The organism is Turicibacter sp. T129, from assembly GCF_025594975.1.
Classification (GTDB): Bacteria; Bacillota_I; Bacilli_A; order MOL361; family Turicibacteraceae; genus Turicibacter; species Turicibacter bilis.
Map to the genome: position 1 here is coordinate 1 of NZ_JAMQUU010000016.1, position 57,671 is coordinate 57,671.

Consider the following 57,671-nt stretch of genomic DNA (forward strand, 5'->3'; position numbering starts at 1 on the left):
AGTATCACTACTAGACCACTATCAAACCGTTCATATTTAGAGATAAAATAGAACCGCCGTATACGGAACCGTACGTACGGTGGTGTGAGAGGACGATGATTAAATTAATTAATTATCTCCTACTCGATTATTGTCTTTGTTTTAAGGACGGGGGATATCATATTAAATTAGCTTGAAAATTATTTTGTGCTCATTGAATTAGAATAACGATTGAATGATATAAAACAGTAACAGTTATTTAAAACTAATTATTTTTCAAAAAATATATTGTTTTTTTAAATAATATTAATTTATATATTAATATTATTAATTATGGAGTTGGATTTTTAGATTCGTGGAGTATAATGGTAATGTAGAGACGTAGGAATTGAAAGGAGAGAAGCTTAAAGTGTCATATCTTTATGTTTTAGAGAAAATCGAAGACGGACGTCTGACAGTTCAGCAAGCAATTAAAGAGATTGAAAAAGAATCAAAACGGCGACAAAAGCATCGTGCTAAGAAGATTAAATTATTTATTGTCGATGATGGGAAGAGAATATATTTGCCGGCAGTTTCATTTGGATTGATTAAAAGTTTTTTTAGATTATGTGCTCCTTTTATTAAGTTTGATCAAGAGGCTATTAATGGAAAGTTTAGTAAAGAAGAGATACAGACTATTTTAGTAAACTTAGAAGAAGTGCTGAAGATTATGAAGGAGTATCCACCACTTGAGTTTATTAATGTGAAGTCTAAAAATACGGTTATTAAAATTATGACAAAGTAAGGAGGGTTTAGGTGAAACAGTACGAAGTGTTGGGACATTGTCCTATTTGCTATAAACGACTTTTAGTTACACAATTGACGTGCCAAGGATGTAAAACACAAATTAATGGTCAATACACATTAAATGAATTTTGTTATTTAGATAAGGAACTATTAAATTTTGCCATAGTCTTTATTAAAAATCGTGGGAATATTAAGGAGGTTGAACGTGAACTTGGAATCTCTTATCCAACCGTTAGACGAATGCTTGATCAAACAATTCAAGGATTAGGGTTTACAACAGGACAAGAAACAATCGATAAACAAGATAGTTTATCTCAGCTTGAACGAGGGGATATCACTGTTGAGGAGGCAACTGAGTGCTTAAAACGATAAAGAGGGGGAGTTTATATGGGTGATGAGTTAGGAAAGATTTTAAAAATGATAGAAAGTGGTGTTATTACGTCAGAAGATGGTCAAGCGTTGATCAAGGTGATTGATACAGCACATCGAAAAGTTAATGAGGTGAATCAGGGGATGACGGGACGTTTTTTACACATTAATGTAGACAGCCATGACAAAGAAGAAGAAGTCATTGAAATCAATATTCCTCTTAATCTTGCAAGGTCTGTTTTAAAAATGGGATTTATTCAAAAACAAATTAAGGCGCAGACTAGAACTGGAATTGAACCGGATTTAGATGAGATGATAGATTTGCTTAATCTAGATTCCATTGGTGATTTAATAACTATTGATCGTAATTCAGTAAATGTACGAATCTGGATTGATTAATGATTTTAGCTAGAAAGGATGATTAAAATGAGTGAAGAATTAATACGAGTATTAAAAATGATAGAAAGTGGTGTCATTACATCGGAGGAAGGTCAGAAACTGATTCAAGCTATGCAAAAATCTGAACAAAAAGTGGCCCGAGTAAATTCACACCCGATAGGACGATTCTTAAGATTAGACATATTATCGACGGAAGAGGGAGAAAAAGAAACAGTTCAAATTAATTTTCCATTAAATTTAGCTAAAGCCGTTCTAAAAATGGGAATTGTTCAAAAGCAATTAAATGCTAAAGTCGGTGAAAATGTTAATCTAGATATTGAAGAAATTTTAGCACTGATTGATTCAGAGGTAATGGGAGATCTAATGACGATTGATACGAAAGATGCTAAAATTCGAATTTGGATTGACTAAAGAGAGAAGAGAGAGATGAAGTAATCATCCTTAAAATGAGAAGATAATGAGGAACTTCATCGTTATGCATTAAAAGCTATATACGAATAGGCCCATGAAAAAAATCAAAAAGTGGCCTAAGAAGAAGTAGAAGTTGTAAAAATGTAAATAATTTGTTTAATTGTTTACTTTCTCAACAAGAGAAAATATTTGCTTGCTATCTCTATCTTTCGCTGGTAATTCCGGTATCTCATTGCAGAAGCTGTGCAATGATAAAGGCTTAACAAATTAAAGTTGTATGTTTTTGCACCTAATGAAGTGGCCGGCCATTTGTATAAGTTTTATGTTTGAGTCAATAAAGATTGATATGAAAAATTATTTAATAACATAAAAAAGGTTACCTCCGAAGAGATAACCTTTTTTATGTTATTAATAAACGCGTTCTACTTTTCCTGATTTTAATGCGCGAGCAGAAACGTATACTTTTTTAGGTTTACCGTTAACTAAGATTTTAACTTTTTGAACGTTAGACTTCCAAGTACGTTTTGAAGCGTTCATTGCGTGTGAACGAGCGTTTCCAGTTTTAGTACGACGTCCAGTTACTGTACAAACACGAGCCATTAGTAAAAACCTCCTTACTTCACATTCTTATCTAAGACTCCTATTAATTTATCATACTTTTTGTGGATTAGCAAGTTTTTTTGAAAGAAATGCAGAGAATAGTCATGTTAAGGCAGTTTTACACCTTCTAGATGACATTTTATATTTGTCAATGTGTATAATATATAGTAAAATTGAAAGTAAGAATATAGCGATGAGGGAGGTTTGTCACATATGACAGTCCAAATTAAAAATGAATATGGTCGAATTGACATTTCAAGAGATGCCCTTTCAACAGTCATTGGAAATGCAACAACAGAATGTTATGGTGTTGTCGGGATGGCTTCAAAGAATTTAGTTAAAGATGGTTTAGCTGTTGTTTTAGGAAAAGAAAACTATAGTAAAGGTGTTACACTGCGCGCAGATGAAAATAATAAACTGATTGTAGACTTATATGTAATTGTCGGAATCGGAATTAAAGTTTCAGAAGTATGTTTTGAAATTCAGAAAAAAGTTCAATATGTGATCGAAAAAACTTTCGGAGAACATGTTAAAGAAGTTAATGTGTTTGTACAAGGAGTTAAAGGGTTAGATCGCTAGGAGGAGTATTATTCATGTCGTTGAAACAGATTAATGGTATCGTATTTAAACAAATGGTAATTAATGGAGCTAACAACTTAGCGAACAGATCTAAATATGTAGACCAGCTTAACGTATTCCCTGTTCCAGATGGTGATACAGGGACGAATATGAGTATGACGATGACGGCTGGAGCTAAAGAATTAGTTTCTTTAGAAGAAGCTTCAATTGGAAAAGTTGCAAAAGTTTTATCACGTGGTTTATTAATGGGTGCACGTGGAAACTCAGGTGTTATTTTATCACAATTATTTAGAGGATTTGCAACAGGTCTTGAGGGGAAAGACGAAGCGGATATTGAAGATATTGCTAAAGCCTTAGAAAGTGGAGTTAAAACAGCATACAAAGCTGTTATGAAGCCTATTGAAGGAACAATTTTAACCGTTGCTCGTGAATCTGCTGAAGCAGCTGGTGCAAAATATGAAACAGTTGAAACAATTGTTGATTTATATGATTTAGTAGTAAATGAAATGCAAATTTCATTAAATCGTACACCAGAATTATTACCAGTTTTAAAAGAAGTTGGTGTTGTTGATAGTGGTGGACAAGGATTACTTTATATTTTTGAAGGATTCTTAAAAGCGTTAAAAGGAGAAACAATTGTTTTAGAAGCTCAAACAGAAGCAACAGGAGAATCTGCACAAACAGCTTTATCGAGTGATGAGGTAGAATTTGGATATTGTACAGAGTTTATCATCCGTTTAGATGAAGAACGTACACCATTTAAAGAAGATGTCTTCCGTGGACGTTTAGAGAAATTAGGAAACTCAATTGTTGTGGTACAAGATGAAGATATCGTTAAAGTACATGTTCATACATTAACACCAGGTGATGCGTTAAACTTAGCACAAAAACACGGTGAATTCGTGAAGTTAAAAATTGAAAATATGACGGAACAACATAATGAAATTATTGGTCAAAATGCACCACAATCAGAACCAGCGAAACGTGAACAAGCTGAATATGGAATTATTTCAGTGGTAGCGGGAGAAGGAATTAAGCATTTATTTGAAGAGCAAGGATGCCATTATGTGATTGAAGGTGGACAAACAATGAACCCTTCAACAGAAGACTTCTTAAAAGCTATTGATGAGTTAAATGCTAAAAATATTATTATCTTACCAAACAACAGTAATATCATTATGGCAGCTAATCAAGCCGCTCAAGTAACGGAAGATGTTAATGTCGTTGTTGTCCCATCAAAAACAATCCCACAAGGATACACAGCTTTAATGATGTTTAATGAACATGCATCAGTAGAAGATAATATAGAAGAGATGAATCAGGCGATTACAGAAGTGAAATCTGGACAAGTGACATATGCAGTTCGTGATACACAAATGAACGGTGTAGACATTAAAGAAAACGACTTTATCGGAATTTTAGATAAGGATATTATCGTGTCTGTTCCAGAGCGTTTCGAAAGTGCTTGTGCTTTAGTGGATAAAATGATTGATGAAGATAGTGAAATCGTCACAATCCTATACGGTGAGGGTGTCGATGAAGATGAAGCAGATGAATTAGCTGAATACATCGAAAATAAATACGATGACGTTGAAGTTACAATCTTCGACGGTCAACAACCTGTTTACTCATACATTATCTCAGTAGAATAATTTACAAAAGATGTGAGGTTTCACCTCACATCTTTTTTATGCTTTGAATGCCTAAACTGTTTATGCTAAAATATCAATTAGAGAACACTTGTTCACCAAATCATTTAAAAAATAGTTGAAAGGGCGTGATGAAATGTCACTAGCAAGTATTCCTGTTGAAAAAATAAAAGGGGTAGGTCCTTCGCTGCTTGAAAAATTACATCAATTAAAAATTGTAAGTGTGAAAGATTTACTGGAGTATTTTCCTTATCGTTATGAAAACTTTGAGTTAATTGACATTCATCGCGCCATGCATGAAGAAAAAATTACAGTTGAAGGGAAAGTTATTACAGCTTGCCAAGTTCAATACTATGGAAAAATGAAAGCACGTATGACGTTTAATGTGTTAGTGAATCATGAGGTTGTGAAAGTCGTTGTTTTTAACCGTACTTTCTTAAAAAATCAATTAAAGCTAGATACATTGATTACCGTGACAGGTAAATGGGATCTCGGACGTAAAGTGATTACTGCTACTGATATAAAAATGGGTACAGCAGATGGACGAGGGATTGAACCGGTCTATTCCCTAAAAGAAGTTCCACTTAAAACGTTCAAAAAGATTGTAAAAGAGGCCTATGATCAGTATGCGATGCAATTACGTGATGACCTCCCGCTTCAACTCAGACAACAGTATCGTCTCATTTCTTATGAAGATGCGATATTGTTTTCACACTTTCCGGAAAATAAAGAGCAAGTACGACAAGTTCAACGACGTGTTAAATATGAAGAATTATTAAAATTTCAATTGAAAATCCAATATTTACGTTATCAAACGAAAAGTGAGCGCCAAGGAGCAGAGAAGATTTTTGATGAACACCAAGTTATTGAATTTATGAATCGACTGCCATTTACGCTTACGGATGCTCAGAAAAAAGTATTAGAAGATATTAAACAAGATTTGCGTTCGGGAAGTCGCATGAATCGTTTATTACAAGGGGACGTTGGATCAGGGAAAACAGTCGTCGCGGCGATTAGTTTATTAATGGTTATGCTATCTGGGTATCAGACGGCGTTAATGGTGCCGACAGAGATTTTAGGACAACAGCATTATAAATCACTCTTAGAACTCTTTAAGCCTTATCCGGCGTTTAAAATTGAGTTTTTAAGTAGCTCGGTTAAAGGGAAACGCCGACGAGAAATTTTAGAGCAACTAGCGAGTGGTGAGATTCATTTAATTATCGGAACGCACGCCATTATCCAACAGGATGTCATCTTTAAGCAACTTGGACTTGTTATTACGGATGAACAGCACCGATTTGGGGTTAATCAGCGAAAGATGTTGCGTGAAAAAGGGGACTTTGTTGATGTTTTAATGATGACAGCAACACCTATTCCACGTACACTTGCGATTTCAGCATTTGGAGATATGGAGGTCTCGATTATTAACCAATTGCCACAAGGTCGTAAACCGGTGGAAACGTTCTTGATCGATAGCTCCAAACTCGATCGTGCACTTGGATTTATTCAAGAAACGATTTTAGATCAAGGGCAACAAGCTTACGTTATTACGCCACTCATTGAAGAATCGGAAGCGATGGACGTTCAAAATGCCGTTGAAGTGTATCATTTATGGCAACATCATTTTGAGGGGAAAGCAAAAGTTGGATTAATGCATGGACGTTTATCACAAGCTGAAAAAGATGCCGTCATGGAAGATTTTGTCGCGAATCGTTCGCAAATTTTAATCTCGACAACGGTGATTGAAGTTGGGGTAAACGTTCCAAATGCGAACTTAATGTTGATTTATGATGCACACCGATTTGGACTTTCACAGCTTCATCAGTTAAGAGGGCGTGTCGGTCGTGGAAGTCAGCAAGCTTATTGTTTACTCATGAGTGATATTAAAAATGAGCAGAGTTTAGAGCGTTTAAAAATTATGACAGGAACAACCGATGGATTTGAAATTGCAGAGGCGGATTTAAAACTTCGTGGACCAGGGGATTTCTTTGGTGAAAAACAATCAGGTGCGCCAGTCTTTAAAATGGCAGATCTCGTTGAAGACTATAAAATTCTAGAAGTTGCGATGCAGGATGCTTATCATCTTGTGAGTTCAGATGAGTTCCATCATAATAATGAATTCTTAGGACTTCGTGATTATATTCAAGAGACTGTTGCCAATGAAATGCACCAATTTGATTAAAATAGTATTCTTTCTGTTATAAAATAGTTTATAATGGTAATTAGTGAAATAAAATAGAAGAGATAGGTGAACAAATACATGATTAAAATCGGATTAGATGCCATGGGTGGCGATTTTGCGCCAGAACAAACTGTCTTAGGTGCCTATGCTGCTGTTGAAAAATTTGATGATATTGAAATTAGCTTATATGGAATTGAATCAGAAATTCAAAAGTTTATGAAAGAACCACATGACCGTATTAAAATTGTTCATTGTGAGCAAGTCATTCCGATGGACGTTAAAGATCCTGCGATGGCGATTCGTAAATTTAAAGATTCATCAATGGTTCGTGCGTGTAAAGATGCGAAAACAGGTGATATTGATGCCGTCGTTTCAGCTGGAGCAACAGGAGCATTAATTGCAGCGGGAACATTAGTCGTTAAACGTTTAAAAGAAGTCGAGCGTCCAGCTTTAGCACCAGTGATGCCAACGATCAAAGAAAATAAATATACTATTTTATGTGATGCGGGAGCAACAAGTGACGCCAAACCTCAATATTTATATCAAAATGCTAAAATCGCTTCTATTTATGCACGTGAAGTGATGAATATTGAAAATCCTACAGTTGCGCTTTTAAATATTGGAACTGAAGATGGAAAAGGAACTGACTTACAAAAAGAAGCATTCGCCTTAATCGCAGCGGATCCAACGATCAACTTTGTTGGGAATATGGAAGGGAAAACGATGATTGCAGGTGAAGTGGATATCATTGTAGCAGATGGCTATTCTGGAAACATCGCTTTAAAATCAGTAGAGGGAACGTCTAAATCGTTATTATCATTAATTAAAGAAGAATTAATGTCATCCACTCGAGGTAAAATTGGAGCTTTATTATTAAAGCCAGCGTTTGCCCGTATTAAAAAGCGTATGGATGCATCAGAAGTTGGTGGTGGAATTTTATTAGGAGTTTCAGCGCCAGTTATTAAAGCACATGGATCATCAGATTCAATTGCGTTAATGAATGCGATTCGTCAGGCACGCGAAACGGTATCTAAAGATGTCGTAGCAAAAATTAGTCAGGCATTAAAAGCAGAGTAATGAGTGAATGATTTCGGCGAAAATATCATCTATTTTCGTCGAAACACGTCGTCTTAGCTTGAATCACTTGTGAAATAACAGGAAAAGGGTTATAATTATTTGGTCTTTGAATGGAGGTGAAAACACATGGCGTATTTAGATCAATTAACGGAGTTTTTAAAAGAAAATAAGATCCCATTTAAACAACTTGACCGTTATTGTCAAGCATTTACACATTCATCATACGTCAATGAACATCGTCACCTAAAAATTGAGGATAATGAACGTCTTGAATATTTAGGAGATGCAGTCTTAGAGTTGACGGTATCGAATTACTTATTTAATTTAAAACCTGCGTTATCTGAAGGGGAAATGACTAAAATTCGTGCCCAATTAGTCTGTGAGCCGTCTCTAGAGTCTTACGCGCGTAATTTAAATTTAGGAAAGCTAATGTTGCTTGGTCGTGGTGAAGAAAATTCAGGTGGACGTGAACGTCCAACTGTCTTAGCGGATGCATTTGAAGCATTTATCGGTGCGATGTATCTTGATTTAGGAATGGATACCGTGTATTCATTTGTTCATACGATTATCCATAAAGCTTATCAAAAAGGTGAAGTCACACAAGTCTTTGATTATAAAAGTACCTTGCAAGAACTTGTACAGGCTGACTCTAAAAAGGCAATCGAATATCGTATTGTCTCTGAAACAGGTCCAGCCCATAATCGTTCATTCGAGGCGATCGTTTTATTAGATGGCATCACATTAGGTCGTGGAATCGGTAAAACAAAGAAAGAGGCTGAACAACAGGCAGCTAAGGGAGCTATCGAAATTTTAGCAAAATCATGTGAGAAAAAATAATCTCATGAAGGAAGAATGCAAAACTCTATTTGTTTAAAATATGGTTTTGCTTTCTTCTTTTTCTTTTATAAGGAGGAGGCGACTATGTCTTATTTCATTGTAACGGGTGCTTCATCAGGAATTGGAGAAGCAATGTGTGATGTTTTAGCTCAACAAGGACATGATCTTATCATTGTAGCTAGACGAGTAGATCGACTTAAACAAATAAAAGCAAAGATTGAATCTAACTATCTACGCGAGGTCATCATAATGCCAGCTGATTTATCTGATCTTAGCAGTTTAAAACAGTTGCATGAAAATTGTCAAAGTTATCACGTTGTAGGATTAATTAATAATGCGGGTTATGGCTTATATGGTGAATTTTTAAATCTTGATATTGAAGATGAATTTAATATGATTGATTTAAATATTAAAAGTGTTCATTATTTAAGTAAGCTGTTTTTAAAAGACTTTGTCCGTCAAGATGAAGGATATCTATTGAATGTCGCCTCGACTGCTGCGTTTCAATCAGGTCCATTAATGGCAACCTATTATGCGAGTAAGGGATATGTCTTGCAGTTAACAGAAGCGATTGCAAAAGAACTAGAAGCAAAACAATCAAAGGTTGTAGTGAGTGTGCTTTGTCCAGGACCAGTTGATACAGAGTTTCAACAAAAAGCAGACATTAAAGTAGCAAAGTCAATATTAAAAGTTCCAACGGCAAAAGAAGTCGCAGAGTATGCGTATCAAGAGTTGATGAAAGGACAGACTTTAATTGTTCCAGGTCTTTCTAACCGAGTGTTACTCTTCTTCAATCGCTTCATTCCAAGAAAGCTAGGATGTCAAATTGTCTATAACACACAACTAAAGAAAAAATAAAAAATCGTCATTTCGACGATTTTTTTCATTAAGATTATTAGAATTTAGGTATGGAATAAGCTTAAGTTTTTAATAGTGATAAAAATCAAAAGGAATATATTGTAAAATGAAAAAAGTTATGTTAAACTTAAATAGTCGCAAATATTAAATTAGCGCTTGTAGCTCAATTGGATAGAGCATCTGACTTCGGATCAGAGGGTTGTGGGTTCGACTCCTGCCAGGCGCGCCATTTTGATTTTTATAGCCCATGGCTATATCATAGATAAAAAGCACTTTAGAGTATTCTAAAGTGCTTTTTACATTTAGATGGTCATAACACCACCGAATTTTTCAAGGTAAGCTTGGTGTTGTTTATAATTAGGGTCATACATTCCTACTTTACGCCAGAATGAACGGTCATGATTCATATGGTGAATGTGACAAAGCTCATGAATGACGACGTAATCAATGACGTTGGTTGGAGCCATTGAAAGCTTGTAATTAAACGTTAAATCTTTGTTTGAATTACAAGTTCCCCATGTGCGAGGGGAGTCAACAACGGTAATTGATTTAGCTTTGACGCCAATGATTTTTTCGAAATGAGTGACACGTTTCTTTACATACTGTTTTGTCTTTTTCGTATATAATTTCTTCAGTTGGGATTGAATTTCGACTTCTGTTTCAGGAATTTCATCTAGTAATTTATGAAGTGGGAATCCTTTTCCTAAATATAAAAATAATTCTTCATTATCATATGATTTTTGATTTGAAATATATTTTCGATTGTTTAATTTTTCTTGAAGATTTAATAAAAACTTTGATTGAGATTTCATATAGGTCATAATTTCATCTTCACTTGTTTTAGTCGGAACTTTTAATGTCAGATATCCTTCTGGGCTGACATCTAAGTTTATTTTTGAACGTTTTGAAAATTGAACCTCAAAATAAATTGGCACCTCATTAATAATAATTTGCATCTTATTACTCCATTACTCTTTAATCTTTTGTTTTATTATAACACAAATGAAAAAAAGATGACCGTTTATTCAAACTTCTTAACATTCGTGAGTAAAAAATTCATTGCTTTTATTTAGACGCTTAAGAAGATAGATCAACGTCATGTAATAACATCTGATTAAGGAAGGGCTATATTGTTTGTATGGGGACGATTAAATATTGATGTGGGGAATGCAATTGCTAAAAAAATAAGTATTCTTTTAAATGTGAAAATAGTAGTCGTTTTTATAGATATTTCCTGGGAAAATGTCGAGTGTTTTGGATAAGTGAGTATGGTGATTCATGTGCTTTAAAAAAGTAAGTGCATAGCTTAATTTTTTTGCATATTTCATTCATCTAAGCATACAGTTTAATGTGACGCAGGGCATTCTGCCAATACGAAAATGATAGTCGCATCAGATGTATTTTAAATTGTATAAGCAAAGGGAGAGAGAAATATGTGGAAAGATACTAACAATGGTTCTGTTAAACAATTCGAAACTAGACAAAAAGAGGTAGTCACAGTAGAAATTAAAAAGAAAGAAGGCGTTGCAGTCGTTGTACGTCCAAATTATGAACAGGTCATTGCAGGAATGCGTGATAACCAGGTGAAAATTTGGAATGATTTATTATTTGATCCTGTGAGTTATCATCAAATTAAAACTAAAATGGAGGCGTTATTGGTTAAAAAAGAAGCTAAAGGCAACGATAAGTCAAAGCGCCGCTAATTAAATACAAAGGCTCTGTTTTAGAAGCGTGTTGATATTTCTTTAAAACATACTAATTTACTTACATCATTGTTCGATAACTACAAGATATATAGTAGTTAATATCAATGGTTTTAAACCTCAACATTTATTTAAAACACAACCTAAAAAAGATAAAACTTTTTATTTCTCCTATTACAATCAAATCCTAAGATAGAAACGCTTTACATAAGTTGTGTAAAACTGTTAAAATAAGTATAAAACGGGGAATAAACATGAAGAAAACATTTTATTTAATGAGACATGGGCAAACACTGTTCAATGTTCGTCGAAAAATTCAGGGGGCTTGTGATTCACCTCTAACAGAGCAAGGAATCATTCAAGCAAAAGAAGCGGGAGAGCGATTAAAGGGAATTAACTTTGACCATTTCTACAGTTCAACAGCTGAACGAGCATCTGACACCTTAGAATTAGTCGTTGGTGAGTCCATTACTTATCAACGTCTAAAAGGATTAAAAGAAATGAATTTCGGAACCTTTGAAGGTGAAAGCGAAGACTTAAATCCAAAAACGCCAGAGGGATATAAAGACTTTTTCGTTCCTTATGGGGGAGAATCTCAAGAAGAAGTGAAACAACGAATGAAAGAAACTTGCCTTGGGATTATGGAAAAAGACGATCATCAAATCGTCTTAGCCGTTTCACATGCGGGAGCTTGTTTTCATTTCATGAGAAACTGGATAACTGAAGAGGAAGCAAAACAAGCGATGATGAATGGTGCTTTTTCGAATTGTGCCATTTGTAAGTACGAATATGAAAATAAACAATTCAACCTGATTGAAATAATTCGCCAAGAAAAATAAAAATGTATAATCTTGTAAAAAGTTTGGTAAAAGTGAGTGACGAGGAAGATAAATTGAGGTATGATAAGCACCTGAATATAGGATCATGGTTCATATAGGTACTCAATTTTTAAAGGTTGTCTAAACCAATGATTTACCCCAGTATCAATACCCTTAACAAACTATTTTTACCTATACTGTTAAACTAAGAACGATTTAAATAAAAACCTAATCCATTTAAATCATAGGTTGTGTTTTAGAAGAGTGTAGTTAATATTAATCACTTTAACTATCAACATTTATTTAAAACACAGCCAATACAAAAGAGGTGTATCCAAATTGATACACCTCTTTTTCTATTTGATTAAGTCATAAATTTCAGATTTAATTTGTTCATAAATCCCTTCAATAATTTGAAAGTTCATGGCTTTAATATAAATTTCTTCTAATACATCATGGAGTTTTTTTGCTTCGCCTAAAGCAGTTGTTCCTTTTTTTATAGTTGCTTTATATAAACTGGCGATTTCAGCTAATCGATCGGCATTAGCTTCATCGGTACCTGGAGTAATTAACGCTTCATACGTATCAATCACTTCATCTGTTTCAAGACTTGGAAAGTATTCATGAGGAGCCGTTGAATCGAAGAAGCAGATGTTTAGTTGAGGGATTAAAACCATATCTAATGATTCAGGGTCGAATGAACAGTGATAAATTTCAGTATCATACCCTAATGTTTCACTTTTTTTAGCTAATTCTTTTAAAAGTGTTGATTTCCCTGTTCCAGGACGACCTTTAATGAAATAACGTTTTAAATCATGTGTTAAGTCTTCAATGTAATCCACTGAACCAGTAGGAGTTGATGCACCAAAGAATCGATGTTTAACAGTTGGAGTATGGTCAATTGAAGGATATTTTAATAAGGTTTCGCAAATAACGTATCTAAATTGAGGAGCTAGGTTAAAATCCATCTCATCAATATAAATTTTTTCCCATGCATCATGAATTTTTAATGCATGAGCATATTCTGAATAAAGTCGTTCATAACAGGCACTAATTTCATGTTTTAATGAAAGAATCTCATCTTTATAAGGGGAAAGTTTTTCTTTATCCCAAGCGATCCCTAAGTTGACGTATTGCTCAATTGCACCAGGAGCCGTTGGCTCAATCACATGTGGCGCTGTCCCATCAACAATTCCAACTTTTAAAGCAGGAATTAAAACACCATCTAATGAACTTGGATCAGATGAACAATAAATAAACTCAATATCGTAACCTAAATCATAGAAGTCAGCGCCAATTTCTTTCATCAACGTTGATTTTCCAGTTCCAGGCCCTCCTTTTAAAATATATAAACGTTCAAGCCCTTGAAGATTTGACTCAAAATAATTACAAAATCCACGGGAACTATTTGCACAAGCAAAATACCCTTTAATAGTTGCTGTCATTCAGATGCCTCCCTTAAGCTCACAATACATTATCCATTATTATCTTATGGGACAGTGCCTAAAAGGTGAATAATATCTTAAATTTTGTCTCAGGATGTAAGTGTTTTAACAATGGTTCTTGGATTGAAGTCTTTTTAAGATTATGTTAGAATTAATTTTGGAAAAGATTATCTTCTGTATACATAAAGTGGATAATATTAAAAGTAGAAATAACGGATGAAAATATTAGAATAGGTAAAGGTGAAAAACATGTTTATTGTTAATTTAATTCGTGGTTTTTTTATGGCCTTAGCAGATAGTGTGCCAGGTGTATCAGGAGGAACGATTGCATTTATTTTAGGATTTTATGATGAATTTATTGGATCATTAAATACACTTGTTTCAAAAAATAGCAAAGAGGAAAAAATTCAAGCATTACAGTTCTTGTTAAAAATTGGAGTTGGATGGGCTATTGGGATGATTACATCCGTTTTATTCTTAGCTTCAATCTTTGAAGAGCATATCTATAGTATTAGCTCTGTCTTCATTGGATTTATTATCTTTTCAATTCCATTAATTATTAAAGCGGAGAAAGAGACAATTAAAAATAAATATCTAAATATTGTTTGGACCATTACAGGGATTTTAGTGGTCGTAGCCATTACGGTCTTTAATCCAGTAGCGGGTGGCACAGGGTTTGAAGTTTCGTTAAGTCAGTTAAATATTGGATTGATTTTATATGTATTTATTGCTGGAATGATTGCCATCTCAGCTATGGTTTTACCAGGAATTTCAGGATCAACTTTATTGTTAATTTTCGGATTATATACAACGATTATTAGCTCAATCAAAGAAGTGTTAACGTTTAATTTTTCGTATTTACCTATTTTAATTGTATTTGGATTAGGAGTTATGATCGGGATTTTATCAACGATTAAAATTATTCGCCATTTCTTAGAAACAGCACGCCCTCAAATGATTTATTTAATTTTAGGATTAATGATAGGATCATTATATGCTGTTTTTATGGGACCAACGACATTAGAAGTTCCACAACCTCCAATGTCACTTAGTACCTTCAATATTATCTTCTTCATTATTGGAGGGGCCGTTATTATTGGATTAGAACAGTTCAGTAAAGTTATTGAAAAAAAACATAAATAATTGAGAAATAGCTGATGATTGTCAGCTATTTTTTAATAGCGTGTGATAAACATTTCCTTAATGAAGTAAGGCAAATTTCTATATTATAGTAGTGTTTTATTTTTATAAGTTGTATTGATAAACAAATTAAGTATAGTTACTCTTTGAAAAGAAACTAAATTTTTTTAGAGATAGGAGATAAGGGATTAGTACTTTTAACTGAAAGGTTGAAAGTCTTCCTTTGCTTTGTATTAAATGAGTGGGTAATGATTACACTTTTTTAAGTTACCTAAGATAAAAGAAGACTTTTGATTAAAGTAGAATAATAAAAAGAACTCGCTTCAAACGAGTTCTTTTTCATTTATAGTTTTTTTACCGATTGTCGTACAATTAGCTCCGGTTCATAAACATATTTAATCTCATAATCAGGATTTTCAATCATCATTAAAATAGATTCGGCTGCTAATCGTCCAAGCTCTTTTCCTGGATGAGTCACACTCGTTAAAGAGATCGTCCCGATTTGACTTAAGCTCGAGTTATCAAAGCTCACAAGCGATAAATCCTCAGGAACTGATAATTCGCTATTTGATAACAATTGCATTAACTTCATTGCAATTTGATCGTTGTAACAAACAATCGCCGTTGATTGATCTAATTTTTTTAGTAGAGTAGGAAGATTTTCGATTGAGAATTGTTGTTCTGCATTTTCAGTTGAATACCAGATAATCGTTGATTCATCCACGGATAAGTTTTGATCATACATTTCAGTTAAAAATCCTTTATAGCGAAGATTCCCTTGTATGTCATCATATTTGAAGATTCCAGTAATCTTTTGGTGTCCCTGCTCAATTAAATAGCGTGTGGCTAAGCGGCCCCCTTTTTCGTCATCGACGACAACGAAATTACAGTTTAGTGACGAATAGTAGTTGTTAATGAAAACAACTGGAATCCCACGATCAGCAAACTGACGATAAATATCAAGATTTGGATTTGGTAAAGCAGATTTTGTACCTTCAACTATTAAACCATCAATATCTGATTTTAAGAGTGATAATAATTGTTCTCGCTCATTATTAATCCTATTTCTTGTTAAGCGTAACGTCGTATTATAACCATTACTCGATAAAACTTTCTCCACCCCAGAGATGATTGCAGGAAAAATATAATCATCTAGATTCGTTGTCACCAATCCAATATTTTTAGAAATTGTTTTAGCTTCAGAGAAAATCTGACTAACATAAGTCCCGCTTCCTTGTTTTTTAAGAATTAATCCTTCTTTTTCAAGAACAGAAATGGCTTGGCGAGCAGTTTGACGACTAATTGAGAACTTTTCACACAATTGATTCTCACTGATTAACTTTTCTCCCGCTTTAAAGGTATGATTATAAATATTTTGTTTAATCCACTCTGCAACGGCTAAGTATTTAGGTAAGTTTTGATTAAGAATAAATATCGCCCCTTATCAAGTCATTTTTGTTTTTAAAAAAAGTTGTCTGTTAATAGTATATATTTTTTTTACAGAGTTAAGCAATGATTTTGAAGTAATTAAATGAGCTTGTATCATCCTTGAAGAATTGATAGTACAACTTGATTTGAAATGAGTGATTATGTCAATAATCCATAAAAAAAACGATATATAAACAAATAAGTAGTCTACCTCTCAAGTAGCAAGTAAAAAATACTGATATGTTGTACCTATCGAGACAGCCTATCGTCCAGGGGTCACCTAGCAGTTTCACTTGTGAAACAATCCACCATTGCTAGGGAATGGGTTCCCTAGCATTTTGGAAGAAAATGTATCATTCACTGATAGGGCTTGGGTCACCTAGCGATTTCTGAAAGAAATCTATTCCTCCATTACTAGGGCTTGGGTCACCTAGCGATTTCTGAAAGAAGTCTATTCTTCCATTACTAGGGCTTTAAATTTTCTCTGAAGAAAGTTTATCTGGACTTATATAGTAGCTGTCAAAATATAACCTGTGTTACTTTAAATAAAAATCACAAGACAGCAGGAGTGTGAAATCTTGAGGAAGACATAATTAGTTAATATAACATCTTCATAAGGGCCATTAGTCATCAATCGTAGTCGAATATCCAAAGTCATAGGATGAGTTTTATATCTTTATCACTAGATGGGATACCAGGTTGTGTTTAAATTCGGATAAAAAAATTGTCAATTGACGATTTTTTTGTATGTATTTCCTTGGTAATAAAGTAAGAAACTTGTCGATAGTTTGGAACCTAATTTCATTGACGGTTCTTGTAAAAAAAGCTTATAATGAGAACAAATATTCGCTTTTTTGAGGAGGAAATTGGTTTGAGGTTTTTACATTTAGGAGATTTACATTTTGGTAAAATTGTTAATTCATTTTCAATGATTGAGGATCAACAGTATGTGTTAGAGCAGGTAAAAGAGTATGTTAAAAAGTATAAACCAGATGCTGTTTTGTTAGCAGGAGATATTTATGATCGAAGTGTTCCACCTGCGCGTGCGGTTTCATTGTATAGCCAGTTTTTAAGAGATGTATTAATGGAGTTAAAGACGCCAGTTTTGGCGGTCGCAGGTAATCATGATGGGGCGGATTTAATCAGTTTTGGTCATGAATTATTTGAAGCTGCTCATTATTATGTAGCGGGGCGTTATACGAAAGAGATGAAAAAAGTAGTTCTACAGGATGAGCATGGACCTGTGAATGTTTATTTACTTCCCTTTGCTGATTACGCGGTTGTACGTGAAGCGCATCAAGATGAAACCATTAAATCACTCGATGAGGCAATGAGGGTCACACTTGAATCTAACCCGATTAATAAGGAAGAGCGTAACGTGTTAGTGACGCATGCGTTTGTTGTTGGTGGAGAGGACCCACAAGAATCAGACTCAGAGAAAAAATTAGTGGTTGGGGGAAAAGAGTCTGTTTCTGCTACACATTTTGAGCCTTTTGATTACGTCGCCCTCGGACATTTACATCGAACACAAAAAGTTGGCAGTGATAAAATTCGTTATAGCGGTTCGTTACTCAAGTATTCATTCTCAGAAGAAAATTATCAAAAATCGGTCACGATGATTGATTTAAGTGGAACAGGAGAGCTAACGTGTGAACTTTTACCGTTAACGCCAAGACGTGATTTAAGAACATTAACAGGACAGTTAGATGATTTGTTGAATCAACCAGGTAGCGAGGATTATTTACGTGTCATCTTAACGGATAAAGGCGAATTATTAGAACCGATGGCAAAGCTACGTCAAGTGTATCCGAATGTGATGATTCTTGATCTGCTTGAAAATAATAGAGACTTTAAAGGAAGCGGATTAACAAAGCAAGCTCGTGAACAAAAAACACCTGAGCAATTGTTTGCTGATTTTTATGAACATCACAAGGGAGAAACTATCCATGAAGAAGGAGCTCAGCTCATTACACAATTAATTCAACAATTGAGAGGGGAGTGTTAACATGAAGCCATTGTCATTAAAGATTACGGCTTTTGGGCCTTATGCGAAGCAAACGACGTTGAATTTTAAGGAAGATTTAGACGGGCAAGATATTTTTGTTGTGACAGGACCAACGGGTGCAGGTAAAACAACGATTTTTGATGCCATTTGTTATGCGCTTTATGGTGAAACGAGTGGAGGTAGTCGTACAGGAAAAGAGCTCCGCAGTGATTTTGCAAAGGATAGTGAGTTAAAAACTGAGGTTGAGTTTAGTTTTAGAGTGAAGGATAAAACGTATCAGATTACACGCGCCCCCCAGCAACTTCAAAAGAAAAAGCGTGGGGATGGATTTAGAGAGGTTCCTGCAACAGTGGAGTTACTAGAGGTAGGAAGTGAGCAGGCGCCAATAACGAAGGATGGTGAGGTAAAAGAGCAAATTCAACAAATCATTGGATTGAAAGTTGAGCAATTTCGTAAGATTGTGATGATTCCACAAGGAGATTTTAAAGAATTTTTGCTTGCGAATACAACGAATAAAGAAGAGATCTTACGTAAGATTTTTGGAACTGATTTTTATAAAACGATTCAGGAACAGCTAACTCAACAGGCCAATGCACTGAAGCTAGAGGTGGCAGATACACAAAAGTCAATTCAGGCAGAGTTAAAGCTCATTAAAACGGATGAAGAACATGTGATTGAGCTAGAACAGCCATTAACGAACGTATTAGCAATAGCTAAAGATCAGCAAGCCGTTTGGAAAGCATCGGCGAATACGTTAACTGAGATGTCAAATCGCTTAGATGAAATGATACAAGAGCATCGCACTCATCATGAAGCGGGAATGAGATTGAATGAGAAGTTTATGCAATATGAACAAGTGATTCAGACACTAGAACAATTAAATCATTATCAAGCCTCGATTTCAGAACGAGAAAAACAGATACAAGAGGCAAAATCTGCACAAGGTCTCATTAATTTAGAGAATGAGTGTCTGAAATATCAAGTCCTGAAACAGGAGACAGCAACGAAACAAGAGCAGTTAACTCAATCATTAAAAGACTGTGAAACAGAGTTTATTTTAGTAGAAAAGTGCTACACTGCCATTGAATCATTAAGACAGGAAATTGCTAGTTTAATTCAGTCAAAAAGTAATCTTTCACGTTATATCGAAGGGGTCACTCAGTTAGAACAAAAACAGCAGTTACTTGAAAGTCTTAAAAAAAGTGGGCAAACATTAAAGACAGAACTTGAAGTTCAAGAAGGACGTTTAGTAAAGCTACGTCAAGAAGTTTCACAATTGGAGCAATTGACATTGCAATTAGCGACTTTTAAAGATCAACAATATACGTTAAATTTGAAACAGTTGAAATTAAATGAAGATTTTGAATATGTTCAGTCACTGGTTAATCGACTCCATTCGTATGAAAAAACAACGAATTTGATTGAAACACAGCAGATTTATTATCAGCAATTGATGAGTGACGCTACGACTCAGCGTCACGCTTATGAACATCAAGCTGAGTTGTTCATTAATGCAGCCGCCATACGATTAGCGAATGAATTAAAGGTGGGTCAAGCTTGTCCGGTCTGTGGGTCTTTAGACCATCCAAATCCACGTCGTAGTGATGAGAAGATTTTGTCGAAAAACGAGCTTGATCAGTTTCGCTTTGACGTAGAATCATTAGAAAATAAAGTGCGTCAAGTCCAACAGGAGCTAACAGTGTTACAGACTACCCAATCAGAAGAGCAACGCTCATTAAATGAATTGGTTCAAACATTACAAGGACGACATGTCGTTTCATCTGATTTCAGATTAAATCAAGAAGTGGCTGATCAGTTAAGTGAGGCGTTAAGAAAAGAGACTCATGAATTAGTACAATTAATTGAAAAAGTTCATTTAGACGTTCAAAGATTAGAGAATGAGATTCAACGATTGACACAATTGAAGCTTGAGATTGAACCATTAGAGCAGCAGATTGATCAAAAGCAAGGTGTACTTCAAGAGCAACGGGACCGTTATAAAGCTGAACAGCGTTCAAAAAAAGATTTAGAGGAAAGTATCCCAGAAAACTACCGTTCATTAGAGGTATTAAATCAAATGATGAGTGAGGTCGAATTGAGAAAAGTTGAACTGGAACAAAATATTTCTTCAAGTGAAGCAGATTATCAACGAGTCACGACACAAATCGCTGGTTTAAAAGCGGCTATTGAAGAGGTTAATCAACAATTAGCTTATTATATTGAACAGTTTGAGCAATCTAACGAGGCCTTTTTTGAACAAATTCAAACTTATTTTGAATCAGTTGAACGTTATGAAGAGGCAAAACAGTGGATTGAATTATTAGCTCAACTTGAGCAACAGGTTCAAAATTATTATCAAGAGCTTCATACGGCAACGAAGATGCAAGAAATGCTTCAAGAAGAGTTAAAAGGTAAAGATCGTGTCGATTTAAGTGTCTTGGAAGAAATGATGGCTGAACTTGATCGTCGAAAAGCTGAAATAACGAAAGATCGTGCGACATTAATGGCGAACCTTGAACAAAATGAGATGATTCTAAACTCTGTCACCAAAAAATATCAAACGATTCAAAAACGAGAACAAGAGTATGCGATTGTTGGTGAGTTAGACTCATTAGCCAATGGACGTAGTGGTGGAAAGATGTCTTTTGAAACATATGTGTTATCCAGCTACTTTGATGAGGTATTAGCGGCAGCTAATGCAAGACTTCAGAAGATGACCTCACGACGTTACTATTTACTTCGTCGTGAAGAGGTTAAAGGTGTAGGGCGTAAAGGATTAGATTTAGATGTTTACGATAGTCATACATGCAACAATCGTCCCGTCAATACATTATCAGGTGGTGAGAGTTTTAAAGCTTCGTTAGCACTTGCATTAGGGCTTTCAGATACAGTGCAACAAAATTCTGGAGGAATTCAATTAGATACGATGTTTATTGATGAAGGATTTGGAACGCTTGATTCGGAGTCGCTTGATCAAGCAATTGATATTTTAATGGAGTTACAGGATCATGGTCGATTAATTGGTGTAATTTCACATGTGAATGAATTAAAAGAAAGAATTCCAGCTAAATTAGTTGTTGAAACGGATGGTGCAGGAAGTCAGGCTTATTTTAGAAAATAGTACAGAGAAGTTAAGTTTTATCAAACTTAGAGGATACAAAAGAACTTAATCAAAGAAAAACCTGAGAAAATCTATCACTTTAGTGTTGGTTTCTCAGGTTTTTCTTTTACAATATTTTAGATATCAAATTAAGAATACGGTTCTTAGTGTCGTTTATAGACAAAATAGCTGTTAGAGATAATGATTTGTATTATTTTTATAGAAAAATCGATCTCATTCCATAAAATGGATGTCGAAAAGTGTCAAAATTGTGTTATAATTTTTTTAAGACAAAGAAAATCAAAGGAGGAAATGATGTGTTAAGTTTAATCGGTGTTTTTATTATCATTATTGGGTTCATCTTAAAAATCGACACACTGGCCATCGTTGTGGTAGCAGGGATTGCCACAGGGTTTGTTGGAGGATTAGATTTTAATGAAATTTTAACAAAGTTAGGGGAAGCTTTCGTTGCTAATCGTTATATGACGTTATTTGTTATTACGTTACCGGTTATCGGATTAATGGAGCGTTATGGTTTGAAAGAACGTGCAGCTTGGTTAATTAGTCAATTAAAAAGTGCAAAAGCGGATGGTGTTCTTTCGATTTACTTAGTGTTCCGTTTATTAATGGCAGCGTTAAGTATTCGTATGTCAGGCCATGTTCAATTTGGTCGTCCATTAGTTTTACCAATGGCTGAAGGAGCAGCTCGCGCTAATTATAAAGAGTTAAATGAAAAAGATTCTGAAACCATTAAAGGGTTAACAGCAGCAGCTGAAAACTATGGGAACTTTTTTGGACAAACCTTATTTATTGGTGCTCCTGGAGTAATGTTAATTGTCGGAACTTTAAATGAATTAGGTTATACGGTTGATTCAAAGCAAGGACCAACAACAATTGCGTTGTATACGTTACCAATTGCAGTGATTGCCTTAATTCTTGGGGTTATTCAGTTTAAATTGAACGAGAAAAAAATGCAACGCGCACATGGTGTGAGCAGTAAGAAAGGAGGAAATAACTAATGACGAATGTACTTTTATTTGTTATTTATGCGATTATTGGATTAATTTGTGTTTCCTTAGCTGTCTCAGCTTTACGTACTAAAGGACAACAAGCACGTGTTGGAACGGCTCTATTTTGGTCGCTTTTAGGGATTATCTTTATTTTAGGTGATTATATTCCAGCTAATATTGTTGGAGTTTTAATTATTGTAATGGCCATCTTATCAGCTACAAAACAGGTTAAACTAGTTAGCTTCAACACAACGACAGAAGAGTTCAAAAAAGAATCAGCAGCTAAGATTGGAAATAAATTGTTTATTCCAGCGTTAGTCTTAGCGATTTTAGCATTCGTGATTGCCCAGTTTACAAACTTAGGATCGTACAATGCCATTGGATTAAGTGGGATTGGAGCGTTAATTGTCATCTTATTGATTTCAAAATCAAGTATTGGGGAAGCTAATTCTGAGACGACTCGCTTATTAAGTCAAGTTGGACCAACAGCGATTTTACCTCAAATCTTAGCCGCTCTTGGAACTTTATTTACGATTGCTGGTGTCGGTGATGTGATTGCTGGTGGAGTAAGTCAAGTGATTCCTACCGGGAACATTTGGTTAGGGGTAACAGCGTACTGTGTTGGTATGGCGTTATTTACAGCAGTTATGGGAAATGCCTTTGCAGCCTTCTCAGTTATTACAGCAGGAATTGGAGTTCCATTTGTCTTTGCATTAGGAGCCAATCCATTAATTGCAAGTGCCCTTGCTTTAACCGCAGGATTCTGTGGGACATTATTAACGCCAATGGCGGCAAACTTCAATATCGTTCCCGCTTCAATTTTAGATATTAAAAATCAATACGGTGTCATTAAAGCGCAAGCTCCATTTGCGGTTATCATGTTAATTATTCATATTATTTTAATGCGTTTTTTAGCATTTTAATTTGTTGATTTGAGGAGGAATTGTAGATGAAAAAGATTTTAGTCACTGGATTTGATCCATTTGGTGGAGAAGCCATTAACCCAGCAACAGAATCTGTCAAACAATTACCAGATGAAATTTTAGGGGTACAAATTTTAAAACGTGAAATTCCAACAGTTTTCGATCGTAGTATTGAGGTGTTATACGGAATTTTAAAAGAAGAGCAACCAGATGTTGTGATTTGTGTGGGACAAGCAGGTGGACGCCCCAACATTACTGTTGAGCGTATTGCGATTAACCAAGATGATGCTCGTATTCCTGATAACGATGGAAAACAACCGATCGATCGTACGATTTTTGAAGAAGGACCAGCGGCATACTTCTCGACGTTACCAATCAAAGCAATGGTACGTGATATGAAAGAAGCAGGAGTTCCAGCTGCTGTTTCAAATACAGCGGGAACATTCGTTTGTAATCACATCATGTATGGAGCTTTACATTATGCGGCTTTACATCAACCTAACTTAAAAGCTGGATTCGTTCATATTCCATATTTACCAATGCAAACAGTCGATAAACCAACGATGCCATCGATGTCACGTGATGAAATTGTTAAAGGGTTAACGACGTTAATTAAAACAGCTATTCAAGTCGAAGAAGATGTTAAAGAAACAGGAGGAGCTGTATGCTAACACATCAAGAAAATGAGTTACCTATTTTCGTTTATGGAACATTGATGTTGGGAGAGCGCAACTATATTGAGATTTTACACGAAAACTTAGAACATCATGAATCTGCTAGTGTAAAAGGCGAGTTGTATTATTATCGGAAGGAAGATTATCCTGCATTAGCGGATGGAATTCATACGGTACAGGGACAATTATTCTATGTTAAAAATTTAGATAAGGTTCTTCAACCACTCGATGTGATTGAAGGGTATATTGCTCCTAATCATCCAGAAAATATGTATGATCGTAAAATTCTTGATGTTAAAACTGCTAGTGGGGAAATTAAAAAAGCCTATGCTTACGTGATTAATCCACGATTAATAGAACTTGAACCTAACGAGTTTAGCTTAATGGAGACTCGTTGTTGGAAAACATTTAAAGGTTAATCAAAAGAAAACAGGTCCAAAGTTTTGGACCTGTTTTCTTTTTGCTGATTGTAGAGTAATCATCTCTTGACGATATAAGTGAAAATACAAAAACAAAATGAAGTTGAAATTAGAGAGTATTGCCTTCTTTTAAATCATATGATGAAGTTATCATAAAAAGCACAAAAATTGCAACAATTTGTGAAGAAAAAATTACCTATAAATGGTATAATAACGATTAAAAAGATGTTGAGATAGTTGACTGATTTTAGGGGGGATTTTAAAATGGAAAAACAGTATGATGATAATTTATTTTTTAAATTGATTTACACATTAAGTGATATGGCAATTCTATCTATTTTATGGCTTATTGGGTGTTTGCCTATCCTAACAATTGGCGCATCGACAACTGCGTTACTTTATGTGGCTGGTAAAAAAGTAGGTGGAAAAGAGCCTAAGATAGTTTCTGATTTTATCAAAAGTTATAAAGAAAACTTTGTTCAATCACTTTGGATTACACTTGTCTTAGGAATTTTGTGGTTTAGTAGTCTCACTTATTTTATGATGGGGCTTTCCTCATTAAAAGATGGCTTTAATCTGTCATTGATTATCATGATTTTAGTTGCTTTTGAGGTCATTATGATTAGTATTTATATGTGTGCTTTATTAGCAAAGTATGAATTAAAGACATTCACAATTATTAAAAATTCATTTTTATTTACACATGCTTATTTTTTAGAATCTATTAAAGCCTTTGGAGTGATTGTGAGCATGTTATTCTGCTTATTGATGGTACCAGGTCTTGTGATTATTTTACCAGGAGCTATCGCTTTAATTGCAAGCTATTTTGTTCGCCAATCTATTCTTAAGTTCCTTGAGCGTCAAGAAATTTTAAAAGAATTAAATGAAGAAGGATTAGATTTTTAGAAGACCAAAATTTTTGGTCTTTTTATATTTATTTGCAACTTTTTAAGATGAAATTCTGTCTAAGAGAGTGGATTCAAAAGTCAGATTATAAGGAGGATGAAATGAAAAAGGTTATCATGATGCCATGGTGTCGAGATTATAGTCAATTAGAGGAAGTACAACTGGTTAAAAAAGCAATGAAACAAGATGATTTAGCATTTTTAGAATTAATGAAGCGTTATGAGGGCTATTTTACTCAGATTGCTTATCGATATGTGAAGAATGATCAGGAAGTTTTGGATTTAATCCAAGAACTAGCTTATAAAGGGTTATTAACGATTGGGTAGTTGAAGGAACCTAAGTATTTTAAAACATGGATGACCAAAATTTTAATGAATTTAGCGATTGATTCGATTCAAAAAGTAGATTTTTTAGAACTTGATGAAGGGATGATGAAGCATCATCATGTTTTTTCAATTGAAGAAAAAATCGATTTGCATGAAGCCATCAAGAACTTACGACCTGAATATCAATCCGTCATTCATTTAAAGTATTTTGATGATTTAAGTATTGAGGAAATTGCAACTCAACTTGGAATGAGCTCAAATACGGTCAAGAGTCATTTAAGAAGAGGGAAGCGAGAACTTCGATTGATGTTAAAGGAGGGGAGTTGCTAATGAATTCAAAAGCATATGAAGAAGCCGTATTAAAAGGGATAACGCGTGCTAAAACTGAAATGAAGCAACATAAAAAACCGATGAAGTGGAAAAAAACGATGTCAATAGCAGCCTCTGTTGGAATCGTAGGTATCATTGGATTAAGTCAGCCAGAGGTGGCAAAAGCATTACAAGAAATGACGCAATCATTCAATGCGTTCTCGGCACATTTATTTGGGGAACCAACCGGAAGGTTTCAAGAAGTGGCTAAAATGATTGGGGTATCAGAAGTTGATGAAGAAACAACTATAACACTAGATGAAGTTGTATTAGATGATAATCTTTTAATGATGGCACTAACGGTAGAGAGTGACTTTTTAGCTGGCTATGAGAAATTAAATGAAAATGATTTTTTTAATTTAGATTATTATTTATTCGTTAATGGGAAAAAAACGATGGCTAATAGTCCAAAAGTTCGCCAAATTGATGAGAAAACCGGAGCCATTATTATTGAAGCAAGTATGGGCGATCTTCATTTACCAGATGAAGTTACCATTGATTTAAGAATTAGTCAGTTAACACGTGGATTTGAGTCATTAAAAGGAAAATGGAATTTTAAATTTAAAGCCTCTAAATTTATTAGGAGGAGAACGTTTGAATCCGGATGCTACAATAGAGTATGAAAGGACAATGATTTCAGCTAATCAAGTCGTAAAAAGCCAGTTAGCTAATACGATTTATATGAGTGTTGAAGGGGAATCGGCTGATGACGTTTTTTATGAACTAGGAGATTTGGTCATTAAGGGTTCAAACGAAGAGCTTTACGATGTAGATGATGTTCAAGGGAGCTTTGATTCTGAGAAAAAAGAGGCAACTTTCAAATTAAGAGTGAATTCGAATTGGTCAGATTTAGAGTGGATTGAGATTTATCCTAGAACAACCGAGCCGTATTGTTATATTGTGAAAGATAAAATTTATTATCAGATTTATCAAACACCAAACACTCAAGTGATTGATGATCAATACCAAGCGATTACAAGAAAACCAACTAATCAGGAATTAGCCTCAGGATTTGCATTAGATGAAGTCATTTATTATTTGAATTTACAAAAATCAACCGAATTTAAAATTCTAACTGAGTTTATTGGAGAAGAAATATGGGTGAACTCAACTGAAAAAGTAATGATAGAAGATATTGAATTAATGGAGGATGAAGTGAAGATTATCTTTAGACTTCCAGATACTTATTGGCCACATAATCTAAGTAGTCTTGTTTTATTTGATGAAGAGTTGAATGATTATGCTCGACGAGAAGGACAATCGTGATGGCGGTAGAAGATCAATCGCAAGGGTTATATAGTGTCAGAATTGACTATATTGATACATCAAAAGCTTATACGATTGTTATTCCTTTGATGCCTGAATTAAGTGAAGAAGCGCCAGCATGGAGTTTGCGAATTCCGTTAAAATAGAGAAAGTTTTAAAGAATTAGGAACCAAAAAAGAGCCCTATGTCATATATTGGACAGTAGATAAGGGCTCTTTTTTCATAAGTCAGAACGACCTTTATCAGAAATGTAAGAAAAATTTAAAAATCTTCATCAACCATTGTTGAAATAATCGACAAGAGGTCATATAATAAACGTGAAAAACAAAAAAGAAAGGGTTTACATTAATTGGGGGAGAGGTTATGAAAGATGAGAATTTAAAAATTGTATTACCAGATCATTTACAAGGGCGTTCGTTAACCACGAAAGTTATTCCAATGCTATGTGGATTAAAAACGATGCTAACCCATTTAGTTGAATTAAACGGAGATGCTTCAATGTTACGTCAGTGGGAGAAACGTTGTTATAAGTCATATTGTATTAATGAAATCCAAGACTTACTATTAGAAAGTTATCAAGAAGATTGGCCTGAAATTTTGAAAGAACACCTTTTAAGTAAAGATCCTTGTGAACTAGGAGCTAGTGCGATTGATATTTATTTAGTGGCTTATATCACTGAAACATTTGGAGTTGGAAAAGATATTTTTATTCAATGTATTAAGGACATGGGAATTTCAACGAAAGATAATACAGCCAATGCGATTTGGAAAGTTGGAAAAAATGATGGAGTTTACTTAGGTTTATTAAACTCTGATGGCAGCATTCGGGATATTAATTTTTTCCGTCAATGGACGCATACGGAGTTTGTTTATTAAGGAGGGATTTCCATTAATTCATTTAAATAAGTTCAGACATAGGGGAAAAAGAGAACCTATGTCTTTTTTGTATGCTTACAAGTTAATCAAAATTTTGTTATAACAGTAGCATTAGAGAGCAGGGAATAAGATGAGTATCAAACTCCATTGTTGGTCCAACTAGGTGTGGGAAAATGACACTTATCAATTTAGTACTCAATTAAGAGATGGACAGGATACCGAAGAGGGGGGAATTTATCTCAAGGACAAAAGTAGTTATTAGGTATTGATTAAATCATGCAACGGCATACCACGTTCATTGTGCTTCATCGCTTGTCAACCATTTAAAAGCTGATCAAATCTTCTTGAGGAATAATGGATAGGTGATTGAGTAAGGAAAACATGATGAGCTGTTAGAAAAGAAAGGTTAAACTCAAACCATTAATTATCCTCTGAATAGGACAGTATGATGGATGAATTGGAATTCATCGTTGTACAGGGAGAGTAGGGATATAAAAATAAAATAAAAAAGAACACCATTACGGTGTCCTTTCGCTTGAATGGGAATATTTTTTATTGTGCTTCGGATGGATCAATGGAATGAATGGTTAATGTCGTTCCATCGTGTTCTAAGTGACCAATGATATCCCCTGCTTCACTTAAACCGATTAATGAAAAATTATCACCTGTAAAATCGGGCGAGTAAGCCATCCAGATATAAGTTCCTTCAACGGCTGATTCAAAGATTTTGGCACTATGAGCAATGCTAAAGGTTGGTTCCGTCACAAGCACTTCAAATAAGTCAGGATTTTTAGTGACCCCAGCATAAATCGTATAGGGAATATCATCCGATTGACGAAGAGCGACATAAGTTAACCCAGCTTGTTCTTCTAGGGTCGTTGTTTCATATTGAATCGAACCATCGATATATTCATAACCAGAAAAGCTACGATCTAAAAAGGCAAGAGAAATCTGTTCTTCACCTGGTACTCGATAAAGTAGAATCGATCCTTCTTCCGTCTTTTTCTCATAAAGGACTTCAAGAGCGCTTAAACCCGCTATAGTCATGGCTTCTTCTGTTGTTTTGGCACCAGAGTTATATTGTAAGACAAAGACGACGAGTAAGGCCGTGATAGATAGAGATAATGTAGCGATAATTTTTTTCAAATAGGTCAACCCTCTCTCTTATGATAAGTTTGATACATTATATTAAGCACGTTTTTGGTTTACGATTAGAGTGACAAATGATTACAAAATGAGCACAGGGATTAACGAGTCAATTCACGAAGTCCGATAAAATGAATCAAGGAAAAAGATTTATTTTTAAGGAGATGTCGAAATAAAGGAGGAGCTATTTGCTTCATAAGAAAATTGAAGGGTTGTGATTTACATTTTTTTCTAATGCTTGTACAATGTAACGTGAGATTTATTTGTTTATGGGGGAGTTATGGAAAGAAAAGAGAGGGCGTATTTACAGCATTATTTATCGACAGCTAAAGAACGAAAGCAGACAGTGAATCAGAGTCAGTCGTTCAAAAAAGTGCGGAAATTACAACAAGGTGAAGAAATTAAATTATATGATAAAGTCAAATTATTAAATTTAACAGATCATCTTATTTTAAATGTGATGATTGTCCCTGATCATGAGGTGAACTTATTTGAAGGAAAATGGGGTGAAACTTCAGAATTAGGCCATCTGATTTTAGAAGGTTCAGTTTTAACAACGTTTGAGTGTCAAGAAATTGAATATAAGATTTTATCTGTCAGTGGAATGAGAGGATAGAAAGATGTCTTGCTTTAGGGGAGACATCTTTTTTTATGCGTTTTCTTTTAAAAATAATGTCTAAAATGGTGAGGTGAACCATACAATGACAATGTAGTAAAAAAGACGACTACAATCGAATATCTTTGATAAAAGGGGAAATGGGTTCATGAGATTAAATCATCAATTCTGTACAACTTTTCAGGGACTAAATTTAAATTTAGAAGAGTTGTTAGGAAAATATGCTGCTCGTGAGTATGCTTATCGAAATTTAGTGGAATATGATATTTTAAATTACAGTATCTGTGTACCAGATCATTTGAATACGATGACCAATTGTGATGGTTATGAGTTTATTGCTTATGAGGCGAATCAGTATCATGATTATAGTATCGCGCCTCTAACCGTGACGATTAGTAGTCAACGACTTAATGACGCATCTTTTCAAACGAAGACAGACAAACTAGCCTTTTTAAAACGGATGGTTGGCATTATGCAACATCAATTTTCAATTAAAACGATGACTGAAGCCATGATCGATGGTTATCCAGCTGTGATTATTGAGCAGGCAATGAGTACCGCTGGAAGTCAAACGTATGCGATGCTTATTTCTAATCAATGTTTGACACAAATTTCAGTTTCTCTACACGGAAATTTTACGAATGCACGCGAAATCACGCATGCCATTGTGACGTCATTTAAAGTGAATTCGACACCAAGTCCTCAAAATGCCTCTTTAACCACGATGGAGAACCATCATGAGGTATTTGAACTAGAGGAAGAATATCGTTTAAAAGAATCGGTTCAGTATTTGATATCCCCTTCACATACTGAACCGGTGGATAATTGTGATATTCAAATAAAAGACTTGAAGCGGGATACACAGAGGGCTGTTGCTTTTTTAGGATGCGATGATTTAATTGATTTAATGTTTTGTACTTGGGGAAATACCGTTAATCATTTAGCTAGACTGATGATTGAAGCAGATCAAAAAGAGGAATATTAGGTGTTATTTTCACATATAAATGGTAACGGAATGTCTAGATAAATATTCATTTCATCACTAAAGAAGCTATGGCTAATTGTTGTCATAGCTTTTTAATATGTCAAGTTTAGGCGAATCGTTGAATATAATGTACTATCAAAGTCATAGAGACTCTTAAAGGAGAGGAAATCTAATGAAACAAATAATGAGTGTGATTTGTTTTTCGTTAATGACTCTTTGCTTGGTAGCTTGTTCAATGAATGGCAAAAAAGTAGATGAAGGATTAGATGATCGAGAAGATGAATGGACGATTCCACTATCGAATGAACAAGTCGCAGAATTAAATGAATACTTTAAAGCCTTGACTGTTACACATTTTGCTGATTATGAAGAAGGAGATGACTGCTCGTTACAACTATTAAATTTTTCCTCACAACTTTTGCAGTTAGACTATCCGGCGATGGTTGAACCGATGTGGCGGGAAGATGAAGCCTATGCTTCTTTTGATAAAAAAATGATGTTTTCATTGATAGAGCAGTATTTTAATCAAGAGGCACAATTGTCAGGAATCTATATTGATTTAGGAGATTATGTGGCACGACCAGATATTAAGTTAAAAACCTATCAAATCTATCCTGAAATTTATCAATGTCAGTTCAATGATGATGGAACTTATACGATTGATTTAGATTTATATGAAGTGGATGAAACAGTGATAGAACCCATCTCTTTAATTAAAAATTGGCATCAATCTATTGAGTGTCATCAAGTTGGGGTGGCAAGTGTAACCCTTCAACATGATGGAAATGAAAGTTATATTATTAGTTATCATCCCATTTATTTCGAATAAAAAAAAACCACCAGTTCTACTGGTGGTTTTTTTTTAGATCATTTGATCAGTTTCCATGATACCTTCAAGAATGTGATCAAGTTGATTCAGTTGAAGTGTTACAGTATTTAATTCCGTTTGACGCTTTTTATAAACCATTTGTAAATTCCAAAGCGATTCATAAAGAGGCTGTACGTCTGTTTCTAAAAAATTTGGATTAAGTTCAATCCCATGAATATTTTCTTCTAATAGGGTCATTTCAGTTTTTAGTGATGCTAGTTCATGTTTGATTTTAGAAGCCTTTTGTTGTAAATCTTCGTATGTCTCTTTTAAACTCATTTCAATCACTCCCAGTATTAATCTAAATTTAGTTTATCCTAATGAGATGCTTTTATCAGGAGAAATAGATATTTTGGCTAAGAGAGGTGTGTGAACGGACCATAATGAAGGCTAAAGGATTATCTAACTGTTTAAAAAATCATTGGTCAACAACTAAGTACGATTTTAATTTTGAACGTTTCTAAATCTGATTTTATTGTACATTAATAGATGAATTGGAGTATGTAATCATGAAAAATTACATAAATTAGTAATAATGGAGGTGAGGGAGGTGAAGTCCTTTACGCAAGAAAGTTTACGGATTATCAAAAAGGCATCAGAAGATAACAAGCTAGTCATCGTTGTTGGAGCAGGTGTTTCGATGTTATCTAATTTTCCATCATGGAAAGAAGTCATTGATCGATTTTCTGGTCCATTTTCAGAACAAAAAGAACGCTATTCGCAAAATGAATACTTACGAATTCCACAAAAATATTATAACCTGCGTGGACATAAAGAGTATTATGATTTATTACGAGATATTTTTGATCTCGATTTACAAAGTAATAAAATTCATGATGAAATCTTAAACTTAAATCCGATTCATCTTATTACAACGAATTACGATGATTTACTTGAGCAAGCGATTTATGCGCGAGGGCTTTTTTATGATGTTATTGCAAAAGATGAAGAAGTATCGCAAACCCGAACTAAGAAATTCCTCATTAAAATGCATGGGGATGTGAAACATCAAAATGTGGTGTTAAAAGAGAATGACTATCTCTCTTATAGTAGTCAATTTCGTCTCATTGAAACGATGGTGAAATCTATTATCGCCTCAAATATTACACTTTTTATTGGATACTCATTAAACGATCGAAATATGAAACTTATTTTAAATTGGGTGAAAGAATTACAGGGAAGTAGTTTTCAACCCGTTTATCTATTATATTTAGAGCAAACGTTGGATCAAAATAACTTTGATTATTATAAGTCACAAGGCATCCATGTGATTGATGTGAACCATCTTTTATCGAATGTGGATGATGCAACGTATGAACAACGCTATTTAACATTTTTTCAGGCACTTTCAAAACTAAATCTTGATGAATTATATCGCTATTCTAGCGATGATAATGAGCTTGGTGAGCGACTCACGCCTCTTGATGAATTAAATCGAGTCCGCTTAAATGATTTAAGGCATCTAATCAAAGAAGAAGTGACTGAAATGGGAGTCTTAAACTTATCTAAACCTTATGTTCTAGATGAACGGACGTGTTGGCAACTTAACAAAGCAGGGATTAGGACGGTTAAATTTCCAGATGGATCGGTGCATTCTATTCAAAATGATGATAAAAATTATTTGCTGCCACCGTATACGAGTGTCTTAACCGAGTGCATGAACCAAGGAGATGGGATTTGGCAACATTATCACCGTGCCTACTATCAATTTAAGCATGGGAATTTATTGTTAGCCTATGATTTGTATAAGAAAACAGCGGTAGAGGCGTTTAAATGTAAACATTATTTACTTCATTTTCTTGCTCAGTTTAATCGTTATTGGACCGGTCGCACGATTCAACGATTGTTAAGCAGTGAGCAATCACAGCAGATTGTGGATGAAATTCGTCAATTGAATTTAGAGTTGATGTATCATCATCTACCTGCCTCGTTTAAACGAAAATATGCCTTTTTAGCGGATTTGAGTAACTTTTATTTTATTTATAAATACTTAAATGATATGATTCAACTCATTAATGAATTGCCGAATCAAGACCAAGCGTTCGCGAGGTTAAATTTTAAGGCACAAGAATTATTTGAATTTATGCATGAAAATCAACTCGTGATTGATCAATATTTAGAAGTTTCGCACTTGTATAAAAGTTATATTGAAGCACGTTTGTATCATAATAGTGAGGAGTTAGACTCCTTTACCGTGCATTTGATTATTAAATATATGGGTGAAGAAGAACTCAAGCATCTCATGAAACGCCTCAATCGAAAACAGTTTCAAACCCCTCATGTCAATGAGTTAATTCTTTATTATAAACAGCTTTTAGCAGTCTTAACCCAACCTAATCTTACGACACTGATGAAAGTCCATGTTCAAAAGATGGTGAAGATCACTTTAGCTCTTCTTTCAGTAATTCAATTGAAGGAAGAAGAGCTACTAAGTATGTTACAGTTGTTGTTTAATGATGGTTCATCTATGATTTTGATAACGGATTGTCTCAACTTTTTGAGAGCTCAACTCAATCAATCTTCTCAGTTTCCAAAAGCAGTGGAGAACTTAATAGAAGAACAGCTCACTCATCAATTTATTAAGAAATATTTATTAAATGAGGAGATTGAGTCTTGCTACATTCAGTTCACGTCATTCTTAAGTCAACCGGTAGAAAAATTACGCCCATTGATTGACCTTTATTTGACACAGATTGATAGCTTTGAATTAGTAACCTTAACTCCAGTTATTGATGAGGAACTTCAAATGAAAGTCAGTGAGGCGTTAACAAGACGATTAAAAAAAGAATTTAATTTCAAGTTACTTAGACAAGCCTTTGAGTTTAAACTAGAGCTAGCTTATGATGAATTTGAGCAGCAAATTAAAGCACATATCACTCATCATCCAAAGGATTTATGTGCAGTTGGTGAGCTTATTGCGTGTGGTGTCCTCGATAGGAATAGCTTTGAATTTTTCATGAACCAAGATTCATGTGCTTATTTTTTAACTCATTATGAACAAATAGAGCAAGCCCCTTTAGAATCAGATTGGTTTTGGCAGTTATCAAGAGACATTCATCAACGCCTAGCCAAGACACATCACTACCAAGCCATTAAACAAGCATTAATTCAAAAAATCCGAACAAAGGTTGCAGCTCCTGAGCTGATTGACTTATATTTTGACTTATATCATCATTAGTTAGTCGTTGAAATGGAATCAATCCTAAAGAATGAAGTCTTTCATAAAAGAAGCTTCATTCTTTTAAAGGTTATAGTCATCATTTAATACCTAGGCGCATAGAATATGATGTAAGGGAAGAAAACGAAACATCGGGCGCTATAGCCAAGCGGTAAGGCAAGGGACTGCAACTCCCTGATCATCGGTTCAAATCCGATTGGCGCCTCCATTTTTCTTAGACTACAAATGATCATAAAGTCTGTCAGAGTGAGTCATGGAATGAATCCTTGTGACAGGCTTTATTTTTATGACGATGAACAATTAAAAGACTCCTACTAATTAAGGAGTCTTTTGATTGTTCAATTAATAAAAGGGAGAAATGGCATCATAGGATGGTCTAGTTCAAATTCAAGGTGTTTGTTTTTAGGAGGGGAAATGACAACCTGATTTGATTGATATAGTAGTGATAGCTTCTGAACAAGATGAGTGGATCATTCATCGGAGTTAAGTTTGAATCCATTTGAGATGGGTTGGCTGTGATGATAATATTTTGGTAACTGTAATGTTGAGATGATCCTTATTCAAGTTAAGGGAATATCAGTTATTAAACTCATTATTAAATACAATGAAATCAGGTTGAATATCTAGATTTGTTAGTCTTTGATTTTTCGTTTCAAGGAGATAGATATCTCTGAATTGCCCTTCAATAAGGGGAGTTGTAGCATAATATCCATAGATTTAAGTATTGAGAAGATGAATGATAAACTAATTAAACTAAGAAATAGAAATAAACTCAATAAAGAGAACCGCATCAGCTGTCTCTTGTGCTTTCATCTTTTTTAAACTGTTTGAGACTCTTTTTCACGAGGTATCTTTCTCCTTTATCAGGGGGGATATCATTTAAACAGGCTACTTGAACTCTTCCCTTCTTTTCTATTGAGTTAAATCATTACTTCTTGAAAAAGAAATGGTTGTTTTATTCCAGATGGGTGTAGGAGTTTGAGGAATTGTTTGGTATAATTTTAAGTAATGAGAATCAGGGGAACGGTGCGAGATATTGGGGAGAAAAGAGAATGTTCCACGCTGTGAGAGATTGATAAGTAGTAATCAAGAAGGGATAGATGACTATGTTAAATTCTTATTTTTATTTAACGATGAATAATGATTCAATTGTTTGCCAACAAAATGCACTAAATGATGACCAAATTTTACGTGCGATTTTCTTAATTTTAAGCCGTTTGGAACGTGATCCGGATTTAAAGATGGCACGTCATTGGATGCTAGAAAGTGAAACATGTTCATTAGAAGAATTAGAACAAAAACTGTTAGAGTTTAAACGTTTAATTCATGATAAAGATGATAGTGAATTATTACTCGAGTTTGATGTGGAAAAAATTAATGTAAAGGCTCATACAAAACTTGTTGGAATGTTCTGTGCTATTGCTTACCTTTATACAGGATTAGATGTGGATGGAATTATTAAGAAGAATCTTCATCAAGATATGGTGAATAACGGAATTGAAAATATTAAGCGTCACTTAGATAAAGAAGGATTAAAACCACATCGTATTGTTAATCATGTAGTAAATAATCAAGTTTGTTAATTAATCCTTATTTTACAAAAGTTTAAAAATAATTTAATTCTCTTCAACGTATACTATTAATAGGACGAAGGGAGAGATTGTAGAATGATTGATAAACAAGCGGGGAATTTAGAAATCGATGTGTTTTCAGGGGGGAAATACGCGGTAACTATGAACGGGAAATCAAGTGAACGAAAAAATCGACTTGAAGAGATGCCACACCCAGATTTTATAAGTTATTTAAAATCGACTTGTCGTCAACGAAATGATGCTTTATTTTACAAAAAAATGACGTATAAACCACTCACCCCATTCAATCATCAAATCCATCAACACCTTATTCTAACGATGCGTACACAATATGAAGCGCGACCAAATAGCTAACAAAAAAGGGGGGACTGTCTCAAAATGAGAGAGTCCCCCTTTTTAATCATGATTTACCAGAATGAGATCATAAAGATTGATTGATTTAATAGTTCATTAAATTGTAAATGATGTTTATTTTGAGATAGCCTTTTTGATCTCAGTGCAAGGAAGTTTCAGTGAGTGGTGAGGATTAAGTGAATGTTGAGTAAACGGAAAGGAGGTTAAGATTAAGAGAGAGTCCTTCCGACTGAAAGCTATTCCTTTACGGATTAAAAAATAAATATTTGATTGGACAATAGAATATCATGAAACACATAAGGATGATCAGATAAATAAGGATTGGATTAGGGTGATAGGGGAGGACCATTGCAGCAATGGTTGAACAGATTCCAAGTGCGATCCGATAGCCACCTTCAAAGAGGCAAAGTTCATCTTCATCAATCGAATGCTCATATCGCTCGCTTAACTCTTTAAGTTGAGAGGATTTCTTCGGAACCCAATTTAATAAAATCATCCCTGTTCCAATGAGGATTAGAGAAATTCCGATGGTAAAGAAAAATAAATGAATCATCCATATCATTTTGATCGCCCCTTTATTATTCATGACCTACCTTGTTGAAGAAATTATAGAACATTAAAGGTGTGAGATTTGTAGAAAAAGAGAGTAAAAAACAAAATTCTGACTTTTAGTGGCAAGTGGTCTGTCGAGTTAACCTAGAGACAATCTTAGTTCCGGTTTTTTTAGTATCATTTTTTAAAAGGGGTCTTATCATAAATCATTTGAAGCGTCAAGTTCGTGTTTAATAAGAATCGTTCGTCAAAAGTATCCACTTTCGTTACATGAAGATGAAGAAAACTGTCAATGGTAGTTTCAATCAATAAAAAAATCGGAGGCCGGTTGGCTCTCCGATTTTTTTATTCAGGGATGGTAAAGAATGAAGATAAGGTATATTCTTTTCCTTCAAGGATATCATATTGAATAAGTTCAAGTATTAATAAGAGTTGCTCTTGATGCTCTGTGAGTTCATCTACTTGGTTTTGATTAGCATCTAATTTGAAATTGTTATGTAAGACGCTAAATTCTTCATATAAATCTAACAAGAAGACATAGAACGGTGATAAGGGTAAGTTTAATTCACGTAAAATTAAGGGTGCAATAAAAATTGGACTGACATCATCGATATTTTCAATTTGAAAATCATCCATATTCGACATGATTAACAGTGGCGTTTCAAAGAACAGTTTGGCACGCAAAGCATCTGTATCTTTTTCAATGTAGCCATGTTGTTCATGAATGTCCGACTGGAAGTTAATCAGATGATCGCCAAAGAAGATGACTAAGGTTGGTTCATCGTAGTTTTCAATTTTAGTGATAAACTCTTTTAATGCAAGATCCGTTTGCTTTAGCCCTTCTGCGTAAGTTTCCATTTCAGTATTGTGTTCCCTATTAGCATCAAGGACTTCAATCGTATTTTCACCAAACTTTTTATCAAAAACGGCAATATGATTGGCCATGGTTAATCCGTAAGCAAAGATGGGGCGATCTGCTGCTTCTAACTCGGCATAAAGCTCATCAAAGACTGATTGATCTGAGACATACTTCTGACTATCGATGTATTCGAGATGTTTCATTTTATCAATGGATAAGAATTCATCAAATCCTAAAGCTGGATAAACTTGACTGCGTTTATAGAAGGCTGCATTATTCGGATGAATGGCAACCGAGGTGTAGCCCAATTGATCCATAAATGAAATAAAGGATGGGATTTCAGGTTTTGAGCTGAGTGCTTGTTGGAATGGAATGGTTCCTTCAAGTAAGAGCGAATTGGTGAACCCAACTAAATATTCAAATTCAACATTTGCTGTTCGATTTCCTTTAAACGGTGATAAGAAATGACCAGACGAATAAGTCTCTAGATACTGACGAAGATTAGGAAGCGGGTCTTCACTAAATGTTAATTGGTTGAAGATGGTTGGATCACTTAACGATTCACTCACAATGGTAATGATGTTAGGTTGTTGACTTAAATCAGCTGATTCATTATAGTCTTCGGCTTTTTTCGTATAGTCATCCATGATCTTTTGTAGGTTTGCTTCAGTATAGTGGTCATTTTTGATCATTAAATCGTTTTGGAGATTTGTAATAAATCCAAATAAGAATCCATTTTGTTGGTAATTATTTAACTGATTCCACTTCGTAAAGTAAACGGTACTGTTGACTAAAGGCTTAAGTGGTGACTTTTCATAATAGAAAATTGAGGCTAAGTAGGCGATAAAAATCGCGAAGAAAATGACTCTTAGCTTCATTGTCAATTTAAAGCCTTTGCGACAAATGAAGGATAGGATGGCAAGTAAAGCAATGATTACCAGGAGTCCGATGATAAGTGTCGGTGATAAGAGGTTTTTTACGTAGCCAATAATCTCATCTATATTTGAAATCATGGATAGATCCGATGGATAAATCGGTTCCCCAACGACTAACATTTTATAATAGTTGGCGATAGCCACGATCAACATCACAAGTGAAGAGAGGCTAATCGCTAGAATTAAGTTGTTAAAGAAGCAGAAGAAAAGTACACTAACCCCTAAAATAATCGTTGAGGCTAAAAACATTAAATTCACGTGATGAGCAATCCAAGTCATCGTTACATCAAGGTTTGGGAAGAAATAGATTACTTGCATTATTATCAGCATAAGCATCGAGCTTAATAGAAGATAAAAGATGGTGCGACACCAGTTGCGGGCTTGTTGATGGTTATTTGTATGACATTTTTTAAATAAATATATTTCACTAGTCGTGATCAACACAAAGAATCCAGCCAATAGCTGAGGTCGAATGCTGACATTGGCTAGCCCAATCCATTTAAATAAGGCAATGAATAAAGCTGGTAAACTAAAATAGAGAATGGTCATTGAGTTTAAAGTTGAACCTGGAAGTTTAACTTGTTTTTTACGAATGAGGCTATTGATTAATGTTAATAAAGAAAGATAAACACTTCCAATCATCCCGATATAGGCTGGAATTAATAGTAGAAGATGATCACGAGAAACTTTGATTTTAATTTCTTGCTCCGTTGTACTGAACAAATCAACAGTTTTAATAAGACGTTCATTTCGGTAAATTGAAACTTTTCCTGAAGTATTCGTTTTTAAAAAAGAGATACTTACCGATTCATTGGTTAGATTAGCTAACGTCAGCGGTGAGGTCGAGGTGGTTGATAGTGTTTCTTTATAAGACCAATCCGTTGAATCATTAAAAGTCTCTAATGCGATACTTTCATTATTGACACTAATCTGATTGATTTCGATTGAATTAGCTTCTTCATTTGGAACAAGATGAATTGAATAAGGTGACGTTAAAAAAGAAAGTGGTCGATCAATTGTCAGATTAGTCCAGCCTAAGACGACAACTGTAACTAAAAGGGTAATCAATTGAAGCGGCTGTTTAAAGTTAAACACCGTTTTAAACGTCTCCCTTTTAATCAGATAATAGTAAATAACAAGCCAACCAATCGAAGCGATGATGGCTATTAGTAAATACTCTGTTTGGCTATTGACCCAAGAGAGGATTCCATAGGTGGTCAGACAGCCGATTAGGATCCTTAGTAATGTATTATTTTTCATGATTATTATTCCCTCCCTTATGATAAAAAATAGAAGGACCGTAACAGATGTGCGAGTCCCATTTCGAACGTTTAACTTAATTGATACTTTCTTATTTTAAAGCAATTCGAGCAAAAAAGATAGAAAAAAGTCGAATTAGATAACGGGAAGTATTGACAATCTGATATCCTAATTAGACATTCTCACATATCAGTCCCCTACTTTTAAATATCAAATAACTGTGTCCCTTTTGTCGAAAAAACTATGGATTTAGTGTGAAAAAAATCTAAAGAAGATGGAGTTTTTGTATAGATATGTGACGATGACTTGATAAAAAGAGTCGTATCTTTTTAAATATAGAAGAGAAGATTTAAGAATGAGACAAATTAACGATGTTTAGTTAACCATGAAATGACAAAAAAATAATGAGTCGTCGTTAAATTGACCAGAATAAAGAGAGCATTTTATCCGTGACAAGCTTGTCATCAGGTTTAAAAAAAGTGTCAAATTCTAAAAATACTGGTATAATATTGTCTTGTTGAAATGAATTGAAAGACAAAAAGGTTGTCTTTAAGTCATAAGAAAGTGAATGAGTGAGTTCTAAAAAGCATTATAATGACTGCTAGGTCAATTAAGGAGAGTACTATGGAAAAGATTATTTTGATTAACTTAGTGATTGCCATTATTTTTTGTATCTGCTATAGTTATCAATTTTTGTATGTCATCGTGTCTTTGATGAAAAAAGATAAACCTCATCAAGAGACGAAAGCACATCGTTTTGCTGTGTTAATCGCAGCCCGTAATGAAGAGACAGTCATTAATCATTTAATAGATAGTATTAATACACAGACGTATGATCAAGGAGAGGTCACGGTTTTTGTTGTCGCCGATAATTGTACGGATCAAACGGCAGCATGTGCTCGAAAGATGGGGGCTATTGTCTATGAGCGATTTGATCAAACAAAAATTGGAAAAGGGCATGCCATGGAGTTCTTACTCAATCAAATGGAAAAAGATTATGCACCATTTGATGGTTATTTCGTGTTTGATGCCGATAATGTCTTAGATCAAAATTATATTTTAGAAATGAATAAGACATTTTCGGATGGTTATGACATCATCACCAGCTACCGAAATTCAAAGAACTATGGGGACAACTGGATTTCTTCCGGATATGCCATCTGGTTTTTATGGGAATCGGAGTTTTTAAATCGAGGTCGTATGTTACTAGGTACAAGTTGTGCAGTTTCGGGAACTGGTTTTTTCTTTAGTCGACGTATCATTGAGAAATACGGCGGTTGGAAATTCTTTTTATTAACAGAGGATATTCAATTTACAGTGGATAATGTTTTAAGTGGTGAAAAAATTGGTTATTGTCGCCAAGCTATGCTTTATGATGAGCAACCGGTAAAATTCCAACAATCGTTCAGACAACGTATGCGCTGGGCGAAAGGATTCTTTCAAGTTTTTCATCGTTATGGACTAGATTTATTTAAAGGTTCTTTGCAACGTAATACCTCTTGTTATGACATGTTAATGGTCATCATGCCGGCGATTATTTTAACGCTTTTTACGCTTATTTTTAATGGTAGTATGATTTTATTTGGAGATTATACGACTTATCAAGACGATTTAATTATGATGATGATGGGACGTATGATTTTAAATATGTATTTGATGTTAGTCTTTATCGCGACGGTAACGACAGCCACACAATGGAAAAATATTCATACCACAAGCTTTAAGAAATTAGCTTACATTTTCACGTTCCCATTCTTCATGTTTACGTATATTCCTATTACGATTGTAGCGTTCTTTAAAAAAGTGGAGTGGCAACCGATTGAACATAGCCGTGCGAAAACATTGGCTGAGATTAAAGAAGGGTAGGCGTAGATGATGATGAGTCAGTTGGGATCATTATTTTTTGCTCCGTTAGATGCTTATCCCGCAGCGGGGATGTTTACAACCCCACATTTAATTTCACTCGTTGTTTGTTTAATCATCCTATTAGTGGCTTTAAAAGCCTCGTTAAAGAAATCATGGGAGCAAGTGATGAAACTGACACGTGTGATAGCCATTGTTGTGACGATTTTAGAAGGGGTGAAAATCGCCTATAACTTCTACTATGGTTATACATGGTTAGATGCGTGGTTTCCATTATCGTTTTGCTCATTATTCATTTATGCCACATGGTTCAGTGGTTTTGGAAAAGGGGCTATCAAAAAAGTAGGGGATGCCTTTATTGTGATGGGCTGTTTACTCGGCGGAATTGGTTTCTTATTATTACCAACCACCTCACTGATGCGATATCCAATCTGGCATTTCTTATGTTTATATAGTTTGTTTTTCCATATGCTGATGATTTATCTAAGTGTTTTATACCTTTGGCATCGTTGCGTGCCGATCAATCGTTACACGTATGTTTATTTTAGTGTGTATTTCTTAATTTCAGCTTTAATTTGTATTGGATTAAATACGATTTATGACTCTAATCTCATGATTCTTCGTGAACCTTATAACGTTCCATTTAAATTTATTCAGGAGATTAAAGCTCAAAGTCAAATGGCTTACACGTGTTTAGCCACGTTAGCTTATCTCATCGGACCAGGATTATTTGCGTTTGGAATAAGTGCTTGGTTGAAAGCAAAAAAAGTAAATAACCAAACAAGTGACTTTTCTTATTAAGGAAGTCACTTTTTAAATGGTTTGATTCTTCAGTAAAACTGAAGGGCAATACGTTAGAAGTAGAAGGCATGTCTAGGCTGATCTCATCTTAGTAGAAGCATCTCATGTGGGATATCGATTTGGACTTAGTTGGTGTGAAAATGAGGGGTGAGGATGATTCTTCCTAAATGATGATGAGAGGCTAAAAAGAGAATGAATGGATTGAAGTTCAGATAACACCAAGAATTGTTCAAGGTAGTTGCGCTAAATGGTTATATTTATATCTCGTACGTTTAACGATGAACGAACAATGCGGAGTAGAAACTGTGACTCGATCACTTCATCTTTTAAAGTAGCTGTCTTTTTGGGACAGCCTTTTAGATAGGTGATAAAAAACAATTGATGCGGTTAAAAACAGTATTGTTTACCAAAATTATGCTATAATAAATGTATTAAAAAGAAAATAAAGGGGTAAAATGAATGAAAAAAACAACTACTATTTTAATTGGAGTTTTTGTGATTATTCTATTAATTGCAGGTTATTTTATTTCTAGTTATAACGGAATTGTTGCAGCTGAAGAGGAAGTTGATGCTCAGTTTGCAAAAGTTGAGACACAATTACAACGCCGTTTTGATTTGATTCCTAATTTAGTCAGTGCGACACAAGGTTATATGCAACATGAAAAAGATGTATTCACAGCTATTGCTGATGCGCGTTCAAAATTAGCAGGAGCGACAACTGTCAATGATAAAGTTGAAGCGTCTAATGAATTAGAAGGAGCGTTATCTCGTTTATTAGTGGTAGTAGAAAATTATCCAGAATTAAAAGCTGATAAGCAATTTACAGCCCTAATGGATGAACTAGCTGGAACTGAAAATCGTATTGCAACAGAGCGTAATCGATATAATGAATCTGTTCAAACGTTCAATGCAAAAATTCGTAAGTTTCCAACTAGCTTTATTGCAAGTATAATGGGTGTTGAAAAACGCGATTATTTTGAAGCTCAGGCAGGTGCAGATCAAGCACCAAGTGTTAATTTTTAAGAGATAAAGGAAAGGGTTGCGAAGTTTGCAGCCTTTTTCAATATTTAAAAGGGTGAAAAGTATGGAACAAGTGATAAAGAAGTGTAGCCGATATAAGAAAATAAAGTTTACGTTGTTACCGAAGTTATTTTTATTGATCGTAACATTAGTTGGTCTTTTTAATCTGAGTTCGTTAGACATACAAGCAGTTGTGAATCCAGATCAAAGTTTTTATGTCACCGATAAAAGTCACGTTTTAACTCATCAAACAAAAGAACATATTTTAGAGATTAACTATGTGTTTGAAAAAACAAAGGAACGCCCACAAATTGCAGTTGTCATCATTCCAACACTCGATGGAAGTGATATTGAAACCTATGCGGTTAAGCAGTTTGAGAAAATGAAAATAGGGAATGAAAAATATGACAATGGGGTTCTTATTTTACTAGCAACGGAAGATAGGGAAATCAGAGTCGAGGTTGGTTATGGACTTGAAGGGGCTTTACCTGATGGAAAAGTTGGTCGAATTCTGGATGCGTCTATGGAAAACTTAGCATCAGGTCATTACTCGCAGGCGATTGAAGATATCTTTAATCAAATTGTTTTAGCTATTCAAGATGAATATGCCTATGAAGATGTCTTTAACGGGACCGTTCCTAAAGTTGAATCCGAAGAAATGAATGAGTTACCTATTTTTGGGATGATTATTGGTGTCATTGTTGTTTATTTTATCGTCTGCCGAGTGATTGGGATTAACTCAGTTGATGCGCTAATCTTACTGATTAACCTTCTTTCACAAGGGTCAAATCATTCTTCATCATCACATCAATCAAAAGGTGGAGGCGGCCGATCTGGAGGTGGCGGTGCCTCACGAAACTTTTAAAAAATAAATTAAAACGAGTTTTTTACTTATGAAACGATTAAACAGAGTAAATGAAAGGAGCTATCTTTGGCGAAGATAGCTCCTGTTCTATATACAAACAGAAATGTTTTCTACATTTAATACAGCAACCGAAATATGAGATGGTTATGCCGTGCAAGGCAGACTATAGTCCAGCTAAAAGTTTTTACGATGTAAAAAACTTATCTGGACTTATATAGTGACTAAACTAACAAGAATAAATGGAGTGTATTAAAAGGTTGAAGCTTGTTAAAGTCAGCTTTCTTTGACTTCATTAAATGAAAATTATCACAACGTATTCATATCATGCTTCAATTCTGTGTTCTATTTTAATTGATTGATGAGATTGAAGTTCAAAATGGATAAAATTTAAACAAAAATAAGTAAAAAGTGACTTTTCCTATTAGGAAGGTCACTTTTTTGATGAATTAGTTTTCTAACGATGTTTTTAAGATAGATGGACTTTGAGACACGACACATGCTTCTTTACGTTGTTTCTTCAAGGTCCAGAAAAATGTTAAGCTAAATGAAACCGTCATTGAAATAATAATACAGATGATTGCATTGATTAGGTTAGATAGTCCATCCTCCCCGATGTAAACTGGTAATGATAAAATCCCTGAAGTCGCTGAAACATAAGTTCTGACATTCGTTAACCCAGCCCAGATTCCAGCACAACCTCCACCAATCATAGCCGCAACAAGCGGATATCTTAATCGTAACGTCACTCCATACATGGCAGGCTCTGTAATCCCCATAAAGGCGGTTAAACTACTAGGTCCAGCAATACCTTTTAATGAACGATCTTTTGTTTGACAATAAATTGCAAACGTTGCAGCAGCCTGCGCCATATTTGAAGCAAACATTGGTAATCCCATTAACGTTGCATAACCAAGTGTGGCATACTGAGCAAGTTGAATTGGTAGTAAACTGTAGTGCATCCCTGTCATGACGAGTAACGGACAAATCATGCCCATCATAATCGGTAAAATCCATCCGACTTTTTGGTCCAAGATCTTAAATAGACTGGCTAATAAATTACCCGCCATCGTTCCCAGTGGGCCAATGGCAAGTAAAGCAAGCGGCGCCATCACAAGTAGAACAACCATTGGAACGAAAAAGATTTCAATGGATTTTGGCGTGTAGCGTCTGACGGTTTTCTCAACGAAAGACATGACCCATGTAATTAAAATCATCGGAACAACAGATGCCGAATAAGAAGCGAGAACCATTGGGATTCCTAAAAAGGTAACGGCTTCACCGGCTGATTTTAGTTCGACGAGGTGAGGATGAAGTAAGATACCTGCTAATACGACGGCTAGATAGGCATTACATTTAAATTGCTTAGCAGCCGACATCGCGAGTAAAATCGGCATAAAATAAAAGGCTGCATCTCCAATAAAGTTTAAAACATAGTAATTTTGTCCTGTTTTATCAATCAGATTGGCTGCTACTAATAACGCGAGTAACGCTTTAATCATCCCAGCACCAGCAATTGCACCAATCACAGGCGTAAAAATACGAGAAATCGTATCAAGTATTCGAGAAATTAATGATGTTTTACGTTGATGAGAGGGTGTCACCATAGACGGAGCAGACTGCTCACGTAAGAGTTCTAATTGATCATACACTTGTTGAACCTTTGGTCCAATGACAATTTGAATTTTTGTCTGTTGAAGCACTACATTAATCACGCCATCTAATGCTTTTAATTGATTAACATTCACGAAGTCCATATTTTTTACATCTAAACGTAAACGCGTCATACAATGCGACAAACTGAAAATGTTGGCACTTCCCCCTAACGCCTCTAAAATCATAGAGGCTAAATCATTTGATTGTTTTCTTTTCATTCTATGCTCCCCTTTTAATCTAAATATTATTTTCCATTTTAACATAATAAGGTAAAAAATAGAATGTTATGGATAAAAGTGTAAAATAGTAATCATTAGACAATAGACGTAAAAATAGGAGGATTTTATATGAGAAGCAATGGTGCAGTCCGACTACTCATAATTTGTGAAAATACAACTGGAAAAACAAAAATTAAGATTTCAAATACTAGTGGAGTCGTGGGACCACTCCTTTGTGACTTAGGAGTTGGGAGCAATTTCATCAGACAAGTGGAAACAATCTTTAAACCATATGCTATTTTAAATGAGGAATACGTATAAATAGATAAAAAGAGAGTTCTAAATCAATTTCATTTATATAAGTGAGGATGAAAATTTTTATTGTGACTTATAGTTTTATGAATAACAAATATTTAGAAATAATAGAAAAAAAAGAGTGTGGTAATGGTCCGGAGAAGTTAAAATGGAAAATAAAAGATTGCACTATGTTTTAGATAAATGTTGATGTTTGAAACAGCTGACTGTATTACCTATATTCAATAAGTGATGGATTGAAATTTAGATGATTCAAGTCCAATAATTATTTAAAATAGGGCCTAAGATTAAAGGGACTAGTTTGTATTAAGATGTAACCTATAGAATCGACACTTTTTATAGTGTCGATTCTATAGATTATATTTTAAATAAGGTCATCTCCTTTTTATGCTCATTTAGTTAGATTGAATAGTTACAGAATAATTAGATTTATAAATGAACAGATTAGAATGTATAAAGCTCTTTGCCCGAGCAGATGAAGATTAGATTATATTATATTCGATGATCACGCTAGGGGGGGCAGTGATGAAGAGAACTGTGAAGAAATTTGAGCTTAGTCAATGTATGTTTGGGAAATAAAAAAGCTGATTTATTAAAACTTAAATTATGTCAATTTCTATTTTTAAAACACTTGTATCTACAATGATATTGACAAAAAATGATTAATTATGTAATTTTTATATGTACGCGATAAAATAAAATATTTCAAATATAGAGCAATGCTTTTCTTATATAGGAATTAAAATATTTATATAGAAAATGAGATTTTTTTTATAGTTTTAATATTAATCTTAGTTTTTAGACCATTTTGGTACTAACAAATCCTATGGTTGCGCTAAAGCTTTTGCGATGTAAAAAACTTATCGAGATTTATATATAAGAAAATTAAATGTTGTATTTTTTTCTGAGCTTTATTTATATTCTATTTTACTGCATACAAAAATGCAGTTTTTTTATTTAGGAGGAATCTATAATGCTTGAAAAAGAGCTTTATCGAATAATAACCAATGTCATGCACGGTATTGTTATGTGTGAGCAAGATGAAGATAAGAAAGATATAGTTTATAAATCACTTAATGAGTGGTGGTTTATAGCATTTAAATATAATTTAATCGATAAAGAGGGAATGTTGGTTGCACCTAGTAATGAAACAGACATGATCTTAAATTATCTAAGTATCCATTCAGAAGATTGGATTGATCGAATTGTGAATCAACCAGAAAATTTAAAATTTAGTCTTTGTTTTGAACCTTTATTAGAGAAAATATCAGAGACACGATATGTTATCACGGATGAGGGAAGACTGACAGCGGCGATGTGTTTGGATTATAATGTTGATAAAGAACAAAATAAAGTATTTGAATTGTTACGAAGATTAGATGCAATAAGTTATGTTAAAGTACGAAAGTTTATAATTGAACATCCAATAGCTACTTTACCTCAATTAGGGAAGTTGCGTCGTATTTTAACACAAAGTGGATGTAGAGAAAATTTTATTGATGATTTTTATGCTTATTGCTATGAAGAAATTCCATCCAATGCAGTTTATCAATGCCCAATTGTCAATGGACTGCGATAAAGGAGGATGAAGGATATAGATGTTCACATTATCGTTGTAACCTGGTTATGAAGCAGATTTCTCCTAAAAAGATTAATATAGATAGGGGATATAAAAGGGTTAAGCCAGGCATAAATCTGTTTATAGTTATTCCAGGATTATTAGAGTTAGAGATTAAGAAAAAATGCGATAGGCTTAACGTTGAATGTGAATTATGGCCAGATAAAGATAGATATGACTGTAAAATTACTTTTGAAAACCAAATGTTTTTTGCTATTGATGCCAAAGATTATCATAGTCCGTATCGATTGGCTTATGAGTTGGAAAATAAGCTTTCAAGTTATAATCCTCTTAATGGAATACGGAATTTTATTGTGGTTCCGGATGATTCAGGTAGAAATCGTAAGGACTATTGTCAAGTAGTAAATAATAAGTTACCTCAGAATATAGAGTGTTTGACATTTACAGATTTAATAAAAAAAGTAGAGGAGCAAATAGATGTATGTTCGAAGAAAGTATCAAAGAGTTAGAAAGGTTAAATAGAGGCACGACAAAAAATATAGATGTAAAGGATTTGAAAGAAGTATGCTTAATTGAGAGTTTTTTATTATGTTGCTATGAGAAATTTGCGATATCTGACATAAAAATGGTTCAAGTAATTTTGAAAAAATTTCATAAGTGTGGGAGAAGTGAGTTTGATTATCAAGATTTTCTTATTGATAATGTTGTATATAATTATAATAAATTTACTTCTTTAAAAACATTCAAAAAATATTTTAATCTGTACGAATCGCTGGACGATACATTTAAACTATTGAGTATCAAGAACGAGAGGGTTTCTCCTAAACAGGGGTATAAGAAGAGTAAGCGTTATAAAGAGTATTCGTCACTTTGGGTTACAAAGCACGTTAATTTAGGCATGGATATAAATTTTGCCCCCAATATATCGCAATATACATTTAGGCGAAAAGAGACTATCTATGAGATTGATTTAAATGGGGTTTTAATAGATTCAGCGGAGTATTATCCTAAAATAAAACCTAAAAAGGGAGATAAAATTGAATTTACTTTTAAAGAATTAGCTTATTTAGCAAAAGAAATGGATGAAAAGTTAAGTATAGCTGGAGAAAAAAGCGAAAATTATTTTTCTCGTTTTGATCGAATGACAATTAAAAAAGTTAAACAAGGGAAAATAACAAAAAACAGTATAATCAAAGTTGATAATATAGCTTATATTTTAGGTATGGTTGGATCAGGAAAGTCTACTTTAATGCATATTTTAACTTATGGTACAATCAAAAAAGGAAATCGGGCTACTTTAGTATTAGAGACCATTACAGATGTTCATAAAGTAGCTCAAATTTTTAAAATATTAGGATTTTCAACTGCTGTTGTAACAGGAAGAACTACCATTCTCCAGCAAATGAAGAAACTTAAAGAGGAGGGAGATATGTTCTTGTCACAAGAATGTGCACCATATTATACAGCCCCCTGTCCAATACAAGGTGCCATAAAAAATTACCGTCATTTAGAGCGGATAGAATTTGGTTCGGAACCTTGCTATTCACTTGAACATAATAATGCAAAATATATTTGTCCTGTTTACTTTAATTGTCCAAGAAAAGCACAACATTTAAAGATAGCACATGCAGATGTAATTATTACTACAACGCATTCTCTAGTTTATGGAAGGACACCTCTGTTGGAAGGAGGAATTTCCATGCCATTATTAGATTTTATTTTGAATTACATAGACTTAGTAATGATAGATGAAGTTGATAAAGTCCAAGTGACATTAGATGATATTTTTTCTAAAAAATATGAATTATATAATTTAGTTTCCGATAATTATGATACATGGAGTTATTGGAATCATCCTAAAAATCAAAAGAGAAAAACAAAGAAAATCCGATGTTTATTAGATGCTTACGATGATTTTAAAAAATATTACGATAAGCTTCATTATTTTTTAAGTGATGGGACAAATACGAAGATTGAAAATTTACTTAAATGTGAAACTTGTTTGACGGATAAAATTATTATTGAAAAATTTGTGGATGATTTAAAATTAAAAGAGGATTTATTGAACTATAGTAACTTAAGTAATCTAGTTAGTATAGAAGAAAATGCTATACTTGCAAATTATGAAAATAGTTTATTAGGTACAGCAGAAAATATAAGAGAGTGTTTTAATCAAGTAAGAAAGCATTATGTTAATTCAAAAGTAAGCGAACTTGAGTTTGAATTTGTATTTCTTTTTTTATGTTTAGATAAAACTGTGAAGTCATTTATAAGATCTGCGGAATTACTAGAATATGAAGATAAGGCACAATTAAAATTACCGTATATTACACGTAATCCACTTCAGTCAATAATGCATTTAATACCAGAAGCGCTATTAAAGCATATTTTTGGTTATATTTATGATAAAGAAAAAATGGATTTTACAGTATTTCGGCAATTTGGTTTAGGTCGTTCAATTTTATTAGACTTACCTTTTATGAAATTAAATGAGAAAGGAGAAGCATTAGGACCCCAAACAATTTTATTTTCTGGTACGAGTTATGCTCCAGGATCATATCGTTATCATATCGAACGAGATGTTACATATATTCTTGAACCAAGAGAGGAAATTCAACAGTTTATTCGGAAATCATCTTTAACAATTATTCCTACAAATGTAAAAGTATCTGGAGTCAATGATAAAGATGATGCATTATCTGAAATTGTAATAGCATGTCAACAATATATCCAGTCAGAATTAGATAAAAATCATCGTATCTTACTTATTGTCAATAGTTATGAGCAGTGTAAGCCTGTGCAAGCAATAATTAATGAAATTTGGAGAAGTGTAGAGTGCTATTCGTTAATAGAAGATGATAAGGAAGAACAGGTAGGATTTGTTAAACGTGGAAATATTGAGAGACTAAGGCTAATAGCTCCGGCTTGTCAAATTCTTATTGCTCCTGCAACTTCTATTGAACGTGGATTTAATATAGTAGGAGAAGATGGTCATTCGTTATTTAATTCTCTATTCTTTTTAGTTCGCCCAATGGAAGTACCAAAAGATATTAGTCGCACAATGATTCAGATTAATGGTTTAGCTTATTCGTGGATAAAAAAAGTAAATCAAGAGCAAGAGGAATTGGATATCGTGGATTTACGGGGATTAGTAAATCAGTTTTGGAAGGATGCATTAGCGGATTATTATGAGGTAGGAAGTATGCCAGAACAATTGAAAAGTGAAATAGTTATTTCACGCTTTATTTTAATTATGCAGATTTTTGGACGTTTACTTCGAATTACTAATTTTGAAAAAACTCCACCACATATTTATTTTGCAGATGATGCTTTTATCAAATCAGGAACAAGTAATTTTGATTTATTACAAGAGATTTGTAAATATCTTGAAAGATTATTAGATAGTGATGAAGATAAGGAGCTAAGTCATTTATTGTATCTACCATTTTATACAGCATTAAAGAAAGGGTTAAATGGTTATGAATAAAGAAGCATTGTTTTTACAGGGATTTAATTTACGTAGAAATCTTACAGAAAATTTATATGGAACACATATTCCACTTAAGTGGAGTGAATTCTTTAAAGATTATTTATTTGAATTTAAAAATGGCCAACCAACTAGACTCGTTAAAACTCAATCGCTCAAGGAGATAATTTATGCTATTTCTCCTCGAATTGTTTATTGTAATGATTTATATACAAGAGAATCGAATCCTTATTTAATTCTTAGTACAGAGGACATTGATAATGAATATTTAATTTATGCAATACAAGTATGGGGAGAGAATCAGATAGTCAAAATAAAAGATATTGATAGAAAAAGAGCTTTTCTTCAATGGCTAGATGAATTATCGATAGAGGACTTAGCTCCATCTAAAAAAAAAAATATTCCTTTATTAAAATCGGGAGTAGACCAAACGAATGGTAAAATATTCGATTTGATACCTAAATTACTATGTCTGCAACTTATGAAAGACAAAATAAAGGTTCATCAATCTGAATTAGAATTCATGATTGCAATACACAAAGGAAAGAGTCGTATATATAGTAAACCAGAGTTACTTTTTAATTCATTAAAAAATCGAAAGGATTATTTTTCGCTTAGCTTAGAGTTTACTTTGCAAACAATCCCAAGCGAAAGTTGTTATAAAGTCCTTTATACTTCCAAAGTTTCGCGTTGGTTAAGTAAGGGAATTTCTTATAAATATTTAATAAGTAATAATGTGACAGTTTTTAAAAAGATATCTAGTAATCAATTATTTACACTTGAGGTTACAAAGGATAAAAAGGACATTATTTGGAAAAGTGATACAGTAAAACTTTATAAAGAGTATTTCAATGAATCGCTTCCTCCTGTAAAAGAATGGATTAATAGCCCAAATAAGTATCATGACAATCAATTATATGGACTTTATCACCCACAAATGGGTGGAGGAATTACAACAATTGAATCAGGTTTAAAAATGAATGATAAGTGGGATATTTATAATGAGATTAAGAGGTCTTGCTCAGAATGGTTATGTCCGATTAAAGGATTGAACGCAATGCGAGTTACTGGTTTTTCAAATGTAGACTATGATAATTATAAAGAATTATTAAAGCAAATGACGGGAAAAGAGCACTTAGTAATTGAGATTTATTCGTATAGTTCTAATGAAATTAATTCTATATTAAAACGAGAAGTATTAAAAATTATTGGTGCTACTGAAGGCTTCCCTTCATATATCACAATTAAAGAAATCTATAATCCAACTATTTTATCAGCATTAGATCCAGAAAAGCAAGAATCTGAAAGACATCATTTACGAATTTCAGAGATTCAAAATCAGGTTAAGTATACTTCTGATTTAACAGTAGCATTTGTCTTATTACCATATAAAGATAGTGATGGTAATAATTATTTTGAGGATAATACAGACCCTAAAAAGGCAATTAGAGCTGGATTGGCGCGTCAGGGTAGATTGACACAATTTATTGATGATCGTATTGAAAGTGACATCAGTCATCGAGTTGATGCAGCTATTCGTGATATGATTCGGCAGTTAGGGTATCTTCCGCAGATTCATGCACCTAAAAAGAATAAAGAACTTAATCAAGTAATAACAACGGGAATTCATGTCATAAACTTTAAAAAAACCCCCTATGGAAATATAGATAGAATGGCGTTGTTTTTGACAGCTATTCCTCATAAACATGAAATAAGAGTGGAGTGTCCTGCGCTTTGGAGAGGCTCTAAACGATATTGGGAAGCTTGTTTAGAATTTCAAAAATTAGCTACCATAGAGTCTTATAAAAAAGTTACTAGAACAAGAGTTAGTCAAGATATTAAACAAAAAGTTATAACTTTACTCCATGATAATAATGATCAATTACTTGTTGTGGATAGCAATGGTGTAACAAGAAATTACTGGAAAATGTTGACTAATAAAACACTTGAGGCTGTAGAGAAAGAAGATACATATACTTTAAAAAAATTAATGTTCGATAATGAAAAAAGTATATCGTTAACAAAAGAGCATAATTTAAGAATTATTCGTACTCGTCAGAATTCAGAAGTATTTGACTATTTAACTCCTCAAAAAGAAAATGGAGCATGTGAGAGTAAAAGTGGTTTATTTATATCATCTGATATTTTTTATAGTATAGGGGAACGACCAAATCAAGGACCATATACTAAAGCAGGATTGAAAAGCTCTAAGTTAAAGACGCCAACAGAGCAATATAAATATGTAGATATGATTGAATTTTATCCAATACATTTAAAAGTAGAAGACGAGGCAAAATCTTGGGTATCTTATTTGCATCGTTATCGTAAAGAGGCAATTCAATATAAAGGAACCTTAAGGAATACATTAGTACTTCATTTAGCTATGAAGTTAGAAGAATATATTTATTAGGGTTTGGGATAACTTAATCAGAGAATGTGATTTATATAGGTTAACTAAAGATAAAGGTGTGATAGGAATGATTGTTTATGAAGCGACAAAGGGAGAATTTTTAGAGCATATTTTAAATGATCAGTTAACGATGAAAATTTATGAGAATTATAAGAAAAAGATTGGGAGAACATCACAAAATGAGATTCGCTCTTGGGATAATTCGATGCAATATATGTATAAGGTGTTACAAACGAATGAAATTCCAGAAGAGGCTGGTGTTGCCATTGAGTATAAAGTGCCAACGACTTCTAAACGTATTGATTTTATTTTAACAGGGATGGATGAGTCAGAGAAAGATTCTGTAATCATTGTTGAATTAAAGCAGTGGGAGAAAGCGGAGCTTGTTGATTATAAAGATGGAATTATTAAAACAAGGTTTGCGCATGGAGTTCATGAAACAGCTCACCCATCTTATCAGGCTTGGTCATATGCTAGCTTAATTGAAAATTATAATGAGTCGGTTCAAAGTGGAGAAGTGAATCTTTATCCGTGTGCGTATTTACATAATTATGTCTTAGATGAGCAAGACGATTTAATTAATGAACACTATCAAAGTTACTTAGAGAAAGCACCTGTTTATGCAAAAGGTGATGTCTTAAAGTTACGTGAATTTATTAAGAAATATATTAAATTACCTGATCAGAAACGTATCTTATATAAAATTGAAAACGGGAAAATTCGTCCCTCAAAGTCATTACAGGATTCTTTAAATTCAATGTTAAAAGGAAATGAAGAATTTGTCATGATTGACACTCAAAAGGTTGTATATGAAGAAGCAATTGAATTAGCACGTCAATCTTATCGAACAAATCAGAAAAATGTTTTGATTGTTGAAGGAGGGCCTGGAACAGGAAAATCTGTTTTAGCGATTAATTTATTAGTTAAATTAACGTCTGAAGATATGGTTTGCCAATATGTGACGAAAAACAGTGCACCACGTGCGATTTATTGCGAAAAGTTACAAGGCAATTATAAAAAATCGTATATTAATAATTTATTTAAAGGTTCAGGTTGTTATTATGAATCTGATCAAAATGAATTTGATGTTCTTATTGTAGACGAAGCGCATCGTTTAAACGAAAAATCAGGAATGTTTAAAAATAAAGGGGAAAATCAAACAAAAGAAATTATTAATGCTTCTAAATTTTCGATTTTCTTTATTGATGAAAATCAACGAGTAACAGTAGCTGATGCCGGAAATAAAGATGTGATACATCATTTTGCTAAAGAATTAAATGCGGATGTTTATGAAATGAAGCTAGATTCTCAATTTAGATGTAATGGATCAGATGGTTATTTAGCATGGCTTGATGATGTTTTAGAAATTAAAGAGACGGCTAACTTTGATGGATTTGAGTTTGAATATGATATTAAAGTTGTAGAGACGCCTCAACAAATGCAGCAATTAATTGAAGAGAAAAATAAAATTAATAATAAAGCTCGTATTGTAGCCGGATACTGTTGGGAATGGAAAAAAGATGGACGCAATAATTCAAACTTTAAAGATATTCAAATTAAAGAGCATGATTTTTCAATAAGTTGGAATCTTGGGAATTCTTCAACTTGGGCAATTGATTCTGAGTCAGTGAATGAAGCAGGCTGTATCCATACATGCCAGGGGTTAGAGTTTGATTATGTAGGAGTTATTATTGGAAATGATATGCGATATGAAAATGGTAAAATTGTAACAGATTTTTTCCAACGTGCAACTACAGACCAATCGATTAAAGGTTTAAAAGGCATGTATAAAAAGAATCCAACACAAGCTCTAGCTTTAGCCGATGATATTATTAAAAATACCTATCGTACTTTAATGACACGTGGTCAAAAAGGTTGCTACATCTATTGCACTGATAAAAATCTGAGTGATTATCTCAAAAAGCGTCTGGGGCAATTTGATAAAGTTATTCGTTATATTCCAGTTGGAGATGACTATGGTTGGTCAATGGCTGCAGAAGACGAAAAAGAATAAGATGAAGTTTTTAAAGAAGATATTAGCATAAATTATTAATGTTACGAATTATTAAAAGACGTATTTAAAATTTGTATAAGTTTTCTAGAAAAAGAAATGAAACAAGAAATTTCATACTTTATTGCGGTGCGCTCGTTTATCATGAAAACAAATAAAACAGGAACACCGGATTTAAAAGAAGTGAATCATCGTATTTCAAAAATGCTAGAAGAAGCGATCTTAGGTGATGAAGTCTTAGTTCTTTCTGAAGCGGGAAGCTCAGATAATTTTGACTTATTAACAGAAGAAAACCTTCAAAAACTTCAAGCGATGCCACAAAAAAATATTGCCACTAATATCTTGATGCGTGTTATGAAAGAAAAGGTCGATAGCTTAAAGAAAGTTAACTTAGTCAAAAGTAAAGAATTCTCAGAAAAACTTCAACGCATCTTAGAACAATATAACAATCGTCATGATGAAGAAGATGTGTATGTCGTATTAGAAGAGTTAATTAAATTAAAAGATGCCATTTTAATTTCTATTGAAGAAGGAACCCAACTGGATTTAACTTATGAAGAAAAAGCGTTCTTTGATGTCTTAACAGAAGATTTAGAAATTTTAGAAACAATGGATCGTGAGGTACTATTAATGATTGCTAAAGACTTAGCTAAAGTCATTAATGATACCATCAAAGAAACAGGAGATGAATGGTACAAAAGTGAACGTGCGCAAGCCAAAATGCGTACCAAAATCAAACGCCTCCTAAGAAAATATGACTACCCGCCAAACAAAAGCGAACAAGCCATCAACCACGTCCTCGAACAAGCTGAATTACAGTGTATGAGTATGAGATAGACAAAAGAGTTAAGTGTAATATGCACTTAACTCTTTTAAATTTAGGATGTGTTTTAAAAGAATGGTGATTTTGAGTTGAAATTCTGATGATTAATCATAATTAAATGGTTACTGTCTTAATCAAGGATTTGAT

At 33.8% G+C, this 57,671-nt stretch carries 51 protein-coding genes, 2 tRNA genes and 1 pseudogene; 45 read left to right on the plus strand and 9 right to left on the minus strand.

The window, feature by feature from the left end; genetic code table 11:
• The first annotated feature begins 388 nt into the window (after positions 1 to 388).
• From NEH75_RS02255 to NEH75_RS02270, 4 genes are read left to right on the plus strand one after another with little or no spacing between them, the layout of a single operon-like run.
• Positions 389 to 763, plus strand: coding sequence for a hypothetical protein (locus NEH75_RS02255; RefSeq protein WP_055245023.1), 375 nt, complete (start codon positions 389 to 391; stop codon positions 761 to 763).
• 11 nt (positions 764 to 774) lie between these two features.
• Positions 775 to 1,137 (plus strand): DUF2089 domain-containing protein, encoded by a 363-nt coding sequence (locus NEH75_RS02260; RefSeq protein ID WP_055274829.1) that lies wholly within the window; start codon positions 775 to 777, stop codon positions 1,135 to 1,137.
• A 15-nt stretch (positions 1,138 to 1,152) separates the two neighbouring features.
• Positions 1,153 to 1,533: a hypothetical protein gene (locus tag NEH75_RS02265; protein ID WP_055245026.1), complete on the plus strand. Its 381-nt coding sequence runs from the start codon at positions 1,153 to 1,155 to the stop codon at positions 1,531 to 1,533.
• 27 nt (positions 1,534 to 1,560) lie between these two features.
• Entirely contained in the window at positions 1,561 to 1,944 is a 384-nt protein-coding gene (locus tag NEH75_RS02270; protein ID WP_055245028.1) for an SHOCT-like domain-containing protein, read from the plus strand.
• A 408-nt stretch (positions 1,945 to 2,352) separates the two neighbouring features.
• Here the strand turns inward: NEH75_RS02270 and rpmB are convergent, their stop codons facing one another.
• Positions 2,353 to 2,544 carry a 50S ribosomal protein L28 gene (rpmB, locus tag NEH75_RS02275; RefSeq protein WP_055245030.1) on the minus strand — a complete coding sequence of 64 codons (192 nt, stop codon included), beginning with the start codon at positions 2,542 to 2,544 and terminating at the stop codon, positions 2,353 to 2,355.
• A 213-nt stretch (positions 2,545 to 2,757) separates the two neighbouring features.
• Between rpmB and NEH75_RS02280 the strand changes: the two genes are divergently transcribed.
• The 7 genes from NEH75_RS02280 to NEH75_RS02310 all read left to right on the plus strand — a co-directional run bounded on the left by NEH75_RS02280 (position 2,758) and on the right by NEH75_RS02310 (position 9,955).
• The gene (locus NEH75_RS02280; protein ID WP_055245032.1) at positions 2,758 to 3,123 is read left to right on the plus strand and encodes an Asp23/Gls24 family envelope stress response protein; all 366 of its coding nucleotides are present in this window, start codon (positions 2,758 to 2,760) and stop codon (positions 3,121 to 3,123) included.
• 14 nt (positions 3,124 to 3,137) lie between these two features.
• Positions 3,138 to 4,775, plus strand: coding sequence for a DAK2 domain-containing protein (locus NEH75_RS02285; protein WP_055304467.1), 1,638 nt, complete (start codon positions 3,138 to 3,140; stop codon positions 4,773 to 4,775).
• Between the two features lie 133 nt (positions 4,776 to 4,908).
• A complete protein-coding gene (gene recG, locus NEH75_RS02290) occupies positions 4,909 to 6,954 on the plus strand; it encodes an ATP-dependent DNA helicase RecG (RefSeq protein WP_262948476.1) in 2,046 nt (681 codons plus the stop codon).
• Positions 6,955 to 7,032: 78 nt separating this feature from the next.
• Positions 7,033 to 8,031, plus strand: coding sequence for a phosphate acyltransferase PlsX (plsX, locus tag NEH75_RS02295; RefSeq protein ID WP_055245037.1), 999 nt, complete (start codon positions 7,033 to 7,035; stop codon positions 8,029 to 8,031).
• Positions 8,032 to 8,157: 126 nt separating this feature from the next.
• Positions 8,158 to 8,868 (plus strand): ribonuclease III, encoded by a 711-nt coding sequence (gene rnc, locus NEH75_RS02300; RefSeq protein ID WP_055245039.1) that lies wholly within the window; start codon positions 8,158 to 8,160, stop codon positions 8,866 to 8,868.
• Positions 8,869 to 8,952: 84 nt separating this feature from the next.
• Positions 8,953 to 9,726: an SDR family NAD(P)-dependent oxidoreductase gene (locus tag NEH75_RS02305; RefSeq protein WP_055304465.1), complete on the plus strand. Its 774-nt coding sequence runs from the start codon at positions 8,953 to 8,955 to the stop codon at positions 9,724 to 9,726.
• A 152-nt stretch (positions 9,727 to 9,878) separates the two neighbouring features.
• Positions 9,879 to 9,955, plus strand: a tRNA-Arg gene (locus NEH75_RS02310).
• A 73-nt stretch (positions 9,956 to 10,028) separates the two neighbouring features.
• On the opposite strand, the gene NEH75_RS02315 is transcribed toward NEH75_RS02310, so the two are convergent.
• A complete protein-coding gene (locus NEH75_RS02315; protein ID WP_055304463.1) occupies positions 10,029 to 10,682 on the minus strand; it encodes a M48 family metallopeptidase in 654 nt (217 codons plus the stop codon).
• Between the two features lie 477 nt (positions 10,683 to 11,159).
• Here NEH75_RS02315 and NEH75_RS02320 point away from each other — a divergent pair, with 477 nt between their 5' ends.
• Positions 11,160 to 11,429 (plus strand): hypothetical protein, encoded by a 270-nt coding sequence (locus NEH75_RS02320; RefSeq protein ID WP_055245150.1) that lies wholly within the window; start codon positions 11,160 to 11,162, stop codon positions 11,427 to 11,429.
• 254 nt (positions 11,430 to 11,683) lie between these two features.
• Positions 11,684 to 12,268 (plus strand): histidine phosphatase family protein, encoded by a 585-nt coding sequence (locus tag NEH75_RS02325; protein WP_055245152.1) that lies wholly within the window; start codon positions 11,684 to 11,686, stop codon positions 12,266 to 12,268.
• A 335-nt stretch (positions 12,269 to 12,603) separates the two neighbouring features.
• Here the strand turns inward: NEH75_RS02325 and NEH75_RS02330 are convergent, their stop codons facing one another.
• Positions 12,604 to 13,692 carry a PRK06851 family protein gene (locus NEH75_RS02330; protein ID WP_055245154.1) on the minus strand — a complete coding sequence of 363 codons (1,089 nt, stop codon included), beginning with the start codon at positions 13,690 to 13,692 and terminating at the stop codon, positions 12,604 to 12,606.
• A gap of 249 nt (positions 13,693 to 13,941) precedes the next feature.
• Between NEH75_RS02330 and NEH75_RS02335 the strand changes: the two genes are divergently transcribed.
• On the plus strand, positions 13,942 to 14,835 hold the full coding sequence (locus NEH75_RS02335) for a DUF368 domain-containing protein (protein ID WP_055245156.1): 894 nt from the start codon (positions 13,942 to 13,944) through the stop codon (positions 14,833 to 14,835).
• A gap of 340 nt (positions 14,836 to 15,175) precedes the next feature.
• Here NEH75_RS02335 and NEH75_RS02340 read toward each other — a convergent pair whose 3' ends face one another.
• Positions 15,176 to 16,267 carry a GntR family transcriptional regulator gene (locus tag NEH75_RS02340; protein ID WP_317452412.1) on the minus strand — a complete coding sequence of 364 codons (1,092 nt, stop codon included), beginning with the start codon at positions 16,265 to 16,267 and terminating at the stop codon, positions 15,176 to 15,178.
• An 864-nt stretch (positions 16,268 to 17,131) separates the two neighbouring features.
• On the opposite strand from NEH75_RS02340, the gene NEH75_RS02345 reads away from it, so the two are divergent.
• The 13 genes from NEH75_RS02345 to NEH75_RS02405 all read left to right on the plus strand — a co-directional run bounded on the left by NEH75_RS02345 (position 17,132) and on the right by NEH75_RS02405 (position 28,134).
• Positions 17,132 to 18,265: an exonuclease SbcCD subunit D gene (locus NEH75_RS02345; protein WP_055274845.1), complete on the plus strand. Its 1,134-nt coding sequence runs from the start codon at positions 17,132 to 17,134 to the stop codon at positions 18,263 to 18,265.
• Position 18,266: 1 nt separating this feature from the next.
• Complete coding sequence (locus tag NEH75_RS02350; RefSeq protein WP_262948477.1) at positions 18,267 to 21,386, plus strand: AAA family ATPase; 3,120 nt, start codon at positions 18,267 to 18,269, stop codon at positions 21,384 to 21,386.
• Between the two features lie 296 nt (positions 21,387 to 21,682).
• Complete coding sequence (locus tag NEH75_RS02355; RefSeq protein WP_055304458.1) at positions 21,683 to 22,384, plus strand: DUF969 domain-containing protein; 702 nt, start codon at positions 21,683 to 21,685, stop codon at positions 22,382 to 22,384.
• Positions 22,384 to 23,298, plus strand: a complete 915-nt coding sequence (locus tag NEH75_RS02360; protein ID WP_262948478.1) for a DUF979 domain-containing protein — start codon at positions 22,384 to 22,386, stop codon at positions 23,296 to 23,298. Before NEH75_RS02355 ends, NEH75_RS02360 begins: the two co-directional genes overlap by 1 nt.
• A gap of 26 nt (positions 23,299 to 23,324) precedes the next feature.
• The gene (gene pcp, locus NEH75_RS02365) at positions 23,325 to 23,969 is read left to right on the plus strand and encodes a pyroglutamyl-peptidase I (RefSeq protein WP_262948479.1); all 645 of its coding nucleotides are present in this window, start codon (positions 23,325 to 23,327) and stop codon (positions 23,967 to 23,969) included.
• Positions 23,963 to 24,391, plus strand: coding sequence for a gamma-glutamylcyclotransferase family protein (locus NEH75_RS02370; protein WP_055304451.1), 429 nt, complete (start codon positions 23,963 to 23,965; stop codon positions 24,389 to 24,391). Before pcp ends, NEH75_RS02370 begins: the two co-directional genes overlap by 7 nt.
• A gap of 264 nt (positions 24,392 to 24,655) precedes the next feature.
• Entirely contained in the window at positions 24,656 to 25,297 is a 642-nt protein-coding gene (locus tag NEH75_RS02375; protein ID WP_055243779.1) for a YesL family protein, read from the plus strand.
• Between the two features lie 101 nt (positions 25,298 to 25,398).
• Positions 25,399 to 25,623, plus strand: a complete 225-nt coding sequence (locus tag NEH75_RS02380; RefSeq protein WP_055243781.1) for a hypothetical protein — start codon at positions 25,399 to 25,401, stop codon at positions 25,621 to 25,623.
• Positions 25,624 to 25,953: a sigma-70 family RNA polymerase sigma factor gene (locus NEH75_RS02385; protein ID WP_262948480.1), complete on the plus strand. Its 330-nt coding sequence runs from the start codon at positions 25,624 to 25,626 to the stop codon at positions 25,951 to 25,953.
• Positions 25,953 to 26,615: a DUF4179 domain-containing protein gene (locus NEH75_RS02390; protein WP_262948482.1), complete on the plus strand. Its 663-nt coding sequence runs from the start codon at positions 25,953 to 25,955 to the stop codon at positions 26,613 to 26,615. The genes NEH75_RS02385 and NEH75_RS02390 overlap by 1 nt, the downstream gene beginning before the upstream one ends.
• Complete coding sequence (locus tag NEH75_RS02395; RefSeq protein WP_262948483.1) at positions 26,587 to 27,258, plus strand: hypothetical protein; 672 nt, start codon at positions 26,587 to 26,589, stop codon at positions 27,256 to 27,258. The genes NEH75_RS02390 and NEH75_RS02395 overlap by 29 nt, the downstream gene beginning before the upstream one ends.
• Complete coding sequence (locus NEH75_RS02400) at positions 27,255 to 27,404, plus strand: hypothetical protein (protein ID WP_156344915.1); 150 nt, start codon at positions 27,255 to 27,257, stop codon at positions 27,402 to 27,404. Before NEH75_RS02395 ends, NEH75_RS02400 begins: the two co-directional genes overlap by 4 nt.
• Positions 27,405 to 27,621: 217 nt before the next feature.
• The gene (locus NEH75_RS02405; RefSeq protein WP_055243827.1) at positions 27,622 to 28,134 is read left to right on the plus strand and encodes a hypothetical protein; all 513 of its coding nucleotides are present in this window, start codon (positions 27,622 to 27,624) and stop codon (positions 28,132 to 28,134) included.
• Between the two features lie 552 nt (positions 28,135 to 28,686).
• Here NEH75_RS02405 and NEH75_RS02410 read toward each other — a convergent pair.
• Positions 28,687 to 29,280 carry a hypothetical protein gene (locus NEH75_RS02410; RefSeq protein ID WP_055243787.1) on the minus strand — a complete coding sequence of 198 codons (594 nt, stop codon included), beginning with the start codon at positions 29,278 to 29,280 and terminating at the stop codon, positions 28,687 to 28,689.
• Positions 29,281 to 29,560: 280 nt separating this feature from the next.
• Here NEH75_RS02410 and NEH75_RS02415 point away from each other — a divergent pair, with 280 nt between their 5' ends.
• From NEH75_RS02415 to NEH75_RS02425, 3 genes are all read left to right on the plus strand, one after another.
• Entirely contained in the window at positions 29,561 to 29,896 is a 336-nt protein-coding gene (locus NEH75_RS02415; RefSeq protein WP_055304440.1) for a hypothetical protein, read from the plus strand.
• A gap of 148 nt (positions 29,897 to 30,044) precedes the next feature.
• Positions 30,045 to 30,881 carry a hypothetical protein gene (locus tag NEH75_RS02420; protein ID WP_262948484.1) on the plus strand — a complete coding sequence of 279 codons (837 nt, stop codon included), beginning with the start codon at positions 30,045 to 30,047 and terminating at the stop codon, positions 30,879 to 30,881.
• Positions 30,882 to 31,053: 172 nt separating this feature from the next.
• Complete coding sequence (locus tag NEH75_RS02425) at positions 31,054 to 31,710, plus strand: hypothetical protein (RefSeq protein ID WP_055274862.1); 657 nt, start codon at positions 31,054 to 31,056, stop codon at positions 31,708 to 31,710.
• A 33-nt stretch (positions 31,711 to 31,743) separates the two neighbouring features.
• Here NEH75_RS02425 and NEH75_RS02430 read toward each other — a convergent pair whose 3' ends face one another.
• Positions 31,744 to 32,028, minus strand: a complete 285-nt coding sequence (locus tag NEH75_RS02430) for a hypothetical protein (protein ID WP_055274864.1) — start codon at positions 32,026 to 32,028, stop codon at positions 31,744 to 31,746.
• Positions 32,029 to 32,299: 271 nt separating this feature from the next.
• On the opposite strand from NEH75_RS02430, the gene NEH75_RS02435 reads away from it, so the two are divergent.
• The 4 genes from NEH75_RS02435 (at position 32,300) to NEH75_RS02450 (ending at position 36,873) form a co-directional block, all read left to right on the plus strand.
• Positions 32,300 to 34,927, plus strand: a complete 2,628-nt coding sequence (locus NEH75_RS02435) for an SIR2 family protein (protein ID WP_068758864.1) — start codon at positions 32,300 to 32,302, stop codon at positions 34,925 to 34,927.
• A 134-nt stretch (positions 34,928 to 35,061) separates the two neighbouring features.
• Positions 35,062 to 35,135 (plus strand) — tRNA-Cys (locus NEH75_RS02440).
• Positions 35,136 to 36,027: 892 nt separating this feature from the next.
• On the plus strand, positions 36,028 to 36,510 hold the full coding sequence (locus tag NEH75_RS02445; protein ID WP_055274867.1) for a hypothetical protein: 483 nt from the start codon (positions 36,028 to 36,030) through the stop codon (positions 36,508 to 36,510).
• An 84-nt stretch (positions 36,511 to 36,594) separates the two neighbouring features.
• Positions 36,595 to 36,873 carry a hypothetical protein gene (locus NEH75_RS02450; RefSeq protein WP_055243809.1) on the plus strand — a complete coding sequence of 93 codons (279 nt, stop codon included), beginning with the start codon at positions 36,595 to 36,597 and terminating at the stop codon, positions 36,871 to 36,873.
• Between the two features lie 244 nt (positions 36,874 to 37,117).
• Here NEH75_RS02450 and NEH75_RS02455 read toward each other — a convergent pair whose 3' ends face one another.
• Together NEH75_RS02455 and NEH75_RS02460 are read right to left on the minus strand one after the other, a co-directional pair.
• Entirely contained in the window at positions 37,118 to 37,435 is a 318-nt protein-coding gene (locus NEH75_RS02455) for a hypothetical protein (RefSeq protein ID WP_055243811.1), read from the minus strand.
• Between the two features lie 335 nt (positions 37,436 to 37,770).
• Complete coding sequence (locus NEH75_RS02460) at positions 37,771 to 40,479, minus strand: LTA synthase family protein (protein WP_262948485.1); 2,709 nt, start codon at positions 40,477 to 40,479, stop codon at positions 37,771 to 37,773.
• A 624-nt stretch (positions 40,480 to 41,103) separates the two neighbouring features.
• Between NEH75_RS02460 and NEH75_RS02465 the strand changes: the two genes are divergently transcribed.
• The 4 genes from NEH75_RS02465 to NEH75_RS02480 all read left to right on the plus strand — a co-directional run bounded on the left by NEH75_RS02465 (position 41,104) and on the right by NEH75_RS02480 (position 45,028).
• Complete coding sequence (locus tag NEH75_RS02465) at positions 41,104 to 42,345, plus strand: glycosyltransferase family 2 protein (protein WP_068758859.1); 1,242 nt, start codon at positions 41,104 to 41,106, stop codon at positions 42,343 to 42,345.
• Between the two features lie 12 nt (positions 42,346 to 42,357).
• Positions 42,358 to 43,143, plus strand: a complete 786-nt coding sequence (locus NEH75_RS02470; RefSeq protein WP_262948486.1) for a YwaF family protein — start codon at positions 42,358 to 42,360, stop codon at positions 43,141 to 43,143.
• Positions 43,144 to 43,602: 459 nt separating this feature from the next.
• The gene (locus NEH75_RS02475) at positions 43,603 to 44,166 is read left to right on the plus strand and encodes a LemA family protein (RefSeq protein WP_262948487.1); all 564 of its coding nucleotides are present in this window, start codon (positions 43,603 to 43,605) and stop codon (positions 44,164 to 44,166) included.
• Positions 44,167 to 44,227: 61 nt separating this feature from the next.
• Positions 44,228 to 45,028, plus strand: coding sequence for a TPM domain-containing protein (locus NEH75_RS02480; RefSeq protein ID WP_262948488.1), 801 nt, complete (start codon positions 44,228 to 44,230; stop codon positions 45,026 to 45,028).
• Positions 45,029 to 45,474: 446 nt separating this feature from the next.
• Here NEH75_RS02480 and NEH75_RS02485 read toward each other — a convergent pair whose 3' ends face one another.
• Positions 45,475 to 46,899 (minus strand): PTS transporter subunit EIIC, encoded by a 1,425-nt coding sequence (locus tag NEH75_RS02485; RefSeq protein WP_055304422.1) that lies wholly within the window; start codon positions 46,897 to 46,899, stop codon positions 45,475 to 45,477.
• 129 nt (positions 46,900 to 47,028) lie between these two features.
• On the opposite strand from NEH75_RS02485, the gene NEH75_RS02490 reads away from it, so the two are divergent.
• The 7 genes and pseudogenes from NEH75_RS02490 to NEH75_RS02520 all read left to right on the plus strand — a co-directional run.
• Complete coding sequence (locus NEH75_RS02490) at positions 47,029 to 47,220, plus strand: hypothetical protein (RefSeq protein ID WP_055304421.1); 192 nt, start codon at positions 47,029 to 47,031, stop codon at positions 47,218 to 47,220.
• 967 nt (positions 47,221 to 48,187) lie between these two features.
• Complete coding sequence (locus NEH75_RS02495) at positions 48,188 to 48,793, plus strand: hypothetical protein (RefSeq protein WP_262948489.1); 606 nt, start codon at positions 48,188 to 48,190, stop codon at positions 48,791 to 48,793.
• Between the two features lie 47 nt (positions 48,794 to 48,840).
• Positions 48,841 to 49,302, plus strand: a complete 462-nt coding sequence (locus NEH75_RS02500) for a hypothetical protein (protein WP_262948490.1) — start codon at positions 48,841 to 48,843, stop codon at positions 49,300 to 49,302.
• The gene (locus tag NEH75_RS02505; protein ID WP_262941026.1) at positions 49,275 to 52,280 is read left to right on the plus strand and encodes a hypothetical protein; all 3,006 of its coding nucleotides are present in this window, start codon (positions 49,275 to 49,277) and stop codon (positions 52,278 to 52,280) included. The genes NEH75_RS02500 and NEH75_RS02505 overlap by 28 nt, the downstream gene beginning before the upstream one ends.
• Positions 52,273 to 54,690 carry a pPIWI_RE module domain-containing protein gene (locus NEH75_RS02510; RefSeq protein ID WP_262948491.1) on the plus strand — a complete coding sequence of 806 codons (2,418 nt, stop codon included), beginning with the start codon at positions 52,273 to 52,275 and terminating at the stop codon, positions 54,688 to 54,690. The genes NEH75_RS02505 and NEH75_RS02510 overlap by 8 nt, the downstream gene beginning before the upstream one ends.
• A 67-nt stretch (positions 54,691 to 54,757) precedes the next feature.
• The gene (locus tag NEH75_RS02515) at positions 54,758 to 56,704 is read left to right on the plus strand and encodes a DUF2075 domain-containing protein (protein WP_055304414.1); all 1,947 of its coding nucleotides are present in this window, start codon (positions 54,758 to 54,760) and stop codon (positions 56,702 to 56,704) included.
• A 63-nt stretch (positions 56,705 to 56,767) separates the two neighbouring features.
• Positions 56,768 to 57,538, plus strand: a pseudogene (locus NEH75_RS02520) (type I restriction enzyme endonuclease domain-containing protein); the annotation flags it as partial.
• Positions 57,539 to 57,671: the final 133 nt, after the last annotated feature.

What these genes read in the sequence shown, in the direction of transcription:
- NEH75_RS02390 (WP_262948482.1), top strand. Translation starts at nt 25,953, where the DNA reads ATGAATTCAAAAGCATATGAAGAAGCCGTATTAAAAGGGATAACGCGT.
- NEH75_RS02325 (WP_055245152.1), top strand. Translation starts at nt 11,684, where the DNA reads ATGAAGAAAACATTTTATTTAATGAGACATGGGCAAACACTGTTCAAT.
- rnc (WP_055245039.1), top strand. Translation starts at nt 8,158, where the DNA reads ATGGCGTATTTAGATCAATTAACGGAGTTTTTAAAAGAAAATAAGATC.
- NEH75_RS02420 (WP_262948484.1), top strand. Translation starts at nt 30,045, where the DNA reads ATGAGATTAAATCATCAATTCTGTACAACTTTTCAGGGACTAAATTTA.
- NEH75_RS02460 (WP_262948485.1), bottom strand. Translation starts at nt 40,479, where the DNA reads ATGAAAAATAATACATTACTAAGGATCCTAATCGGCTGTCTGACCACC.
- NEH75_RS02500 (WP_262948490.1), top strand. Translation starts at nt 48,841, where the DNA reads ATGAAGCAGATTTCTCCTAAAAAGATTAATATAGATAGGGGATATAAA.
- NEH75_RS02335 (WP_055245156.1), top strand. Translation starts at nt 13,942, where the DNA reads ATGTTTATTGTTAATTTAATTCGTGGTTTTTTTATGGCCTTAGCAGAT.
- NEH75_RS02415 (WP_055304440.1), top strand. Translation starts at nt 29,561, where the DNA reads ATGGAAAGAAAAGAGAGGGCGTATTTACAGCATTATTTATCGACAGCT.
- NEH75_RS02265 (WP_055245026.1), top strand. Translation starts at nt 1,153, where the DNA reads ATGGGTGATGAGTTAGGAAAGATTTTAAAAATGATAGAAAGTGGTGTT.
- NEH75_RS02505 (WP_262941026.1), top strand. Translation starts at nt 49,275, where the DNA reads ATGTTCGAAGAAAGTATCAAAGAGTTAGAAAGGTTAAATAGAGGCACG.
- pcp (WP_262948479.1), top strand. Translation starts at nt 23,325, where the DNA reads ATGAAAAAGATTTTAGTCACTGGATTTGATCCATTTGGTGGAGAAGCC.
- NEH75_RS02470 (WP_262948486.1), top strand. Translation starts at nt 42,358, where the DNA reads ATGAGTCAGTTGGGATCATTATTTTTTGCTCCGTTAGATGCTTATCCC.
- plsX (WP_055245037.1), top strand. Translation starts at nt 7,033, where the DNA reads ATGATTAAAATCGGATTAGATGCCATGGGTGGCGATTTTGCGCCAGAA.
- NEH75_RS02320 (WP_055245150.1), top strand. Translation starts at nt 11,160, where the DNA reads ATGTGGAAAGATACTAACAATGGTTCTGTTAAACAATTCGAAACTAGA.
- NEH75_RS02515 (WP_055304414.1), top strand. Translation starts at nt 54,758, where the DNA reads ATGATTGTTTATGAAGCGACAAAGGGAGAATTTTTAGAGCATATTTTA.
- recG (WP_262948476.1), top strand. Translation starts at nt 4,909, where the DNA reads ATGTCACTAGCAAGTATTCCTGTTGAAAAAATAAAAGGGGTAGGTCCT.
- NEH75_RS02475 (WP_262948487.1), top strand. Translation starts at nt 43,603, where the DNA reads ATGAAAAAAACAACTACTATTTTAATTGGAGTTTTTGTGATTATTCTA.
- NEH75_RS02360 (WP_262948478.1), top strand. Translation starts at nt 22,384, where the DNA reads ATGACGAATGTACTTTTATTTGTTATTTATGCGATTATTGGATTAATT.
- NEH75_RS02330 (WP_055245154.1), bottom strand. Translation starts at nt 13,692, where the DNA reads ATGACAGCAACTATTAAAGGGTATTTTGCTTGTGCAAATAGTTCCCGT.
- NEH75_RS02305 (WP_055304465.1), top strand. Translation starts at nt 8,953, where the DNA reads ATGTCTTATTTCATTGTAACGGGTGCTTCATCAGGAATTGGAGAAGCA.
- NEH75_RS02445 (WP_055274867.1), top strand. Translation starts at nt 36,028, where the DNA reads ATGACTATGTTAAATTCTTATTTTTATTTAACGATGAATAATGATTCA.
- NEH75_RS02270 (WP_055245028.1), top strand. Translation starts at nt 1,561, where the DNA reads ATGAGTGAAGAATTAATACGAGTATTAAAAATGATAGAAAGTGGTGTC.
- NEH75_RS02350 (WP_262948477.1), top strand. Translation starts at nt 18,267, where the DNA reads ATGAAGCCATTGTCATTAAAGATTACGGCTTTTGGGCCTTATGCGAAG.
- NEH75_RS02370 (WP_055304451.1), top strand. Translation starts at nt 23,963, where the DNA reads ATGCTAACACATCAAGAAAATGAGTTACCTATTTTCGTTTATGGAACA.
- NEH75_RS02315 (WP_055304463.1), bottom strand. Translation starts at nt 10,682, where the DNA reads ATGCAAATTATTATTAATGAGGTGCCAATTTATTTTGAGGTTCAATTT.
- NEH75_RS02375 (WP_055243779.1), top strand. Translation starts at nt 24,656, where the DNA reads ATGGAAAAACAGTATGATGATAATTTATTTTTTAAATTGATTTACACA.
- NEH75_RS02465 (WP_068758859.1), top strand. Translation starts at nt 41,104, where the DNA reads ATGGAAAAGATTATTTTGATTAACTTAGTGATTGCCATTATTTTTTGT.
- NEH75_RS02285 (WP_055304467.1), top strand. Translation starts at nt 3,138, where the DNA reads ATGTCGTTGAAACAGATTAATGGTATCGTATTTAAACAAATGGTAATT.
- NEH75_RS02425 (WP_055274862.1), top strand. Translation starts at nt 31,054, where the DNA reads ATGAAACAAATAATGAGTGTGATTTGTTTTTCGTTAATGACTCTTTGC.
- NEH75_RS02480 (WP_262948488.1), top strand. Translation starts at nt 44,228, where the DNA reads ATGGAACAAGTGATAAAGAAGTGTAGCCGATATAAGAAAATAAAGTTT.
- NEH75_RS02280 (WP_055245032.1), top strand. Translation starts at nt 2,758, where the DNA reads ATGACAGTCCAAATTAAAAATGAATATGGTCGAATTGACATTTCAAGA.
- NEH75_RS02430 (WP_055274864.1), bottom strand. Translation starts at nt 32,028, where the DNA reads ATGAGTTTAAAAGAGACATACGAAGATTTACAACAAAAGGCTTCTAAA.
- NEH75_RS02490 (WP_055304421.1), top strand. Translation starts at nt 47,029, where the DNA reads ATGAGAAGCAATGGTGCAGTCCGACTACTCATAATTTGTGAAAATACA.
- NEH75_RS02380 (WP_055243781.1), top strand. Translation starts at nt 25,399, where the DNA reads ATGAAAAAGGTTATCATGATGCCATGGTGTCGAGATTATAGTCAATTA.
- NEH75_RS02455 (WP_055243811.1), bottom strand. Translation starts at nt 37,435, where the DNA reads ATGATATGGATGATTCATTTATTTTTCTTTACCATCGGAATTTCTCTA.
- NEH75_RS02405 (WP_055243827.1), top strand. Translation starts at nt 27,622, where the DNA reads ATGAAAGATGAGAATTTAAAAATTGTATTACCAGATCATTTACAAGGG.
- NEH75_RS02495 (WP_262948489.1), top strand. Translation starts at nt 48,188, where the DNA reads ATGCTTGAAAAAGAGCTTTATCGAATAATAACCAATGTCATGCACGGT.
- NEH75_RS02485 (WP_055304422.1), bottom strand. Translation starts at nt 46,899, where the DNA reads ATGAAAAGAAAACAATCAAATGATTTAGCCTCTATGATTTTAGAGGCG.
- NEH75_RS02510 (WP_262948491.1), top strand. Translation starts at nt 52,273, where the DNA reads ATGAATAAAGAAGCATTGTTTTTACAGGGATTTAATTTACGTAGAAAT.
- NEH75_RS02450 (WP_055243809.1), top strand. Translation starts at nt 36,595, where the DNA reads ATGATTGATAAACAAGCGGGGAATTTAGAAATCGATGTGTTTTCAGGG.
- rpmB (WP_055245030.1), bottom strand. Translation starts at nt 2,544, where the DNA reads ATGGCTCGTGTTTGTACAGTAACTGGACGTCGTACTAAAACTGGAAAC.